General features: G+C 50.3%; 55 protein-coding genes (1 of these 55 running past the window's edge). 21 read left to right on the forward strand and 34 right to left on the reverse strand.

What is annotated here, in order from left to right; translation table 11 throughout:
- The 3 genes from MR847_RS01760 to MR847_RS01770 all read left to right on the forward strand — a co-directional run.
- A partial coding sequence (locus tag MR847_RS01760) for a bifunctional metallophosphatase/5'-nucleotidase (protein ID WP_287722792.1) occupies positions 1-1,555 on the forward strand: 1,555 nt, incomplete at its 5' end.
- 21 nt (positions 1,556-1,576) lie between these two features.
- Positions 1,577-2,968, forward strand: coding sequence for a DEAD/DEAH box helicase (locus MR847_RS01765; protein WP_287722793.1), 1,392 nt, complete (start codon positions 1,577-1,579; stop codon positions 2,966-2,968).
- A gap of 14 nt (positions 2,969-2,982) precedes the next feature.
- Positions 2,983-3,738, forward strand: coding sequence for a flavodoxin family protein (locus MR847_RS01770; protein ID WP_277003341.1), 756 nt, complete (start codon positions 2,983-2,985; stop codon positions 3,736-3,738).
- Positions 3,739-3,743: 5 nt separating this feature from the next.
- On the opposite strand, the gene MR847_RS01775 is transcribed toward MR847_RS01770, so the two are convergent.
- Complete coding sequence (locus tag MR847_RS01775; protein WP_157797870.1) at positions 3,744-4,907, reverse strand: CotH kinase family protein; 1,164 nt, start codon at positions 4,905-4,907, stop codon at positions 3,744-3,746.
- A gap of 132 nt (positions 4,908-5,039) precedes the next feature.
- The gene (locus MR847_RS01780; RefSeq protein WP_100426757.1) at positions 5,040-5,939 is read right to left on the reverse strand and encodes a LysR family transcriptional regulator; all 900 of its coding nucleotides are present in this window, start codon (positions 5,937-5,939) and stop codon (positions 5,040-5,042) included.
- Between the two features lie 198 nt (positions 5,940-6,137).
- Here MR847_RS01780 and MR847_RS01785 point away from each other — a divergent pair, with 198 nt between their 5' ends.
- Positions 6,138-6,656: an FISUMP domain-containing protein gene (locus tag MR847_RS01785; RefSeq protein ID WP_287722794.1), complete on the forward strand. Its 519-nt coding sequence runs from the start codon at positions 6,138-6,140 to the stop codon at positions 6,654-6,656.
- A 50-nt stretch (positions 6,657-6,706) separates the two neighbouring features.
- On the forward strand, positions 6,707-8,368 hold the full coding sequence (locus tag MR847_RS01790) for a putative transporter (RefSeq protein ID WP_287722795.1): 1,662 nt from the start codon (positions 6,707-6,709) through the stop codon (positions 8,366-8,368).
- Positions 8,369-8,453: 85 nt separating this feature from the next.
- Here the strand turns inward: MR847_RS01790 and MR847_RS01795 are convergent, their stop codons facing one another.
- Together MR847_RS01795 and MR847_RS01800 are read right to left on the reverse strand one after the other, a co-directional pair.
- The gene (locus MR847_RS01795) at positions 8,454-9,200 is read right to left on the reverse strand and encodes an exodeoxyribonuclease III (RefSeq protein WP_100425025.1); all 747 of its coding nucleotides are present in this window, start codon (positions 9,198-9,200) and stop codon (positions 8,454-8,456) included.
- Between the two features lie 99 nt (positions 9,201-9,299).
- Complete coding sequence (locus MR847_RS01800; RefSeq protein ID WP_287722796.1) at positions 9,300-10,181, reverse strand: substrate-binding domain-containing protein; 882 nt, start codon at positions 10,179-10,181, stop codon at positions 9,300-9,302.
- Between the two features lie 223 nt (positions 10,182-10,404).
- Here MR847_RS01800 and MR847_RS01805 point away from each other — a divergent pair, with 223 nt between their 5' ends.
- The 5 genes from MR847_RS01805 to phoU all read left to right on the forward strand — a co-directional run bounded on the left by MR847_RS01805 (position 10,405) and on the right by phoU (position 14,629).
- On the forward strand, positions 10,405-11,418 hold the full coding sequence (locus MR847_RS01805; RefSeq protein ID WP_106519713.1) for a hypothetical protein: 1,014 nt from the start codon (positions 10,405-10,407) through the stop codon (positions 11,416-11,418).
- A gap of 67 nt (positions 11,419-11,485) precedes the next feature.
- Entirely contained in the window at positions 11,486-12,358 is an 873-nt protein-coding gene (gene pstC, locus MR847_RS01810; protein ID WP_100425028.1) for a phosphate ABC transporter permease subunit PstC, read from the forward strand.
- Complete coding sequence (gene pstA / locus MR847_RS01815; RefSeq protein WP_277003324.1) at positions 12,355-13,191, forward strand: phosphate ABC transporter permease PstA; 837 nt, start codon at positions 12,355-12,357, stop codon at positions 13,189-13,191. The genes pstC and pstA overlap by 4 nt, the downstream gene beginning before the upstream one ends.
- Entirely contained in the window at positions 13,188-13,946 is a 759-nt protein-coding gene (gene pstB, locus MR847_RS01820) for a phosphate ABC transporter ATP-binding protein PstB (RefSeq protein ID WP_287722797.1), read from the forward strand. Before pstA ends, pstB begins: the two co-directional genes overlap by 4 nt.
- Positions 13,946-14,629: a phosphate signaling complex protein PhoU gene (gene phoU / locus MR847_RS01825; protein ID WP_100425031.1), complete on the forward strand. Its 684-nt coding sequence runs from the start codon at positions 13,946-13,948 to the stop codon at positions 14,627-14,629. The genes pstB and phoU overlap by 1 nt, the downstream gene beginning before the upstream one ends.
- 49 nt (positions 14,630-14,678) lie before the next feature.
- On the opposite strand, the gene MR847_RS01830 is transcribed toward phoU, so the two are convergent.
- Positions 14,679-14,882 carry an endonuclease/exonuclease/phosphatase family protein gene (locus MR847_RS01830; RefSeq protein ID WP_100425032.1) on the reverse strand — a complete coding sequence of 68 codons (204 nt, stop codon included), beginning with the start codon at positions 14,880-14,882 and terminating at the stop codon, positions 14,679-14,681.
- Positions 14,883-14,914: 32 nt separating this feature from the next.
- Entirely contained in the window at positions 14,915-15,820 is a 906-nt protein-coding gene (locus MR847_RS01835) for a fibrobacter succinogenes major paralogous domain-containing protein (RefSeq protein WP_287722798.1), read from the reverse strand.
- A 125-nt stretch (positions 15,821-15,945) separates the two neighbouring features.
- Here MR847_RS01835 and MR847_RS01840 point away from each other — a divergent pair, with 125 nt between their 5' ends.
- Positions 15,946-17,328 (forward strand): TrpB-like pyridoxal phosphate-dependent enzyme, encoded by a 1,383-nt coding sequence (locus MR847_RS01840; RefSeq protein WP_287722799.1) that lies wholly within the window; start codon positions 15,946-15,948, stop codon positions 17,326-17,328.
- A 100-nt stretch (positions 17,329-17,428) separates the two neighbouring features.
- Here the strand turns inward: MR847_RS01840 and MR847_RS01845 are convergent, their stop codons facing one another.
- Positions 17,429-17,998 (reverse strand): outer membrane beta-barrel protein, encoded by a 570-nt coding sequence (locus MR847_RS01845; RefSeq protein WP_157797873.1) that lies wholly within the window; start codon positions 17,996-17,998, stop codon positions 17,429-17,431.
- Positions 17,999-18,078: 80 nt separating this feature from the next.
- Positions 18,079-19,122: a serine hydrolase domain-containing protein gene (locus MR847_RS01850; RefSeq protein ID WP_287722800.1), complete on the reverse strand. Its 1,044-nt coding sequence runs from the start codon at positions 19,120-19,122 to the stop codon at positions 18,079-18,081.
- A 47-nt stretch (positions 19,123-19,169) separates the two neighbouring features.
- On the opposite strand from MR847_RS01850, the gene MR847_RS01855 reads away from it, so the two are divergent.
- A complete protein-coding gene (locus MR847_RS01855; RefSeq protein ID WP_100425038.1) occupies positions 19,170-19,697 on the forward strand; it encodes an NUDIX hydrolase in 528 nt (175 codons plus the stop codon).
- On the opposite strand, the gene ispF is transcribed toward MR847_RS01855, so the two are convergent.
- The 16 genes from ispF to MR847_RS01935 all read right to left on the reverse strand — a co-directional run bounded on the left by ispF (position 19,694) and on the right by MR847_RS01935 (position 37,513).
- Complete coding sequence (gene ispF, locus MR847_RS01860) at positions 19,694-20,182, reverse strand: 2-C-methyl-D-erythritol 2,4-cyclodiphosphate synthase (RefSeq protein ID WP_287722801.1); 489 nt, start codon at positions 20,180-20,182, stop codon at positions 19,694-19,696. The two genes, MR847_RS01855 and ispF, sit on opposite strands and share 4 nt — an antisense overlap.
- Positions 20,183-20,288: 106 nt before the next feature.
- Positions 20,289-21,158: a hypothetical protein gene (locus MR847_RS01865; RefSeq protein WP_287722802.1), complete on the reverse strand. Its 870-nt coding sequence runs from the start codon at positions 21,156-21,158 to the stop codon at positions 20,289-20,291.
- A 228-nt stretch (positions 21,159-21,386) separates the two neighbouring features.
- Entirely contained in the window at positions 21,387-22,787 is a 1,401-nt protein-coding gene (locus MR847_RS01870) for an NADH-quinone oxidoreductase subunit N (RefSeq protein ID WP_287722803.1), read from the reverse strand.
- The gene (locus MR847_RS01875) at positions 22,777-24,423 is read right to left on the reverse strand and encodes a complex I subunit 4 family protein (RefSeq protein WP_287722804.1); all 1,647 of its coding nucleotides are present in this window, start codon (positions 24,421-24,423) and stop codon (positions 22,777-22,779) included. Before MR847_RS01875 ends, MR847_RS01870 begins: the two co-directional genes overlap by 11 nt.
- Positions 24,423-26,381, reverse strand: coding sequence for an NADH-quinone oxidoreductase subunit L (nuoL, locus tag MR847_RS01880; protein ID WP_287722805.1), 1,959 nt, complete (start codon positions 26,379-26,381; stop codon positions 24,423-24,425). The genes MR847_RS01875 and nuoL overlap by 1 nt, the downstream gene beginning before the upstream one ends.
- A 6-nt stretch (positions 26,382-26,387) precedes the next feature.
- A complete protein-coding gene (gene nuoK, locus MR847_RS01885) occupies positions 26,388-26,696 on the reverse strand; it encodes an NADH-quinone oxidoreductase subunit NuoK (protein WP_100425046.1) in 309 nt (102 codons plus the stop codon).
- The gene (locus MR847_RS01890; RefSeq protein ID WP_100425047.1) at positions 26,696-27,241 is read right to left on the reverse strand and encodes an NADH-quinone oxidoreductase subunit J family protein; all 546 of its coding nucleotides are present in this window, start codon (positions 27,239-27,241) and stop codon (positions 26,696-26,698) included. Before MR847_RS01890 ends, nuoK begins: the two co-directional genes overlap by 1 nt.
- Positions 27,235-27,804 (reverse strand): NuoI/complex I 23 kDa subunit family protein, encoded by a 570-nt coding sequence (locus tag MR847_RS01895; protein ID WP_241899457.1) that lies wholly within the window; start codon positions 27,802-27,804, stop codon positions 27,235-27,237. The genes MR847_RS01890 and MR847_RS01895 overlap by 7 nt, the downstream gene beginning before the upstream one ends.
- The gene (locus tag MR847_RS01900) at positions 27,804-29,165 is read right to left on the reverse strand and encodes a complex I subunit 1/NuoH family protein (protein WP_287722806.1); all 1,362 of its coding nucleotides are present in this window, start codon (positions 29,163-29,165) and stop codon (positions 27,804-27,806) included. The genes MR847_RS01895 and MR847_RS01900 overlap by 1 nt, the downstream gene beginning before the upstream one ends.
- The gene (locus MR847_RS01905; protein ID WP_100425048.1) at positions 29,162-30,769 is read right to left on the reverse strand and encodes an NADH-quinone oxidoreductase subunit G; all 1,608 of its coding nucleotides are present in this window, start codon (positions 30,767-30,769) and stop codon (positions 29,162-29,164) included. Before MR847_RS01905 ends, MR847_RS01900 begins: the two co-directional genes overlap by 4 nt.
- A gap of 4 nt (positions 30,770-30,773) precedes the next feature.
- Complete coding sequence (nuoF, locus tag MR847_RS01910; RefSeq protein WP_100425049.1) at positions 30,774-32,084, reverse strand: NADH-quinone oxidoreductase subunit NuoF; 1,311 nt, start codon at positions 32,082-32,084, stop codon at positions 30,774-30,776.
- Between the two features lie 2 nt (positions 32,085-32,086).
- Complete coding sequence (locus MR847_RS01915) at positions 32,087-33,193, reverse strand: NADH-quinone oxidoreductase subunit NuoE family protein (RefSeq protein ID WP_277003289.1); 1,107 nt, start codon at positions 33,191-33,193, stop codon at positions 32,087-32,089.
- Complete coding sequence (locus tag MR847_RS01920; protein WP_106519897.1) at positions 33,190-34,383, reverse strand: NADH-quinone oxidoreductase subunit D; 1,194 nt, start codon at positions 34,381-34,383, stop codon at positions 33,190-33,192. Before MR847_RS01920 ends, MR847_RS01915 begins: the two co-directional genes overlap by 4 nt.
- A complete protein-coding gene (locus MR847_RS01925) occupies positions 34,380-35,033 on the reverse strand; it encodes an NADH-quinone oxidoreductase subunit C (RefSeq protein WP_100426760.1) in 654 nt (217 codons plus the stop codon). Before MR847_RS01925 ends, MR847_RS01920 begins: the two co-directional genes overlap by 4 nt.
- The gene (locus MR847_RS01930; protein ID WP_100425052.1) at positions 35,033-35,674 is read right to left on the reverse strand and encodes an NADH-quinone oxidoreductase subunit B; all 642 of its coding nucleotides are present in this window, start codon (positions 35,672-35,674) and stop codon (positions 35,033-35,035) included. The genes MR847_RS01925 and MR847_RS01930 overlap by 1 nt, the downstream gene beginning before the upstream one ends.
- 393 nt (positions 35,675-36,067) lie before the next feature.
- Positions 36,068-37,513 (reverse strand): glycosyl hydrolase family 28-related protein, encoded by a 1,446-nt coding sequence (locus tag MR847_RS01935; protein ID WP_287722807.1) that lies wholly within the window; start codon positions 37,511-37,513, stop codon positions 36,068-36,070.
- Positions 37,514-37,557: 44 nt separating this feature from the next.
- Here MR847_RS01935 and MR847_RS01940 point away from each other — a divergent pair, with 44 nt between their 5' ends.
- The 7 genes from MR847_RS01940 to MR847_RS01970 all read left to right on the forward strand — a co-directional run bounded on the left by MR847_RS01940 (position 37,558) and on the right by MR847_RS01970 (position 44,745).
- Positions 37,558-38,859: a replication-associated recombination protein A gene (locus MR847_RS01940; RefSeq protein WP_287722808.1), complete on the forward strand. Its 1,302-nt coding sequence runs from the start codon at positions 37,558-37,560 to the stop codon at positions 38,857-38,859.
- Positions 38,860-39,032: 173 nt separating this feature from the next.
- Positions 39,033-39,827 (forward strand): hypothetical protein, encoded by a 795-nt coding sequence (locus tag MR847_RS01945; RefSeq protein ID WP_100425055.1) that lies wholly within the window; start codon positions 39,033-39,035, stop codon positions 39,825-39,827.
- Between the two features lie 26 nt (positions 39,828-39,853).
- Positions 39,854-40,567 carry a response regulator transcription factor gene (locus tag MR847_RS01950; protein WP_100426761.1) on the forward strand — a complete coding sequence of 238 codons (714 nt, stop codon included), beginning with the start codon at positions 39,854-39,856 and terminating at the stop codon, positions 40,565-40,567.
- On the forward strand, positions 40,567-42,372 hold the full coding sequence (locus MR847_RS01955; RefSeq protein WP_100425056.1) for a sensor histidine kinase: 1,806 nt from the start codon (positions 40,567-40,569) through the stop codon (positions 42,370-42,372). Before MR847_RS01950 ends, MR847_RS01955 begins: the two co-directional genes overlap by 1 nt.
- A 66-nt stretch (positions 42,373-42,438) precedes the next feature.
- A complete protein-coding gene (locus MR847_RS01960) occupies positions 42,439-43,791 on the forward strand; it encodes an ATP-dependent 6-phosphofructokinase (RefSeq protein WP_100425057.1) in 1,353 nt (450 codons plus the stop codon).
- Positions 43,792-43,836: 45 nt separating this feature from the next.
- Complete coding sequence (locus MR847_RS01965) at positions 43,837-43,980, forward strand: hypothetical protein (RefSeq protein ID WP_157797876.1); 144 nt, start codon at positions 43,837-43,839, stop codon at positions 43,978-43,980.
- A gap of 12 nt (positions 43,981-43,992) precedes the next feature.
- On the forward strand, positions 43,993-44,745 hold the full coding sequence (locus MR847_RS01970) for a tetratricopeptide repeat protein (RefSeq protein WP_287722809.1): 753 nt from the start codon (positions 43,993-43,995) through the stop codon (positions 44,743-44,745).
- Here MR847_RS01970 and MR847_RS01975 read toward each other — a convergent pair.
- The 10 genes from MR847_RS01975 to MR847_RS02020 form a co-directional block, all read right to left on the reverse strand.
- A complete protein-coding gene (locus MR847_RS01975) occupies positions 44,726-45,670 on the reverse strand; it encodes a Ppx/GppA phosphatase family protein (RefSeq protein ID WP_173547553.1) in 945 nt (314 codons plus the stop codon). The two genes, MR847_RS01970 and MR847_RS01975, sit on opposite strands and share 20 nt — an antisense overlap.
- Positions 45,660-47,735, reverse strand: a complete 2,076-nt coding sequence (locus MR847_RS01980) for an RNA degradosome polyphosphate kinase (RefSeq protein WP_287722810.1) — start codon at positions 47,733-47,735, stop codon at positions 45,660-45,662. Before MR847_RS01980 ends, MR847_RS01975 begins: the two co-directional genes overlap by 11 nt.
- A gap of 24 nt (positions 47,736-47,759) precedes the next feature.
- Positions 47,760-48,578, reverse strand: a complete 819-nt coding sequence (locus MR847_RS01985) for a PhnE/PtxC family ABC transporter permease (RefSeq protein WP_287722811.1) — start codon at positions 48,576-48,578, stop codon at positions 47,760-47,762.
- On the reverse strand, positions 48,575-49,354 hold the full coding sequence (locus MR847_RS01990) for a PhnE/PtxC family ABC transporter permease (protein WP_106519892.1): 780 nt from the start codon (positions 49,352-49,354) through the stop codon (positions 48,575-48,577). Before MR847_RS01990 ends, MR847_RS01985 begins: the two co-directional genes overlap by 4 nt.
- Positions 49,344-50,150, reverse strand: coding sequence for a phosphonate ABC transporter ATP-binding protein (gene phnC / locus MR847_RS01995; RefSeq protein ID WP_106519909.1), 807 nt, complete (start codon positions 50,148-50,150; stop codon positions 49,344-49,346). Before phnC ends, MR847_RS01990 begins: the two co-directional genes overlap by 11 nt.
- A 17-nt stretch (positions 50,151-50,167) precedes the next feature.
- Positions 50,168-51,100, reverse strand: coding sequence for a phosphate/phosphite/phosphonate ABC transporter substrate-binding protein (locus MR847_RS02000; protein WP_106519891.1), 933 nt, complete (start codon positions 51,098-51,100; stop codon positions 50,168-50,170).
- Positions 51,101-51,103: 3 nt separating this feature from the next.
- Positions 51,104-52,240: a phosphonoacetaldehyde reductase gene (locus tag MR847_RS02005; protein ID WP_287722812.1), complete on the reverse strand. Its 1,137-nt coding sequence runs from the start codon at positions 52,238-52,240 to the stop codon at positions 51,104-51,106.
- Positions 52,241-52,244: 4 nt separating this feature from the next.
- Positions 52,245-53,048, reverse strand: coding sequence for a phosphonoacetaldehyde hydrolase (gene phnX, locus MR847_RS02010; RefSeq protein WP_198514863.1), 804 nt, complete (start codon positions 53,046-53,048; stop codon positions 52,245-52,247).
- Between the two features lie 193 nt (positions 53,049-53,241).
- Positions 53,242-54,681 (reverse strand): phosphate acetyltransferase, encoded by a 1,440-nt coding sequence (pta, locus tag MR847_RS02015; RefSeq protein ID WP_287722813.1) that lies wholly within the window; start codon positions 54,679-54,681, stop codon positions 53,242-53,244.
- A 39-nt stretch (positions 54,682-54,720) separates the two neighbouring features.
- On the reverse strand, positions 54,721-55,626 hold the full coding sequence (locus tag MR847_RS02020) for a sigma 54-interacting transcriptional regulator (protein WP_100425065.1): 906 nt from the start codon (positions 55,624-55,626) through the stop codon (positions 54,721-54,723).
- A gap of 129 nt (positions 55,627-55,755) precedes the next feature.
- On the opposite strand from MR847_RS02020, the gene MR847_RS02025 reads away from it, so the two are divergent.
- Together MR847_RS02025 and MR847_RS02030 are read left to right on the forward strand one after the other, a co-directional pair.
- Positions 55,756-57,078, forward strand: coding sequence for an aspartate kinase (locus tag MR847_RS02025; RefSeq protein ID WP_100425066.1), 1,323 nt, complete (start codon positions 55,756-55,758; stop codon positions 57,076-57,078).
- A 61-nt stretch (positions 57,079-57,139) separates the two neighbouring features.
- Positions 57,140-57,671, forward strand: partial view of a methyltransferase gene (locus tag MR847_RS02030; RefSeq protein WP_277003262.1) — the beginning only. Its footprint extends 560 nt past the window's final position; the window shows 532 of its 1,092 coding nt (coding positions 1-532); the start codon lies at positions 57,140-57,142; the stop codon falls past the right edge of the window.

A 57,671-nucleotide genomic window follows, 5' to 3' on the forward strand; every position in this document is an offset into this window, starting at 1 on the left:
AAAGTTTTTTCTTTCGTGCATTGCGTTCACTGTATTTTCGTGTTCTGAAACATCTTCCCAAGCAGAGGGGACCCCTTCCTCTTCACAAAAAAGCCTTGTCATCGTTTACGAAAACGACGTTCATTGCAATATGGAAGGCTATGCAAAATTCGCAGGTCTCCGCGATTTGATTGCCGATACAGCCGACGTGGCGACCGTTTCTGTCGGCGATTTTTTGCAAGGCGGAGCCTGGGGAAGCATTTCACACGGAGGCTATGTCGTTCCGGTTGTAAATAAAGTCGGTTATGACGTCATGGCTCTCGGAAACCACGAGCTCGATTACAAATTTCCGCGCTTGATGGAACTTGCCGATTCCCTAACCCCACCCATCATTTGTTCTAACCTTGTCCTCAAAGGGACAACGACGCCCCTGTTCAAACCTTACGTTTTAAAACAAATCGGTTCAAAGAAAATCGCCTTTGTCGGGGCGCTTACGCCCAATGCTTTAGTAACAGAATCTTATGCATTCGAAGATGATTCCTCAAAGGATTCATACGACATTCCGGCAGGCAATGTTTTTCAATTGGTACAAACCGCGGTAAACAATGCGCGCAAAGCGGGTGCCGATTACGTGATTCTGCTTTCACATTTCGGAATTGAGCCACCCTTCACTTCCATGGAATTAATTCAAAATACTTCCGGAATCAATGCTGTCCTCGACGCCCATTCTCATTCCGTTGTCGCCGAAAAATTTGTTCCCAATTTAAATGGCGATAGTATTCTGGTTTCCCAAACAGGTTCCAAATTTCAAAATGTCGGCGTTTTAGAAATTACGCATGACGGAAGATTTCATTCCCGATTGATTCCGCTAGACAGTATCACGACCTCAAGCAAATCCGTTTCTGCGGTCTACGATAGTTTATACGTAATTGCGGTTCAGGATTTACAACAGGTAATTTCCAGCACAAAGTTTGATTTGAACATCAACGGAGATGACGGGAAACGTTTAGTCCGCAAAGGCGAAACGAATTTAGCCGATCTCGTCGCCGACGCCTTTCGGAACGCTTTCGAAGCCCAAATCGGTCTAGTGAACGGAGGAAGCGTTCGCGCCACGATCCCTGCCGGGAGCATCTCTTACCAAAATATTTTAGACGTAATCCCGTTTGCAAATGACATGTGCCTTGTCAAAGCGACCGGAAAACAGATCAAGTCCGCGCTTTCTGAAGGGGCTTCGCATTTGCCCGATGAATTTGGAGGCTTTTTGCAAGTTTCGGGTATGCGCTACGAAATCGTCATCGATTCCATTCCGCACATTGAAAACATTCAAGTCGAAACCGACAGCGGCTACGTAAATATGGCAGATGACAAAATTTATACCGTGGGGATGGCTTCTTACCTAGCATACGCCGGGGCCGAAATCACATCGTTTCGACAAAGTGAAATCGTTATAGACAAAGTGATGACGGATGACGAAGCCGTCATGAAGTATTTAAAATCACTCGGTTCAGAAATTCCGGAGCTTTACCGCAAGCCTCAAGGGAGAATTTTGGTAACGGCAAGCGAAAAGTCCCGCTAAATTTCTACCTTTGTTCGCAATATGAAATTTTCCGAACTTCCCTTAGACGAACGTCTGCAGCGTGCAATCGTTGACGCAAAATACACCACTCCGACACCGATCCAAGAGAAAGCGATTCCTCCGGTTTTGGAACGCAAAGACTTGATGGGCATCGCCCAGACGGGTACCGGAAAGACGGCAGCCTTTGCTCTTCCGATTTTGCAGAACCTGCTCCAAGGCGGAGACTCTAAAGGCCAAAAGCCGATCCGCGTTCTGGTCCTGCTCCCGACGCGAGAGCTCGCCATTCAAGTTTCGGACTGCTTTGAAAAATATCAGAAGTACACCCGTTTAACAAGCGCCTGCATTTTCGGCGGAGTCAGCGATTTACCACAAAAAAGAGCGCTTTCCCGCGGAGTCGATACGTTAATCGCCACGCCGGGCCGCCTTTTGGACCTCATCAATCAACGCGTGGTCAGCTTAAAGAAGCTCGAATATTTTGTTCTCGATGAAGCAGACCGCATGCTCGACATGGGCTTTATTCACGATATCAAAAAGGTCGTGGCACAACTTCCGCAAAAACGCCAGAACCTGTTCTTTAGCGCGACGATGCCGCCCGAAATCATAAAGCTCGCCGCATCGATTTTACGCACGGATCCAGTCCGCGTCGAAATCGCCCCGCAGAGCACGCCGATCGAACGCATTCGCCAGGAGCTTTACCGCATCGACAAACGTCGCAAAGGTGCGCTTCTCAAGGAAATGCTTTTAGAGCATCCGGAAATGAAAAAGGTTCTTGTCTTTTCGCGGACCAAGCACGGCGCAGATAAAATCGTCCGCGTTCTCGAAAAGGCAAAGATTACCTGTGCCGCCATTCACGGCAACAAAAGCCAGAACCGCCGCCAGGAAGCTCTCGGCAACTTTAAAACGGAACAGATCCGCGTTCTCGTCGCCACGGACATTGCAGCCCGCGGTATCGACGTGGACAACGTGACGCACGTTTTCAATTACGATCTTCCCGATGTTCCAGAAACCTTTGTCCATCGCATTGGACGTACAGCCCGCGCTGGCCGCGAAGGCGTCGCCATTTCTTTCTGCGCCCCGGACGAAGAGCAGGACCTGCGCGCTATCGAAAAGTTGACCCGCGTCCAGATTCCGGAAGGCGACCGCGCGATTTTTGAAAAGCTCCCGCCTCCGCAAAAGGAAACTCCCGAAAGCGAAGCCCGCAACGCTCGCTGGCGTACCGGAAAGCTCGGCGGTCGCAAAGCGCGCGAGCAAAAAAAGGAATCGGCGAAAAAGGAACCGAGCAAACCTCAAGCGGCTCAAAAGCAAAACGCCGTTCCAACGCCTAAGACTCACACGGGCAAGCGCCTCGGCAGCCGCGCACGTCGCCGCTTAAGAGAAGAACAGGCAAAAAAACAGCAGTCGCAAAACGGATAAAAGAGGAAAAACCTGTGGCAAAGAAAATTCTCATCATGGTCGCAAGCCCCAAGAACGAACGAAGCGGAACGCTCATTCCGACAAAAGCCTTCGTGGACGGAATGCTCGAAAACGGCGACTATGAATCGGAATATGTTTTTATAGACCGCTTAAACATCAAACCTTGCCGCGGTTGCCTCACCTGCTGGGGCCGCCCAGACGGAAGCTGTTTCATTAAAGACGACGATGTTCCGGAGACCCGTAAAAAGCTCGAAGAAGCCGACGTGGTCATTTGGAGTTTCCCGCTGTTCCTCTTTAGCATTCCGGGACAAATGAAAGTTTTGCTCGACCGTATCGTGGGAATGGTTCACCCTTACATGGGCCAAAAGTTGAGCGGGGAAAATTCTACGCCCGATATGAACAAACCGATGCACGGTCTACAGCACCAGAAGCCCGGTCAAAAAATCATTCTGCTGTCGAGCTGTGCCTGGATGGATATCGACGTTGTGTATGAACCGATCCAGAAGCAGTTCGACATCATTCTCGGCAAGGGTAAGTATTATTTGATAGCCTGCCCGCAGATGCGCGCCTTACACCATCGCGGTGGAGAGCGTCGTTTGAACATGCTCCGCAAACGCTATGCAGCAGGCGGCGCAGAACTTGCAAAAACCGACGCCATTTCCAAGGAAGCGATCGACCTGATGCAGAAGCCGATCTTTGGCGAAGACGCCTACGTTACGCTCGTCACGGAATTCGTCACGCACATGTTCGACCGCGACGACAACTTCTAAAAATTCTAAAGATTATCTTCAATCCACTGAAAACGTTTTTCCATCCACACGGTCATGGAATCGACGGCTTCATCGTGGGAATCGTAGGAATGCCTTAACGCCCAAAGGAAAGCGTTATCAAGAATCGGCCAGCGTTTGAATTCATTCTTCGCCGCCTTTTCGATTTGCTTTTTGTACAGCGGAATACTGTCGATCAGAGCATGGAAAGTTTCCCGGTGATCTTCCCAGTATTCCTTCGCCCTTTTCGACATCCGGTAATCCATTAGAATAAAGCGGTTCCAGCGGTAATTGCGAATGAACCAATTTTCGGGCATGCTGTACTGTTTACGGGACTCATTTCCAAAGCCCAGGTCAAAGTCCCAAAGCGGTCCAAAGTGGATTTGACCGCCGCGGGTCCAGTAAAAGAAGACGCTTCGGGTGAACTTGCCGTCTTCGTTTTTCGCAAATTCCTGAATCCAATAGTACACGAGAAAATCGTGTATGTTCAACCAATTCTCAATGGAATCTTCACCCCAAAAATCTTGCCGGTGCAGATAGGTTTCAAAGCTGTCCAGGTGCGCCTTTGCCACTTGGATATTTTCTTCGGAAACGCGCTTCGGTTCCTGAATGTGAATCAGGTTCCCGTCCAATGTTTCAAAGAATGGGTCATCGACTTTTTTGGAGTCTTCTTTTTCAAATAAAAAGTTCGAATCGTTTTGGGCAAGGTTAATGCGCTTCTTCGAAAACTTGATCGTTTCCGAAAGCATAAAGACACCTTTGTATTCGCGGTTCAGGTAAACTTCCACGAACTGCATTCTTGGAGTGAAAGGCGCTCCGAGCCAATTCGCAAGGCGCGTCATCATATAGTCGCGGATTAAAGTCTTATCGCCGTATTTCGAAAGGAGTGCCCAGTCGCGGTTCTTGGGCATTCCGAGAAGCGATGTCTTTTCGGTGAATTCGAGTTTGAGTCCGTATTTGGGAGTGTGATAGGTCGAGTTTCCGCGCCCGCGTACGGTGAGCTCCAAAATTTCACTCTCTGGAGAATCCTTGCCGTAAATCTGCAAACGGGCAGGAACCAAGGTTTCGCGATTTCGGATGTCTTTGAAATTTTCCGTTTCAATCACCACGCGCGGAATGTCTGCGTAGGGATATTCCGAATCGTCCAACGGCAAATATGAAACGTCATCCATTGACGATTCTGTATTTTCCCAAAGGCAACCCGAACAAAAAATCGCACAGGCCGCAAGCATAATCCACGGAAATATTCGCATAGCTTCAAACTCGTTTAGAATATAACCGAAAAGCCCCCCAAAATCAAGATTTTACGGATTAACGGAGCGCTTCTTCTTTTTGCGTCGCAAAATATAATGGGTCAGGTAATTGTAAAAGGCTTCCGTTTTAGAATCGCCCTGCTGATTGCGGCGAAGCGACACAACGATATCGCGCTTGAATTCCGTATCGGTCACTTCCAAAAGGCGCACCTTTTTATGGTCCATTTTCCCCCAGGAAAGTTCTGGCCAAAATCCGACGCCGATGCCTGCCGCCACAGCTTCCTTTACCGCGAGTGCGTTGTCACTTTCAAAGGTGACGTTCGCATTAAAGCCGACACGTTCACAGAGTTCGTTACAGATTTTACGGTACTGCTTAGAGCCGTAAAGACGAATAAACTTTTCATCTCGCAAGTCAAAAAGCGAAATGGAATTCATCTTTTTGTAACGGGCAATGTTCGGGACTGCGAGGAAAATCTTTTCAGAATGAACAAAGGTTTCATCGCTATTCGTGTGATCGAGTTCAGGGCGGTAATTCGCATACGTGCGAACGCAAATATCAAAGACATTCGTTTCTTCGTTCTGGATCAAGTCCACGTCGATGTCGGAATGCTCTTTTTTATAGTCGATAACAGCGCTTGTAATCAAAGTGGATGCGGCAAGAACGTTCAATTTAATATTGTTGTTCTGCTTTTGAATCATCTCTTTCAGCTGGGACGGAAGCAGCATCATGTTTTCATACAGCGGCAAGAGCTTTTCGTAAAAGAACCGGCCCGCTTCGGTGAGCTTAATATTTCGACCGACCGTTTTGAACAGCGGAACGCCCAATTCACTTTCGAGCTTGTGAATCGCCTGGGTCAAAGCGGGCTGCACCACATAAAGGTTTTTTGCGCTTTGCGTCACATGCTCCGTTCGGGCGACTTCCAAAAAATATTTCAGCTGTGTCAATTCCATTTCGGTCAAATATAAGCAAAAAGGGTGTTGTTCCTAGATTTTTTCCTATAAGATAGTTTGATTATTAGATAATTGTCAATTATAAAATCATCTTTAATTAATAATAATTATTGATAAATTGATACAAACAAATTATTAGTCAAAAGTGATGAATGACTCTACATTTGAACCGTAAAAAAACCTCAATCAGGAGTCATTATGTCGATCAAGTTCTTCGCCGCTCTTGCTACAGCAGCCCTCGCTCTCACCGCTTGCCAAAAGGCGAATACCTGCAGCTACAACGCAGATTCAAACGAGCTCGTCTGCGTCGAAAAAACTTACAAGACCGTTAAAACCGGCGGCCGCATTTGGATGGCCGAAAACCTCGCCCGTCTGGATCTCACCGGCACAAGTCACTGCTACGGCGATTCCGCAAAGAACTGCGAAATCTACGGCAGCCTTTACCCGTTTGAAACCGCCACAAAGATTTGCCCAAACGGTTGGACGCTTCCGACCCAGGCGGACTTTGGAAAGGCAGACATAAAGGCTCTGAATGTGGTGAAGGCTGGCTTCCGCTATTACGACGGGAAGTCCGCTGACCTCGGCACAAGCGCCAGTTTCTGGACCGCAGACGCCTTTGACGATTCCCGTGCCGTTCTCGTTCGCGTCACCGACACGACCGTGTTCGAACACTTCAACAAGAGCATTTCCGCTTCGATCCGCTGCATCAAAAAGTAGATTCCTTTTAGATAGATACCAGAAGCATTCCCTTTAACCCAGAAATACTTATGCAATGGTTCATTGATTTATTTACAGGATCTTCGGTCGCACAGCAGGTGGTCGTCCTTTCCTTTACGGCGGCCATCGGTCTCATGATCGGACGCATTAAGGTCAAGGGTGTAAGCCTCGGCGGTGCCGGAGCTCTCTTCGTTGGCATTCTCTTTGGGCATTTTGGCCTTCGCATGGATCCGAACGTTCTGCACTTTATGCAGGAATTCGGTTTGATTTTGTTCGTGTACACAATCGGTATGCAAGTGGGTCCGGGCTTTATCGACTCGATTCGCCGTCATGGTCTTGTACTGAACATTCTCGCAGTGAGCATTGTGCTGATGGGCGTTTTGATTACGGTCGGTATTTACTTCTTTACCGATATGAGCCAGAACGTTCCGGTGCTGATCGGTATGCTCTGCGGCGCCGTGACAAACACGCCTTCCCTGGGCGCCGCCAACTCAGCTCTTGCGGCGGCAGGTGCGGACACGTCTCTTACCGGTATCGGTTATGCGGTCGCTTACCCGTTCGGTGTAATCGGCATTATTCTGGTGATGCTTCTTGTGCGTCTCATTTTTAGAAAGAAGCCAGAGGCCGCTGCAGAGGAATACACGGCAGAGCTCGGCAAGACCCGTCAGGACATTGTCTCATGCAGTCTCGCTCTCGAAAACAAGAACCTTTTTAACGCGCGCATCAAGGACATTCCGGGCATTCGAACGAGCGGTATTGTGATTACCCGCTTGCAGCGCGGTGATGACGTCTCAATGCCGGACGGAAAGGTCGTTTTGCAGGAAGGCGACAAACTTCACATCGTCGGATTCCCGAAAGATGTCGAGCTGATGGAAAAGCTGATCGGTTCGCGCCTTGAAAAGTCCATTACACAGCTCCATTCGAAGATTGAAACCCGCAGCATTCTTGTGACGAACAAAAAGGTTCTTGGCAAAACTCTCGGAACGCTCGCCCTGGAACATTACGGAGTGACCGCAAGCCGTGTCGTCCGCGGAGAATTCAAGTTCACCGGACGTCTCGATTTGCGTCTGAAATTTGCGGATAAGGTTCTTGTCGTCGGCCCGAGCGAAGGCATTGACGCCGTAGCCAAGATACTCGGCGATTCCCTCAAGGCTTTGGACCATCCTGAGATCATTCCGGCCTTTATCGGCATTTTCCTCGGCATTATTCTCGGATCGATTCCTATTGCGATTCCTGGCATGCCGACACCGCTCAAGCTCGGTCTTGCTGGTGGCCCGCTGATTGTTGCAATTCTGCTTTCTCGCAAGCGCAAGCTTGGCCCGCTAAACTTCTTTATGGCGGCAAGTGCAAACTTGATGCTCCGCGAACTAGGCATTACGTTGTTCCTTACGTGCGTTGGCTTGAATGCGGGTATTAAGTTCTTTGATGTTCTTTTGAACGGTGATGGTTTCTACTATATGGGACTCGCCGCCTTGATTACCTTCATTCCGCTGATGATCGCAGGCATTGTCGGAACACTCGTCTTCAAGGTCAATTATTTGAGCCTCTGCGGTATGATCGCCGGTTCCATGACCGACCCTCCTGCCCTCGCCTTTGCCAACAGCATGACGAACAGCGAAGCGACAAATGTGGGATACGCCTCCGTTTACCCTCTGACGATGCTCTTACGAATCTTAAGCGGACAAGTTCTAGCGATACTCCTTCTCGCTTAAGTCTAGCGCGTCATGGCGAGCGAAGCTGTACGAAACTAGCCACTTCCGTGACTTAGTTGAGTTATTCTCTTCGAGGAGTAGCGATCTAAATTTCAAGACCCACGGGGCAGTGGTCACTGCCGAAAACGTCATCGTAGATATACGACTCTTTCACCTTCGGAAAAAGACTTTCCGACACGACGAAATAGTCCAAGCGCCATCCGACGTTGTTGTCACGGGCGTGTCCAATGTAACTCCACCAGCTGTAACGCACCGTATCCGGATGCAATTTGCGGAACGTATCGACGAAACCGCTCGCGAGGAGGTCGGTGAATTTCGCGCGTTCTTCATCGGTAAAGCCTGCGTGTCCGCGGTTCGAACGGGCGTTGTAAATATCGATTTCGTTGTGTGCCACGTTCAGGTCGCCGCAAAGAATCACAGGTTTCTTTTCTTCGAGTTTTTTCAGGTACGCCTTGAACGTATCTTCAAAGTGCATGCGGGACTCTAAGCGGGAAAGATCCCGTTTTACATTCGGCACATAGGTCGTGACGAGGTAAAAATCTTTGAATTCTGCGGTAATGCTTCGACCTTCATCGTCATACTCGGATTCGCCGTAACCATACTGGATGCTCTGCGGTTCCGTTTTGCTGTAGATCATTGTTCCCGAATAGCCCTTGCGCTTGGCCGGGTAAAGGTATTCCTTGTAACCTTCCGGGTGAAAATCGATTTGGTTCATTTCCGCTTTGACTTCTTGCATACAAAAGACGTCCGCATCGATCTTTGCGAGAAAATCCGGAAGACCTTTTTTGATGCAGGCGCGAATTCCTGCGACATTCCAAGAGACAAGTCTCATGTGCGAACTCCTTTTTAACAATTCTAGTGGAAAATTAATAAAGAAAGTCCCCATTTCCGAAGAAATGAGGACAGCGTATGGAGTTCAACGAAGAATCTTTTACTTCACCTGATTCCAGAAGCGAATGTTGCCCGTGTAAACGCCGCGCAAATCCGCAAGAGAAATGTTCGAAAGCCGATTCTGGTTGTTCACCACTACAGCAATACCATCGCGAGCAATCGTCAAACCGGTGAGCACTTCCTTTTCGCTCGCCTTCAAATCGCGACTTGCCATGCCGATGTCGCAAGTACCTTCTTTTGCGGCAAGCATACCCGAAGAGGAATCGTTTGTTTGAATTTCAATTTCCACATCCGGATTCAAAGCCATATAGGCTTCTTTCAGTTTTTCCATCACCGGGGAAACACTCGAAGAGCCTGCGATAATGATCTTGCCCTTCATCTTCTTGCTTTCAAAGCGTGCTCCATCGGAAACACCGACATAGCCCTTTGCTTCAATGATACCCTGGCCATCTGCGCTCATGATGAACTCGATGAAGTTCTTCACAAGAGCGTTGCCTTCACCCTTTGTTGCAATGTTGAACGGTCTCGAAATCGGATATTTTGCGGCCTTCACATTTTCCTTAGACGGTTCCACGCCATCGACCGAGAGTGCCTTGATCGTATTATTCCAAGAACCGAGCGAAATGTAACCGATTGCATATTCGTTTCCGGCGACCGTGCTCATCACACCCTGGGTCCCGTCAATCGTCAACGCTTCCTTCGTCGTGATATCCTTTTTCTTTCCGTTTTCCTTGACAATCGTTCCGACGAGTTCCGTAAATGCATCGCGCGTGCCCGAACCCGCTTCACGGGTAATCACAGAAATCGCAGCGGATTTTTCGCTCGCTTCCATTTGAGTTTTAGGCTTCGATTCGTTGCAAGCGACAATCAGAACCAATGCCATCAAGGCAAAAGAGCAAGCAACTAAAGTGGATTTATTCATTCTTATTTCTCCTTCATTAGGTTGTTGAATGACGAGCATAAAGTAGACTTGTCTTGTAAAGTCCCCACGATTAAGGCCGTAAATTCCTTGTAAAGTTCTACAGCATACTTTCGCCAGTTTCCAGACTTTTCAAAGACTTTACTTTCCGTCCCCTTTTGATTTTACAATGGCAACTTAACTTGAGAGCGTCATTCAAACAGGGACAATCCCAAAGGAGTTTATAATGACATTGAAGAAACACTGTTTGTTCGCCGCTCTTGCCACCTTCGGCATTGCAGCTGCCGCAGAAGAAAAGGTTGCAGACAACTTTGAGTTGACCGGCAATATTCAGACACAAGCAGCGAAGGCTTTTTACGATAACGACCAGGACAACACCTTGGACGGTTTCTGGTTCCGCGCAAACATCGGCGGAAGCTACAGTTCTGACAACTTCGACGCAAAAGTGACCATTCGCATGTATGCCCCGAATTTTAACGGCGGCTCCGACAAGTATCAAGCAGATACATATTACGGAAATTACAAGTGGAACGATCTCGGTTTGAATGTGAAGCTCGGTCACTGGAAAACAGATACGGAAGGCGCTGGCAACTTCGGTGCTTACCTCGACAAGAACCTTTCGAAGCGCGGATTCCTTGCCCGCGATTACTCTCATGACGCTTTTGAAGTCGGCTGGAAAAAGGCTTCGAATCAGCTGAATGTGATGATTGGAACCGAAGACGGAAATTTCAACAAGGGTTACCTCCGTGTGAACGATGATCTGAAACTCGGAGACGCTCTGAAGATCGGCCTTGGCTACCGTGTAAACGTTCTGGACCTGGTTCAGTACGACGCAGTCCTCACGCATGCGGTCGATTTTCGCGCCAAGTTCAACATCGCAGAAAAGCTCGCTGTTTACGGTGAAGCAGCTGCCATCATAACCGGCGAAAACGATGACGTGAACGAAGCCACGATCGAAGCGGGCTCTGCCGCAAAGCCTCTTTACGCCCAGGATTCCAAATACTTCCCGGTTTACGCGGGTATTGAATTCCCGACCGCAGGTATATTGGACAAGGCGTTTGTCGAAGTGGAATACGTCACCGACCGCGATGAATTGAATGCAGACGCAGATGAACTCGGCTGGGCCGTGGGTCTTGTGAAAAAGGTCGGTAGCCGTAGCAAAGTGCAGGCAACGGTCTACAGCGAAAACAAAATCTCTGACGTCGGATTGAGCGTTCGCCTCACCACGACCATTCGCTAAGGATTTCAGCTTCATCCACTCCAAAAAAGGCCTTCCGATTTTCGGAGGGTCTTTTAAAGAAAAACTTATGAAGTTTCAATTTAACACATCATTCAAAGAGAAAATCGCCTCGCATATCTTTTTAGTTTCGGCTCTCGCGAGTATTCTCTTTGTGGCGCTGATTTGCGTTTTCCTGTTTGCAAACGGTATTCCGGCGATTCTTAAAATCGGCATTTCGGATTTTTTGTTCGGCAAGGAATGGGCGCCTACAGACGAACCTGCCGTTTACGGAATTTTCCCGATGATTCTCGGCAGTGTTTATGTAACTCTAGGAGCGCTTGCGATTGGTGCTTCGATAGGACTTTTGTCTGCGATTTTCCTTGCGCGATTCTGTTCCGACAGAATGCATAAGCTTTTGAAACCCGCCGTGGAACTTCTTGCGGGAATTCCGTCGGTGATCTACGGTTTTTTTGGACTTGTCGTCATCGTTCCGTTCGTGCGTCAAAATTTTGGTGGCAGCGGTGCGAGCATTTTGACCGCATCGATCCTTCTCGGCATCATGATTTTACCGACCATCATTTCTGTTTCCGAGGCGGCGCTTCGAGCGGTTCCCAACAGTTATTACGAAGGTTCGCTCGCCCTGGGGGCGACTCATGAAAGGAGCGTCTTCTTTACGGTTCTCCCGGCAGCGACTTCGGGAATTGTCGCCGGGTTCATTCTTGGATTCGGACGTGCAATCGGTGAAACGATGGCGGTGATCCTTGTCGCCGGTAACCAAGCGCGCATGCCGAACGGAATCCTGGGCGGTATCCGAACCTTGACGGCAAACATCGTCCTAGAAATGGGCTATGCAGCGGATTTGCATCGAGAAGCCTTGATTGCAACGGGTGTCGTCCTGTTCACCTTCATCCTGATCATCAACCTGATGTTTTCCATTCTGAAAAAGAGAGTTATCCAATGATCAGTTATTACAAACGTTCACCCCTTTCCCTAGCTCTGAGAATCCTTGTGACTCTCTCCATTGCGATCACAATTTTCGCATTGGGATTTTTGGTGATTTACATCCTTGTGAAGGGAATTCCCTTTCTCAAGCCGTCACTGTTTTCGCTCACCTACAATTCGGAAAACGTTTCGTTCTTGCCTTCCATTCTGAACACGGTGATCATTATCCTCGGATCGATTCTGATCGCAGGGCCTCTCGGCATCTGCGCCGCCATCTATACGGTGGAATATGCGAGCCGCGGAAATAAGATCGTCGGCATTGTAAGGCTCACCACGGAAACGCTTTCAGGCATTCCCTCGATCATCTACGGTCTATTCGGCATGCTCTTCTTTGTGACCGCCCTGCATCTGGGATATTCCCTCGTCTCCGGTATTCTGACGATTTCCATCATGATCCTTCCCCTGGTGATGCGTACAACGGAAGAAGCTCTGCGTTCCGTCCCGGACAGCTACCGCGAAGGTTCCTATGGACTTGGCGCAGGAAAGCTCCGAACCGTTCTCGCGGTGATTTTGCCCGCCGCCATTCCGGGCATCCTTGCGGGCGTCATTTTGGCGGTAGGTCGCGTCGTCGGTGAAACCGCAGCCTTGATCTACACGGCGGGAACGGTCGCCGATTTTCCGAAGGGAATCTTCTCTTCGGGCAGAACGCTTTCCGTCCACATGTACGAACTTTCTCACGAAGGTCTTCACACCGGCGAAGCTTACGCCACATCGGTCATCTTGATCGTAGTCGTCCTTCTCATCAACTGGGCATCTAACAAATTCGCCAAAAAGCTTGGAAAAAACTCATGACACAAAAAGAAAAAATCAACATTCAGGGCATGGACCTTTACTATGGAAACTTTCATGCACTTAAAAATGTCAGCCTGAACATTCAGCAGAATGAAATCATGGCATTCATCGGGCCTTCCGGCTGCGGAAAAAGCACGTTGCTCAAATCCTTGAATCGCATGAACGATCTCGTGGAAGGTTGCAAAATCACGGGCGACATCCGCTTGGACGGCGAAGACATTTACGGCAAAATGGATCCGAACATTCTCCGCAAAAGAGTGGGCATGGTCTTTCAAAAGCCGAATCCATTTCCTATGAGTATCTACGACAACCTCGCCTACGGTCCGCGAACCCACGGCATTCACAAAAAAGAAAAGCTCGATGAAATCGTCGAGAACTCGCTCAAAAGTTCGGGCGTTTGGGATGAACTCAAGGACCGCTTAAAAAAGAATGCCCTCGGGCTCTCTGGCGGACAGCAGCAAAGACTTTGCATCGCCCGCGCCCTCGCCGTCTCTCCCGAAGTCTTGCTGATGGACGAACCCACAAGCGCTCTTGACCCGATTTCGACTTCTAAAATCGAAGACCTGGTTCTTGAACTCAAAAAGGATTACACAATCGTCATGGTCACGCACAATATGCAACAGGCGACGCGAGTGTCCGACAGGACCGCCTTTTTCCTCCTGGGGGAAATCATCGAAGTCAATCAAACAGAAACCCTCTTCTCGCTGCCCAAGGACAAGCGTACCGAAGATTACATCACCGGGAGATTTGGATAATGAGAAACCGTTTTGATTCCCAACTCGAAATTTTAAGCAACACAATCGAAGAAATGGGTTCCCTTGTCGAAGATTCTTTAAGGGCCGCCATTGAAACCCTTTCTTCTTTGGACCGCGCCACAGCTAAGCACATTGTCGCGGCCGACAAGGAAATCGACCAAAAACAAAAAGAAATCGAAGGGCTCTGTCTGCGCCTCCTTTTAAGCCAACAGCCTGTAGCTCGTGACCTTCGATTGATTTCCGCCTCCCTCAAAATGGTCGGAGACTTAGAACGCATTGGCGACCAGGCCGCAGATATCGCAGAAATCGTCGCCTACACGGACCCAAGCGATGCACCAATCCAGCTCGAAGCGATTCCCGCCATGGGCAAGGCAACCCTGCTAATGCTCGGCCAAAGCGTGAGCGCCTTTACCGATAGGGACTTGCACTTGGCTCGTCACGTCATCGACAGCGACGATACCGTAGACGCCTGTTTTGCCTCTGCCAAAAGAGAGCTCGTTCAAATCGTTAAGAATAACGAAAGCCGTGCCGAGAGCGCCATCAACTCCATTATGGTTGCCAAATACTTGGAACGTATTGGTGACCACGCGATGAACGTTGCGCAATGGGCAATCTTTGCCGAAACAGGAACGCATCACGGTGTAAGCTTGATCAACGGCGCAACGGAAATAGACGACAAATAATCCCTATCCATCCAAGCAAAAGTCCGGCAGGCGAAACGCCTAGCCGGATTTATAACCTATTAAACAAAAAGCCCTTGCGCTTGGCCGGGTAAAGATATTCCTTATAACCTTCCGGATGAAAATCGATCTGGTTCATTTCCGCCTTGACTTCTTGCATACAAAAGACGTCCGCATCGATCTTTGCGAGAAAATCCGGAAGACCTTTTTTGATGCAGGCGCGAATTCCTGCGACATTCCAAGAGACAAGTCTCATGTAAAAATCCTTTCTTTGATAAACCTTGAAAACTAATCTTTGATACAGCGGACCGAAAAGCCCAACTGCTTATTGACCGAACTCGATCCCGTCGCAGAATGACTGTTATAAAAGAAATACCATGGGAACGCTTTACTTTTGTCATTCGTTTCTGTTGAACTCCAAAAAGCCGCAACTTCTCCCATTTTCACTACGCCGCCGTCGTTAAAATATCCCGCAGGCACAATCGAAAATCCATATTGATCATTGCCGTTTCCGCTCGATTCCCAACCGGTTAAAGATTTTAAATACTTCCCAGCCGAATCGAACGAACCTACAGCTATCGCCAATGTTTTCCATTCATCAAAAGTTGGCAAGTGCCATTCCGCAGGGCATACGGTATCTGCAGCAGCCCAATTGTAATACTTTCCGAATTCCAAATGGCCAGTCGCAGAATCCGACGCGTCCGTTGCATAGTTCAAATTTTCTGCGAACCAGATTTGATTGCCTATATTGACCGTCTTGTAAATTTGTCCGTCACGCTGGTCCGTGTATTCCCCGTAATGAATTTTTGGATTCAGATTCAACCAGGACGCCTTCACGCTGCTTGAACTTGATTCAAGCAAAAAAATCTCCGACGACGATGAAGACGCCTCTACCGACGATGACAAGGATTCCGTCGAGGAGGAACTTTCCAAAAATTCCTGCGAAGAAGATTCTATAACGGCTTCGCACGAAGACATCCCTTCACTAGAAGACGACATTGCAGAGCTCGATAACAGTTCCACATGACTGCTCGATGAATAAAAAAAGACTTTCTTTTCCGAAGAAGAAGATCGGGCATCGCTCGAAAATTCTTTTTCGTCTGAACTCGATACACTGCTGCTAAACGCCGACGAAGACTCTTCTTTTAACGGATTTGATGCCGTATCATCACACGCGACGAAGAAAAGAAGCATTATGCAAAACAAATTCAAAAATTTCATTTGTTAAATGTAGAATTTTCACCTATCGAGTCTCAATTATTTTTCTACCCTCTTACAAAAAAGCTATGTTTCAAAAGTAAATATTTTAGGAGAACGCCATGAGCGAAGAAATTCCGTACAAGATTTATCTTTCCGAAAAAGAAATTCCGACCAACTGGTACAACATCCGTGCCGACATGAAGAACAAGCCAGCCCCTCTGCTGAACCCGGGCACTCTTCAGCCTCTCACGTTTGAAGAACTCACCCCGATCTTCTGCGAAGAGCTCGTCAAGCAGGAACTTGACAACGATACTCCGTGGATTCCTATTCCGGAAGAAGTCCGCAACTTCTACAAAATGTATCGCCCGTCGCCGCTTGTTCGCGCCTACTGTCTCGAAAAGGCTCTCGGCACCCCGGCAAAAATCTATTACAAGTTCGAAGGTAACAATACAAGCGGAAGCCATAAGCTGAACTCCGCCATTGCCCAGGCCTATTACGCAAAGAAACAAGGCTTGAAGGGTGTCACGACCGAAACGGGTGCTGGCCAGTGGGGCACTGCCCTTTCGATGGCTTGTGCCTACTTTGGACTGGACTGCAAAGTTTACATGGTGAAGGTTTCTTATGAACAGAAGCCATTCCGCCGCGAAGTGATGCGCACCTATGGCGCAAGCGTTACCCCGTCTCCGTCCATGACCACGGAAATCGGTCGCAAGATCAACGCCGAATACCCGGGCACCTCCGGAAGCCTCGGTTGCGCCATTTCCGAAGCTGTGGAAGCGGCTCTGAATCTGGATGGCTACCGTTATGAACTCGGTTCCGTTCTGAACCAGGTCCTTTTGCACCAGACAATCATCGGTCTCGAAACCAAGGCCGCCCTCGACAAGTACAACATCGTTCCGGATACAATCATCGGCTGCGCTGGCGGTGGTTCTAACCTCGGCGGCCTCGTTTCTCCGTTCCTCGGCGAAAAGATGCGCGGCGAAAAGGACTACCAGATTATCGCAGTCGAACCGGCATCCTGCCCGAGCTTGACCCGTGGCGTATTTGCTTACGACTTCTGCGATACCGGTCACGTTTGCCCGCTCGCCAAGATGTACACGCTCGGTTCTGAATTCATACCGTCTGCAAACCACGCAGGTGGTCTTCGCTACCACGGTATGACCCCAATTCTTTCCCAGGCTTTCCACGATGGCTTTATGGAAGCCCGTTCCGTGGAACAAACCCAGGTGTTCGAAGCCGCTACGCAGTTCGCTCGCGTGGAAGGCATTCTCCCGGCACCGGAATCGAGCCACGCTATTCGTGTTGCGATTGACGAAGCTCTCAAGTGCAAGGAAACCGGCGAAGCAAAGACGATTGTCTTTGGCCTCACGGGTACCGGCTACTTCGATCTCAAGGCTTACGCAGCATACAACGATGGCAACATGAACGACTACATCCCGACGGATGAAGATCTTCAGGCAAGCATCAACAAAATCCCGCACTTCCCGGGCAACTTGGCTTAATCCGTCCGCGGTGTCATAACGAGCCGAAGACGTGATTATCACAACGACATATTGAAAAAGGCGACGCTCTGCGCCGCCTTTTTTTACACCTTCAGACCTTTTAACGATAGCTGACGTTACACTTCAAACCGACCATGTTGCCGGTCCATTCGCTATAGTCGTCTTCCGTCGCCGCGTGCTGGTAGTAAAGTTCCACGCCGATACCGCCACGAGAACCGATGGTCCAATCCTTACCCGCCGAAATACGGAAAGAGAATCCGAAGTCATCGGTAAAGACTGCATTTTCATAATTAAAACGACCTGCACCGATCGAGCCTCCGACAAAAATATCCATCGGGAACCAATAAGAAGCGCCACCGCCCACATACAGGAACGAGATATTTTCATCGGTCATCGTCGCATCGGTCGAAACCGCGCCAATACCATAAACAGCCAAGTTCGGGATAATCGAGTAGCCGAGCTTCAAATCAAACGCAAAGCCTTGCAAACCCTTGGATTCCACACCGGCATCGTCTATGCCAAGCGTTTCCAAAAAATTCGTAGCCGTATTCGAACCTTCCGTGCTACCGAACTGCAAACCGGCGCCGCCACTTGCATAAATGCCCGTGCGACCTTCACCAGCAAAAGCAAGAGATGCGCTCAAAAGCAATCCCGCAACCAAACCAATCATTTTCATAAGTTTATATTCCCTCTCATTTAAAACGAGGGCGTCATTGCCCCCGCCGGCGCAATAAACTAGAAAAGGATTTTTCAATGGGTGAACGTCAATTCAGAAAGACGCGACCGAAAAGCGTTAATTCTCGACGCATTATCTTCTCTTTTGGGGTAAGTGAAGTTGCTGAGCAGCACCACGGCCTTCTTTTTTTGCGCATCCGCGACAATGCTTGAACCTGTAAAGCCCGTTTTGCCGAACATGTGCGAGTTGTGGACGCTTCCCATGAACTTTTCTGCATCGAGTTCCCAACCGAGAGCTGTACATTCCCCTTGCACTCGGCCATCTAAAGCGTTCGAAGAAACAAGGCTTAAAACGCCCGCAGGCATCACGCGCTTGCCTTCGAATTCCCCATCGTTCAAGATCATCGTCACGAATTTCAAAAGGTCCGGCACCGTGGAGAACATTCCCGCACTGCCGACCGGAAAGAACTTGCGCAAAACAAAGGCGCTTTCGTCGTGAATTTCGCCCTGGATTATTCGTCCACGCCAGTTATCTTCTTCGGTCGCCACGACTTCTTCTTTCTGCACACGGGTCAGCGGATCCCAGCCGGAACGCGTCATGCCAAGCGGCTTAAAAAATTCTTCTTCGCCCTGAGCCTGCAAACTTTTACCGCCCGAAATTCGCATTAGAACAAGCCCAAGCAAAATGCTCGCCGGATTGCCGTAATTGAAAACAGTTCCCGGTTGTTGTTTAAAGCGATACTGAAAAAGTGAATCCAATATCTGCTCCGGCGGAAGGCGCTTTAAGGAACTCATCGGTACTCGATAGTCGAGGCTGTGCGTCAGCAAATGACGCACTAGAATTTCGTTCCTGTAATTTGTACGCAATTCAGGAAGGAACTCGATGACTTTCGCATCTAAATCCAATTCTCCGTTTAAAACGCGTTTTAATGCAAGCGTCGATGTCGGGCAAACTTTTGTGACCGAAGCAATATCAAATACAGAATCTTCCGGTGTGCCATAGGCACGAATCTCCATGCCTTCTTCCGATGTGAATCCGACAACCGCTTTAGAGAACACTCCACTTGCAATTGCACTTTCAAACAGGGTATTTAAGGATTTTTCAAATGCTTCGTTCATATAAATAAGATAGATTTTCAGCTAAGGGAAAAAATGGGAGAAACCAAATGGAAGAACAGATTGACGTTTTAGACAGCACCGGACAAAAGACCGGAGAAATTTGCCCGCGTAGCGAAGTCCACAAGCGAGGCCTTTGGCATCGCACGGTTCACATTTGGCTAATCGATAAAGCGGGCAAGATTCTGTTCCAGCTTCGCGCCCACGACAAAGAAAACAATCCGGGGCTTTACGATACCAGTTGTGCAGGACATATTTCCGCCGGAGATTCGAGCATCGACTCCGCCATCCGAGAAATTCGCGAAGAACTTGGGCTCAAAAAAAAGCCCGAAGATCTCACGTTTATTTTTGAAGCCGTCCACACAAGCGTTCTGAACGGCGGTTCTTACATCGACAACGAATATTACGACACGTACAAAGCGTTCATTTCCGAAGAAGAAAAATCACAACTCGTACCGCAACCGCATGAAGTCGATGACTTCAAATTTTTCTCGGTGAAAGAGCTTCAAGAAGCGTTAGAAAAAACGCCGCAGAACTTTGTCTGTCATCCAAAAGATTTCGACTACCTGCTGCATTAAACCATCTTGCTTACAGTCGCCACGGCCTCTGAAGCGATGCCTTCTCCGCGACCGGTAAATCCTAGCTTTTCGCTTGTGCTCGCCTTCACGCCGATGCATTCTACAGGAATCTGCAATACGCGGGCAATGTTCGCCTTCATTTCTTCGCGATGCGGATTTACCTTCGGGCGTTCGCAAATCACGACGCTGTCGAGGCTTTCAATTTTGCAGCCCGCCTTCACCACTTCTTCACGGACGCGTCCGAGAAGAACCAAACTGTCGGCGTCCTTAAAAGCGGGATCGGTATCCGGGAAGTACGTGCCGATGTCCCCAAGGCCTGCGGCTCCAAGCAAGGCATCGCTAATCGCATGGAGCAAAACGTCCGCGTCGCTGTGGCCAAGGAGTCCCTTTTCATAAGGGATATCCACGCCGCCGATAATGCACCTGCGACCTTCCACGAGTTTATGAACATCAAATCCGATACCGGTGCGGAAAATTTTTTCCATTTTAAATCCTTTATTTTTGACTTTTTAAGCCAATATAAAATATTCGCCCAAACAAAAAGCGCTTCCAAAGAGCCATCGTGAGCCCCAAAGGGTCGAAGCAATCCAATCACTTCAGCAGGAATTGCGCTCCATTTTCAAGTTTTAGAATCACCGGATGCGCTGGCGTGTTCACCACTCCCCCGCTTTTCAATTTTCCCGATTTCAAAACCTTGCCGTTCAAATCAAAAAGCTGGAAAGACGTTTCGGAAGCAAGACCGACAACAGCGAATTTACCGGGCACGAGCTTATGCACTTGTGGCGTAGTTAAAGCGACGGCATTAGTGCGAGGAACCGAAACCGATTCCATCAACTCAATGACATTACTTGGCAAAGTCAATTTCCAATCAGGAAGCCCGATTTCCATCGGATTCTTCCTTTCTTCGCCAGGGACTACAAAGCTTGCTTTCATTTCAAGCCCTGTGGCATTGTAATAATCCCCGTCTTCCCAATCCGCAGTGGTATCCCCGTCAAGCATGAAATCAAAAACAATATGTCGGATAATCGAATCCGCCTGAGCCCAGGGCATCTTTAAAAAGCCGCATTCATGGTACATCTTGAATTCGTCGATAATGATACTCGTCATCGGGTACTTTTTCTTGTCTCCAACCCGCCAGAACTGCCAGCCAGGATAATACTCAGCATCGGTCCAACCCTCAACTGCCACATGAGCCACAGCGACCGAAGAATCAATTCGTGACAAATTTAACCAAACTCCACCTATCAAAGGTTCAAATCGCTCATAGCAAATAGTCTCCCAATCGGGGTCATAAGCCAGCACATTCTCTGTTTTAGCCCAATCCGGCAGCGAGTCATAGTCTCCATCTTCAAATCGCGGGTAATGCTCCGAGAAGGTGATGGCGTTGAAGGTAAACGTGGTATCCGTTTTCGCAAGGACAGCTGAAAACAGTCCTAACAAAGCGATCGCTACAAACTTCATTTTCCCTCCATGCTAAAATGCATACCTCACCGACCGTAACAAAATTATAAGTTGCTTTTTATAATATAGCACATTTACCAGGGAAGACTCTAGGAAAAAAGGAACCCGCCGGCATAGCCAGCGGGTTTGAAACCTTTCAAGTGGATTGCTTGTCCCCATTGGGGATAACAAGACTACTGCAACAAGTTGCAGAGTCTTGTAAAACCTTCCCCTCGCAATGACAGTGTCTTAGAATGTCTTCACCTGAAAAAGGATCGGCATCAAAGCAAGGCACACGAGTGCAATCGACGTCACCGTCACGCCCAAGCGGAGCAAGAAGTACGTCGAAGAGCTCAAAGCGCTTTCATTCTTAGCGTCATCCGTCTTTTCTGCCGGAGCAAAGATCGAAATCGCCACGCGCAAGTAATAATAAATGGCAACGATCGAGAACACAAAGCCGAATGCCGCAAGTGCGACAAAGCCCGAGCTCACCACGCCAGAGAACAAGACGAACTTGGCGAGGAATCCAGAAAGCGGCGGAAGGCCAGCAAGGCTTGCGAGGCAAACCACAGCCGCGATGCCTTCGAGCGGACGGCGACGGCCCTGACCGCGAATGTCATCCAGATTTTCCTTTTCGTCGTTTTTACCGCTAAAGGCAGAGATCGCAGCAAGCGCGCCAGCAGAACCCAGAGCGTAAGTCACCAGGAAGTAGTACATGGCACTCAAATCCTTGCTCACAAGGCCGAGCACCATAAAGCCCGCGTTCATCACCGCCGAGAATGCGATAATGCGACGGATCGACTTCTGGGCGATTCCCGAAAGCGAACCGATCACAATCGAAAGGATCGCCACGACAATCATTACCGGGGCAAGCTTTTCCACGCCGGAACGCATCCAAAGAGCACCGAGGGCCGCGAGAGCGCCGACCTTCACGACAGCCGCCATGAAGCCCGTGACCGCAACAGACGCACCCGAATAGACATCTGCCACCCAGAAATGAATCGGAGCGGCGCCCGCCTTGAAGAGGAGCGCAAAAGACGAAAGCAGAACACCCGCAGAATAAAGGAGTTCGCGACCAGCGAGCACCTTACCGCCAAAATGAGTCGTTCCCGTTGCACCGTAGATTAAAGACATACCGTAAAGGAAGACAACGCTAAAGACAGCGCCCGTCACAAAGTACTTGAACGTCGCTTCGTTCGCATTGCGATCCTTGCGGCGCAAGCCGACAAGGCCGTAAATCGGGTAAGCGGCCAGTTCCATTCCGACAAAAAGCGGAATGAAATCCACCGACTGCACCATGATCAGCACACCGACCGTTGCGAGAAGCGCAAGGCCATACGGTTCACCCGCCGGATACTTTTCACGTGCAAGCGTTACCTGCAACCCTCCGATTCCAAGGAATGCGCAAAGCAACACGGCAAGGGAAAGGACCATGCGGAGCGCGCCCATTTCAAAGAATCCGAAAAGCGGAGCGGCATCCACTTTCACAAATACAAACGAAATTGCAGAAAACACAAGGAACGCGCTTGCAACCCAAGGGAGCACCTTCTGCTTATTTTTATCTGCAACGAACGGTTCCGTAGCGATGCAAACCATGGCGCCAAACGCAACGATTGCCATCGGAAGGAGATTCACAAAACTAGCGGACATCTTCAGCCTCCACTTGTTTTACTTCTTGTTCAGCCGTAGCCGTTTCTGCTACAGCCTTTTCTTCGGCTTCCGTCACAACCTGCGCTTCGACAGCGGCCGTATCCGCAGAAACCGGTTCAGCCGAGACCTGCTCAGTCATTTCGGCTACAGCGGCCGGCTGGGAAGCGGCTTCGATTGCAGCTTCAATTTCTGCCTGCTGATCTTCCGTCACGCGGGTATAATCCAGCGAGCTTGTGATCGGCAGCGGGAACACGCCGAAAACGATCAAGAGAATCAAAAGCGGCGCCGTCGCCACCGCATCCGCAATCGGGAAGCGGAGCTTCTTTTGGTCTTCCGAGATTTCACCCGGTTCGCCGAAGAGCACCTTCTGAATCAAACGCAACATGTAAACACCGGTCAAGATGATGCAAAGACCAGCGACAACCGCCGCGACCTTGCTCACACCCCAAAGACCGAGGAGTACAAGGAATTCTCCGACAAAGCCAGCCGTACCCGGAATTGCAATCGCGAGAATGCTTGCCACGCCAAAGAAGAAGCCGAACACCGGATAACGGCTCGCAAAGCCGCCCATCTTGTCGAGGCAGCGGTGACCTGCGAAACGTTCCGCAGAGCCCGAGAGAATGAAGAGGGCAGAAGCAGAAAGTCCGTGTCCAACAAGCATCACGAGCACCGCTGGGAACACTTCCACGTTAAGCGTAAAGATACCTGCAACCGCAAGCCCCAAGTGACCCATGGAGCTAAATGCAAGGAGCTTTTTGATATCCTTGGCACGCATCGCCATAAAGGCGCCGTACACAGCCGTCAAAAGGCCGAATCCGAGAAGAAGCATGCCGTTCTTGAAAGCGACTTCCCGGAAGATCGCAATCACCCAGAAGTAGAAGCCGTAAACGCCAGCCTTCGACATGGCACCCGTCAAAACAGCGCTCAGGCTTGCCGGAGCTTCTGCATAAGTCTCTGCCTGCCAACCGTGCAACGGGAAGAGCGGAGTCTTTACCCAGAACGCAGCGGCAAAGCACCAGAAGAGAATCGTCTGCGTGGATTCCGGAAGAGCCTGTGCGGCTTGTGCAACCGGGAGCACGTAAGAAGATCCTGCAATGGAAATCAAATACCAGAGAGCGACAGCCATCGGAGCAGAACCGATGAGCGTGTAAAGGGCAAAGTTCGCTGCCGCTTCACGACGTTCAGGTCCTCCGTAAGAACCGATGAGGATTGCTGCCGGGAGAACGAGCGCTTCGAAGAAGAAGAAGAACAGCACCGCGTCCGAAGCGAGGAACGTACCGTTCAAGGCTCCGAGAAGTGCGAACATTCCAATGGCGAAGTTGCGGTAGTTACCGCCCGTCGTCTTTCGAGCGCTGATCAAAGCGGCCAGCGTAATGATATTAGCGAGGAACACCATCCAAGCGGAGAATCCATTCACCGCAAAGGAGAGCGTTACCGTTATGCCCGCGCCAGGGATTGTAAACCATCCGGCAGGAGTCGTATTGTAATCTCCTGCAAGGAGAAGCGTCAAGCTTCCGCAGAAGAGCGTCGCCGCAAGAATCACCGCAAGGCGAGATGCCGAACGGGCATCCTTACCAGAAGCGGCAACCATTAAAAGGGCGGCGAGGAACGGAGCAAAAACCAGTGCGTATAACATTAGGAAAGCCCTCCGCAGAGATAGACCACAATGCCAATGACCGCAACACCTGCGATGCTCAACGCAACCTGCAGGCGAACATTGCGAACCTGAAGGGAACGCAGACCGTCACCCACGATGAACACGAGCGAGCAAACCATCCATTGCAAAATCTGAACGAACTTGTCGATGACCATATCCGTCACCAGGGCAAGGAAGTTAAAGACCTTGATCACAATATTGTGGATATAGTCGAAGAAGAACGTCCAATCGCGAGCGCCGCCGACCGGAGCCGTGTCCGCATTTTTCTTGAGCTGCGGGATGCGCTTGTTCATGAAGATTTTATAGCCAACAGCTGCACCGACAATCGCCGCAGCCGTACCGAGAGCGGCAAAGAAAAGTGCAGACGGCATAAACGCCGGGGCCTTTTCCAAGAAGTGCGCCATCTTTTGAGCATAACCGACAGCCGGAGAAAGCCACTGTTCAAACCAGTTGGCGCCGTTCACGAACACGTTCCAGAAGTAGCCGGAGAATGCCGAACCAATCGCAAGAACGATCATCGGGAATGTCATGGAGAACGGAGCTTCATGGATCTGATCGTCACGCAGTTCGCCACGGTACTTGCCAAGGAACACGAGAACCATCAGACGGGTCATGTACACAGCCGTAATCACCGCGGTCAAAAGGCCTACGCCGTAAAGGACCGGGCCGAGAACCGGGGAGAATTCAAAGACGCGTTCGAGAATCAAATCCTTTGAGAAGAAGCCGGAGAATCCCGGAAAACCGATAATCGCGAGGTATGCAAAGAGCATCGTTAACGCGGTAATCGGAGTCTTCTTCAAAAGACCGCCCATCTTGCGCATATCCTGTTCGCCGGCAAGAGCGTGCATCACAGCACCTGCGCCGAGGAAGAGCGTCGCCTTGAAGAATGCATGGGTGAACACGTGGAAAATCGAAACGTCGAAGGCCGAAACGCCAGCCGCCATGAACATATAGCCGAGCTGGGAAATCGTCGAGTAGGCGAGAACCTTCTTGATGTCGTTCTGGAGAAGACCTGCGACAGCTGCCCAGAAAGCGGTCAGCATACCGACAAGTGCAATCACCGGAAGCACGCCCGGAAGAATCACAAAGAACTGAGAGAGACGGGCCACGAGATAAACACCAGCCGTCACCATCGTTGCAGCATGGATCAACGCAGAAACCGGAGTAGGACCCGCCATTGCATCCGGGAGCCAGGTGAGGAGCGGAATTTGAGCGCTCTTTGCCGTGCAAGCCCAGAAGAAGAGAAGCCCAGCAACCGTGAGGAGCGGAAGGCTCGTCGTAATCATTTCTGCCGAAGCCGGATTCACGATCCAAGCGAGAAGATCCGTGTAATTCAAAAGGCTCGAACCGCCGACCGTCACGAGAGCGGCCATACCGAGAAGGAAGCCGACGTCACCGACACGGTTCACGAGGAATGCCTTGTTAGCAGCCTTGCAGTTCTTCAAATCCTTGTTCCAGAAACCGATGAGGAGGTAAGAGCAAAGGCCCACACCTTCCCAACCGAGGAACGTGAGAACCAAGGAGTCCGAAAGAACGAGCACGATCATGCTGAACACGAACAGGTTGATGTAAGCAAAGAACTTGGCAAAGCCGCGATCCTTGTGCATGTAACCCGTCGAGTACATCGTGATGAGCGTCGCAATGCCCGTGATGAAGAGAAGCATTGTACGGGAAAGCCCATCAAAGAGGAATCCGAAGTGTGCCTGGAACAACGGTGTGTCGATCCAGTTGCAGAGAGTTTCGTGAATGCCTTCTGCCGGCATATTCCAGCCGATGAACGCTGTCGAAACAAAGGCAAGGAGCGGGAAGATCACGGAGATCGTGCCCACAAGACCTTCATCAGGACCCTTTTCACTTTCAGAAGACGCGAGAGCGATAAGCGTAAGCACCACCACGCCAACGAGAGGGAAAAGAGGAATTAACCAAAGAGGAATCATTTTCTGTTACCCCCTCATATTGGAATAGTTATCAACATCCGCGCTATCCTGATTTCTAAAAATCAAGATGATGATCGCAAGGCCGACGCAAGCTTCTGCCGCTGCGACCGCAATCGTAAAGAGCGGGATAATCTGACCGGTAACGCTCACCGTATCGGCAAACGTCTTCGAGAATCCGACAAGGCTCAGGTTCACCGCGTTCAGCGCAAGTTCCACGCCCATCAGAACGAAGAACACGTTACGCCGGCAGAGAGCCGTGGCGATACCGAGGGACATGAGGATCAACGCCAAAATTTGAACGTACATCGCGTGCATTAGTGAACCTCCTCAAGCTTCGCATTCTCCGAATCCGAAGCGATACGCTTACGGGCGAGAATGACAGCCGTCGCCATTGCAGAAAGCAGCACAAGGCCGATCGCAAGGACAATCAGATAATAGCCGTTGCCGTCAGCGCTTACGTTGAAAAGCGCCTTCGCCGTGACATCAACACCGCCACGCACCGTAGCCGGGTTAAAGTCGAACGAAGCATGGCAAAGCACGATCGAAGTGAGGGCAGCCACCGCCAAAACGGAGAACAGCACAAAAATCGAAACCTTGTCGAACCGTTTTGTCGTATTGTCACGCGAGCCATTCAGCACAAGAATGATGAACATGAGGAGCGTCATGACAGCGCCTGCATAAACCATGATCTGGACAGCTCCGACGAACGGGCTTCCCAAAAGGCCGTAAATGCCGGCCAGGGAAAGCATCGTCGTGACCATCGCAATCGAAGCATAGAGCGGATGCTTCGTGAAGAAGATGCAAAGGGAGCATCCCACCGCGATCACCGCCAAGATAATGAAGTAAATGAGAGCTAGCATTTGACTTCTCCCCAGACTTCGAGAGCCTGCTTATTTTGTGTTCCGCCCGGAGCTACCTGGCTCTGCGGGTCATCCGGATAATCCTTCGGATTCCAGCTTGTCAAATCCGTGAGATTGACGATAAAGTCTTTGCGCTTCGGATGGACAAAGCTCGTTTCGCAGGTATCCATGCGAAGAGCGTCAACCGGGCAAGCTTCCACGCAAAGACCGCAGAAGATGCAGACGGAATGGTCGATTTCAAAGCGAGAAGCCTTCTTTTCGATACGTCCGTCCGTGGACTGCGCCGCTTCGATAAAGATGCAGTGAGCCGGGCAAGCCGATGCGCACATAAAGCATGCAACGCAACGCGGCGAACCATCCGGGCGCACCATTATTCGATGCTTGGCACGGTAGTCACGCGGAATGTAAGGCTTAACTTCCGGATAACCAGTCGTCGGGAGCGTTTCGTAGCGGAAGAAACCGCGTAAAAAGTGCTTGATTGTCGTGTAGAGACCGCGGAACGCTTCGAAAATGTAGAGGCGTTCGATCAAGTTCATTTCTTTGTGTTTAACAACGCGAACCATTAGTTGCCTCCCATGACGAGTTTAGCGATAACGGCAGTCACCACCAAGTTCAACAGGGCAATGTTCAAAAGGATCTTCCAGCCGAGATGCATAATCTGGTCGTAGCGGAAACGCGGGAGCGTCCAGCGGACCCAAATCCAGATCCAGCAGAAGAACACCGTTTTAATCATCAAAACGAGGAACTGCACAGCGGCAGTACCGAGAGCGGTACCGATGCCATAAACCGGAAGGCCATTCACGATCGTCGATTCCGGATGGACAAAAAGTCCGGAAAGAACAGCCAGGGCGATGAACACAGGGACAGCGATCCAAGCGATGATCTTGTAAAGGAGATATTCCTTGTTGATTTCATCCTTGTTCGAAGCTTTACCCTTGTTGAATTCGCGGAGCCAGCGGTAAACCATGTGAAGGAATGCGAGGGCGAGGAAGGCGCAGATGCCGAAAAGAACGGCAAGGACAGTGCCAAAGTTCGCCTGCACATCGGCAGTCGTCATGAACGGAATCGAATAGCCGCCAAGGAAGAGCGTTGCCATGAGAATACTGTTGATTCCCACATGGCCATATTCTCCCATGTAGAACATACCGAACTGCATTGCGCCATATTCCGTATGATAACCAGCGACAAGTTCCGGGTCGCCTTCCGAAACGTCGAACGGAGGACGTCCTGTTTCGGCAATCGCAGCCAAAAGGAAGCAGAAGAACGCCACCGGCTGGACGAAAATGCCCCAGACGTGTGTTTCCTGCCAGTTCACAATTCCTTCGACATTGAACGTGCCTGCAAGCAGGACCATGCCCATCATCGAAAGGCCAAGGCAAACTTCATAACTGATGCTCGTAGCCGTTGCACGGAGAGCGCCCAGAAGCGGGAACTTCGACTTGGAAGCCCAACCCGAAAGCACCGTACCAAAAACCGAGAGCGAAGAAAGACCGAACATAAGCAGAATGCCGATGTCCGTATCCACGTTCGCAGCCGGAATGTGCACCACCGTATCGCCGAACGTAAAGTTCAAGGAAGCGAAGTACGGAAGAACACACGGTGTAAGCAGCGTGAGCCCAAACGGGATAGCCGGAGCGAGCGAGAAGAGAACCTTATGAACACTCTTCGGTTCATAAATTTCCTTGAAGAAAAGCTTCAAGCCGTCGCAGCAGTTTTGGATCCAACCAAAGGCGCGGATCTTTCCGAAGAACGGAATCTTGATGTAGGAGAGGTTCGGGCCTTGACGGTCCTGAATGAAACCTGCACCACGGCGTTCCATCGGAATCAAGAGAAGAATGAAGAGCACTGGGATGAAAGCGAGCGCGAGCTTCGCAATCGTCAGAAGCCATTCAATCCAAGTTTTGGATTCAATCAATTCCATCATACGGCAGCATCTCCATCGAGCAATTCGCCCGTGCTATGAATGGCATCCAAAGAGAACTTCGCAAGCTTCGGAGCGAACTCGCCCGCCTTTTTGAAGGCGATAGCCGCACTCGTTACATCTTCACCGGCAAGGGCGAAGAGAACTGAGAACAGCGGAGCAAGTTCCGCATCCGGAGAAGTCGGAGCCGCATTCAGCTTTTGAAGGATCGAATTCACGTTCACCATGGATCCGCTTACTTCGGACCAGTGGTTGACGCCGTAAACCGTCGAAGACTTCTTTGCCGTTTCATCGTTCTTTGCAGAAATCGAAACGCGGTTCGGAATGACTTCAAGAGACTTTGCCTTCGAAGCGTCGCTACCCCACAGGTCTGCGGAAAGCGAAACGAGCGTCTTAAATTCGGAAGCGCGCTTGGCGAGGTCTTCTGCCGTCTGGGTAAAGCCAAACAGGGCGAAGCCTGCGCGGTTTGCCACCGGGTCCCCGCTCTTCGAAAGTCCGTCCGGAGTTCCTACCGGAGCGAAGGTTCCGACAAAGACTTCGGCGCGAGCCCCGAGCTTGTTCACAAGCGTCTTGAGGGCCAGAGCGTCTTCGTTCGTTGCACTTCCACCGAGGACGAATGCGATCTTGCCTTCGCCTTCGAGAGCCTTCTTCAAGGCGTCCAGGTTACCGACCGGCAAACGGTCCTTGGTAAACTGCTGGAAAGCGAGACGGCTCGTATTCGAAATCCAGGTGCGGTTCACTTCCGGATTGCAGCGCGGCATCACGCGCCAGATATATCCGTTGTTGTGATCGAGCCAGATGTTTGCGCCGAGGGAATCATCCATGGAGATGGTCGCCGTGCGGGAAAGCATCCAAACGCGCTGCTGGAAGCGGAAATACTTCGCAGTCATTGCGCCGGTCGGGCAAACGTCCGAGACGCAAAGGTCATATTCGTGATCGAGTTTGCGACCCGGGAATGTGGTGATGTAAGTCTTGTCGGCACGGAGTGCTAGCTGCAACTGTTCATCGCCGGCGACATCGCGCATGAAGCGGACGCAACGGTCACACTGCACGCAGCGTTCTTCATCGAGGAAGATACGCGGGCCGATGTCCACACGCTTACCGCCGCGGAGCTGACCCTTGGTGTCGTAGAACTGATGATCCGGATTGCCGTGGTAGTTTTTACCGACTTCTGGGTAAAGGCGGCTCGTATCCTTGCCCGCTTCCACGTAGTTTTCCTGGAGCGTGCATTCACCCGCCTTGTCGCAGATTGGACAATCGAGCGGATGGTTCAGCAGCATGAATTCGGAGACTGCTGCACGAGCGTTCTTCACGCGTTCGCTAGAACGCGGTGTCGAAATTTTCATTCCTTCCTTCACCGGGGTGAAACAGGAAATGATCAGAGCCTTTCCGCGCGGACCTTCCGTTTCGACGAGGCACTGGCGACAGTTACCAGAGACCGGCAAATACGGATGATAGCAAACGTGCGGGGTTTCAATGCCGACAGCTTTCAAAGCTTCGAGCAGGTTAGTATCGCCCGGCACTTCCACATTCTGACCATCGACCTCGATTGTAACTCGAGGACTCTTGGCAGTCGGAAGATGAGGCATGTTGTAATGATTGCTCATAAGATTACCAGTATGCTCCCAGACGAACGGTCGGTCTCAAGCGGGGTTCCGCATGATTCGGGTTCTTCGCGATATATTCCTCAAAGTCAGCACGATACTTTCTCGTGTAAACATTCAGCGGGCCACCGAGAGAAATCGAAAGCGGACAGATAGTCGTTCCGCCGAAACCAGCGGAAATTCCCTGCAACAGTTCGATATCCCCATCATGACCTTCGCCGCGCATGATCGCATCGAGAACGCGCTTGGCAAAGCCTGTACCTTCACGGCACGGCGTGCACTGACCACAGGATTCATGTGAATAGAAATGACCGAGGACATCCAGAATGTCGACCGCGTTATGCGTATCGTTGAACACGATAATTGCACCCGAACCGAACATGGTCTTCAAAGAGGCCATACATTCGTAGTCGAGAGTTGCATTCTGGCATTCTTCGGGAAGGAGCGGCGGGCAGGATGAACCACCCGGAATCACACCCTTCAGGTTACCGATAATTCCCTGACAGTATTCTTCGCTCGTGAGCATTTCCATGAGCGGCGTACCGAGAGGCGCTTCATAAAGGCCCGGACGTTTCACGTCACCGGAAACGCAGAACACCTTTGTACCGTGAGCACGCGGAGTGCCCATCTTCGTGTATTCTTCCACCGGATGGGAGAAAATCCACGGAAGCGACATGATCGTTTCCACGTTGTTCACGCAGGTCGGAGAAGCCCAGGCGCCAGCGACCGCCGGGAAAGGTGGCTTCAAACGCGGCTGGCCCTTTTGACCTTCGAGCGAGTTGATCAGAGCGGTTTCTTCACCGCAAATGTAAGCGCCAGCGCCACGGTGCACAAAGATATCGAAGCTGAACTTCGTACCCATGATGTTTTCACCGAGATAACCGGCAGCATAAGCTTCATTCAAAGCCTTGTTCACGCTTTCGATGCACGGGAGGAATTCACCACGTGCATAGATATAAGCCGTACGAGCGCCGAGAGCCCAGCCCGCAATAATCAAACCTTCGATCAAGCGGTGCGGATCTTCCAACAGAAGGAAGTGATCCTTGTACGTACCGCCTTCGCCTTCGTCAGCGTTCACCACGATATACACAGGCTTGCCCGTGTTACGCGGAACGAAGCTCCACTTCATGCCGGTCGGGAATCCCGCACCGCCACGTCCGCGGAGACCGGCGCGCTGAACGCGATCAATCACTTCGAACTGAGACATTTCGAACAGAGACTTGGAAATGGTGGAATAGCCGCCGAGCTTCTTGTAAGCGTCGATGCTCTGAGCGTGCTTTCCAAAGTTTCCAGTGCAAACCTTCATCGAATCTTGCATCGTTAACCCGCCTTCTTTGCTGTTGCAGGAGCTGCTGCAGGAGCTTCCGGTGGAGGAGGGGGAGGAGGCGCAGCCTTCGCCTTGCAAACCTGGGACGGCTTGGCAGTGCGAGTTCCGCTGACCGCAATCATGCGGTATTCATCCCCGATCTTACCTTCGGGATCCACGAACTGTTTGTCTTTGACACCCGGCTTACCCACTTCGGTCCAGGTTCCGTTCGTATTCTTTTCTACGGTGATTTCCGTAAATTCAGGAGCGCCCTTCCAAGTGAGGGTAGCGCCATTGTCGTCGACGAGAGCATTTACGCCGAGCACCGGAGAAGGCGGGGCGTAATCGGAAACCTGCGGCTTTGCCGTTGCGCCCGGAGCACCCGGGTGCCCGCCGTGGCCCTTTACCATGCCGCCGAGAACTTCACGCGGAGGTTCCTTTGGATACTTGGCAGCACGATCTCTGCACCACTGCAGAATCTTGTCGAGACGTTCCGGAGTGAGGCATTCACCCGGTTTCAAAGTCAATTCGCCGTTTTCGACGTTCGTTGCAAAGTCGTCGTTCACAATCATCGCCGGAGCGTTACCGCAAGCGGCAAGGCATTCGACTTCAACGATCGTAAAAAGACCGTCCTTGGTCGTTTCACCCGGCTTCAAGTCGAGCACGCGGCGTGCATACTGAAGCATGCTTTCGGCGCCACGCAAGTGGCAGCTGATGTTGTGGCAGAACTGCAACAGGAATCTTCCCGTCGGAGCGTGCTTGTACATCGTATAGAACGTTGCAACGCCGTAAGCGTGTGCCGCAGAGCATTTGCAAACGTCGGCAGCCCAACGGATCGCTTCGTGCGGAAGCCAGCCGATTGCATCCTGGGCAACCCAGAGCACTTCGAGAAGAGCGCCCTGCGCGACCGGATAACGGGAGAGCAAATCCGCGATGCGGATCTTGACGTCAGCCGTTTCGAGCAGCGGAGCGATTTCGCCCCAAGTCGGCTGCTTTTGAATCTTGTTCGCATGACCGCACTGGTCCACTGCGCCCGGAAGAACTTCAACTGGGGACGGACCTTTGGAATAAGAAAGAATGTTATTCGCAACGTCCTGAATTGCACCGGTAATATGACTCATCTGTCCAATTCTCCCGCGATAATGTTGATGCTCGAAAGGCAAGCAATCGAGTCTGCAATCATGCCGCCTTCCACGAGTTCATGGAACGCAGCGAACTGCGTAAAGCAAGGCGGACGCACCTTCACACGCCAAGGATGACCCGAGCCATCCGAAACGAGGGTGAAGCCGAGTTCGCCGTTAGCCGTTTCCGTTCCGCAGTAATATTCACCCGCCGGAACGCGAATGCCTTCGAAGACACTCTTGAAGCGGCCAGCCAAAGCTTCCATGTCTTGATAAACACGTTCATGAGACGGAACGCGCACGCGTGGATCTTCGACGCTCACAGGACCCGGAGCAAGACGCTTCAGAGCCTGGCGAATGATCTTCAAAGATTCTTCCGCTTCGGCGAGACGGACCATAAGGCGGTCATAGACGTCACCACGGGTACCGGTCACCACGTTCCAATCATAGGTTTCATAATCCCAATACGGTTCGTCCTTGCGAACGTCACTAGCGACGCCCGTTGCACGGAGGCATGGTCCCGTCCAGCCGTAGCCGATCGCCTTTTCCGGCGTCATGCAGCCGACGTTCACCGTACGATCGAGGAAGATACGGTTGCGGTCAAAGCAAGCGTGCACATCGTGCAGGTTCTTCTCGACCGTCTTGCAAACCGCGAGAACATCTTCTTCAAAGCCTTCGTAAGTATCGCGATAAAGTCCGCCGATACGGCCGTAGCTGTTCGTCAGACGGGCGCCGGTCAATTTTTCCCAAATGCGCATCGTCTGTTCACGGGAATCGAACAAGTAAAAGAAGCCCGTCGTCGAGCCCAAGTCCTGGGCCGCAGCAGCGTCACAAATAAAGTGATCCGCGATACGGGAAAGTTCGTTCACAATCACGCGGATAACCTTTGCACGTTCCGGGATTTCGATGCCGAGCATCTTTTCCACAGCACGGCAGTACGCGAAGTTGTTCATCATCGCGGAGCAGTAGTCCAAGCGGTCGGTAAGCGGCAAAACCTGTTGCCAAGTTCCGCGTTCCGCCATCTTTTCAAAGCCGCGGTGCAAGTAACCGATTTCACCGACAGAAGCAGCGATGTTTTCACCGTCCAAAGCCGTAATGTAACGCAAGCATCCGTGCGTCGCACCATGCGACGGACCGATGTTCAACACCATCAAATTCTTTTCTTCGCCTTCAGGAGTCAGCACTTTCATTTTTTAATACTCCCTTGCAGATATTCTTCTTCAGACGGATTGATTTCTTCCGGGCGTTCGAGAATACGGTAGCCCTTGGACTCCAAACGTTTTTCCAAAGTCGGATACAGGTAGTCGTTCGTCGAGAGCCATTGACGACGGTGAGCCGGGTAGTCCTTGCGGAGCGGATGGCCCACGAATTCTACGTGGTTCAAAATACGGCGCAGGTCCGGATGACCTTCAAAGATCACGCCGTACTGGTCGTAAACTTCACGTTCCTGCCAGTTGGCAATGGCGTAAAGATCCGAAATCGTCGGGACCTTCAGGTCGGCTTCTTCGACAAGAACCTTGACCATCATGCGCTTGGCTGGTTCGTAAACGCTCTTGAAAACGTATTCGACCGCAAAGCGAGGTCCGACATAATCCTTAAAACCGAGATAGTCGATGCCGACGACATCCATCAGCATGTCAAGTCCGAGTTCGTCACGAATAGCAAGAACCGTCGCATGCAAATTGCAACGGTCCACCACTACCGTCAGTCCCCACGGATTCTTTTCAGACCGAACGGCTCCGAACTTTTCGAGAGCCTTGAGCGCAGCTTCTTCGAAAGCCTGACGAGCTTCCGGAGTCGCGACGATCGGCTCTTTCACATTGTCTAGAGATGTGGCCATTACGGATTCTCCTTCCAAAATTCCGCTTTGCGGATAGCGGTATTCTTTAAGCATTCCGCCTTTTCCTTGAGCTCCAATACCTTTGCACGGGAGTATTCCGAAAGCTCCTGCTTCGCCTGAGCGGTCTTCGCCTGAAGCAGTTCCCACTGTTCCTTCAGGCGTTCCTTACGCTTTGCCATGTAGGATTCATCCGAAACCTTCTTCTGGATTTCGAACATCGCATCGAAGAAGGCTTCCGGACGGCTCGGGCAGCCGCCGATATAAACATCGACCGGAATAATGTTATCGATACCCGGGACTGTGCAGTAGCAGTCGTATACACCGCCGGACGTTGCACAGGCACCCATCGCAATCACCCACTTCGGTTCAGCGAGCTGTTCGTAAATACGCTTCAGAATCGGAGCCTGTTTGTAAGTAATCGTCCCCTGAACGGCCAAGACGTCGGACTGACGCGGCGTAAAGCGGACGTATTCAGAGCCGATACGCGAAAGGTCGTAGGGGCTTGTTTCTGTACTCATGAATTCAATAGCGCAACACGCCGTTCCGTAAGGAAACGGCCACAGGGAATTTTTACGTCCCCAGTTGACTATGAAGTCAAGTTTCGTTGTGAAGAAATTGGCTTCTTGGGCTTCAACTGCCATAGAACGATACCTCGTAAATGTCGGTTTGAAAGATAGAAATTGAATTTGGGGGGAGTACAGATTTCCCTTCAAAAGCACAAAAATGAAAGTTTAAGGACCCATTTTGACCTCAAAAAACGCCCTTTCGGATTAAATCAAGCAAATTAGTCGGAATTAATCGAACTCAGACGACCCGTTTTTCGTCCGTTTTAAAAGCAAAGTGTTTTAGTCGGAATTAAACGCACGTTCAAACAAAACCCGCGTTTTTTGGATTCATTCCCTTGACATGTTTATTAGAAATCTCGAACTTCATTTTTTAGCAACACCTAACTTCCATCCTCGTAAATGAGGCTTCGGCTAAATCAAGTTGAGGCATCCAGAAAAATAGACCCGGTTTCGTCTGGGGTCTGTTTTTTACCTCGGAGGATTGTAGGGCATTTCCTCTGAGATTTCCCGATGTCCGATCATGGACGCCCTCACGCGTCCTTTTTCTTTGGTCGAAAAGCGGAATTCCGGTCCGCGGAAAATCACGTTTTGCACAGTCGCAAGACCCGAGCCTTGAACGATCAAATGTTCAAAAGTACGGGCGTCGTAACGGCCCGTGTCGGGAACAGCAAAGACGGTGTTGCTGAGCTGCAAAACACCACGGACGTTAAAGACTTTTCCGCGCCACGGAGCTTCTTTCGAAATTCCTTCCGGAAAGTTCAGCACTTCGGAATTTACAATTTGGAGCGTTGCATGCTTCCCCACCGTGAACTGGTCCTTTTCTACGTCCGCACCGGTCACGCCAAAACTAAAGAAAGCATTTGTAAAGCGAAGCGATCCGTAACAGCTGTCGCCAAGAATCACGCGTCCGAGCAAGTTGCTGTTTGAAAAATTAACCCCGACGCCCGTGTTCACAAAATTCGCTTCGACAGCTACATTGCAAAGGTCACAGCCGCTGTTCGAAATATCGAACGAGGGCAGCGCCCGAGTGCCGAACTCCCACTGCGAAGAATCCGCTGCGGTCATGGATTTTTCAAAGACAAAGCCTTTGTTCGCATAGATAATAAACACCTGATTCAACCAGCCCCAATCGGCCCTGTGAAATTCAATGCCCGTCATATTTTCGAGGTTCTGTTTAGCAAGGAGTTCCGCCTTCGCATGATCCGAAGCCTTTATCCCGTAGAACGGCCAGCTGTACTGATTGTGAATATTCACATTCTGAATCACCCCGAGTGACGTAATGCCGTCGAGAACCATTCCCTTTTTAAATACAGACATGTTCACGCCGCTGATAAAATGGTCGTTCGCACTCCAGCGCATAAAGATGCCCGCATAAGAATTCACCAGAGTCGTATTCACGACCGCGCAACGGGAAATCTCCCGCACCTGGTGGTTTTCATCGTAATCGTTGTTGCAAAAAACAGTCCAGGAATACGGCACCGGATTCCAAACGTCCGCCTGCTCCGGGTAAACGAGGTTCACCCCGTCGAGAGTCGCCGAACCTAAAAGGGTCACGCAGGATTCATACTTCCAAGGTTCCTTGTCGATATCTGCGGCACGCCCTACGTAACATTCGATTGTCGTGCCGGCACCTTCCAAATCCGCACGTTCCGCGATATGCGGACGCGTATATGTCCCCTTGAGAGTCAAACCGCGCGGCACATAGATCGGCTTTTCAAATTGCCAACGGCCCGCCGGCAAAAAGACCCCCTGCGCATTCTGCTTCGCCGCTTCTTCAAACGCACTTTGCAAAGCGGCATCATCCGAAGCTCCGTCATTCGGGAATCCGCCAAAATCCTGCACGTTCAAAAATACTTGAGCGAAAGCACTCGAAGTCCAAATCCAAAACAGGGTAAAGGTCAAAAAGGCGCGCATAAGCTTCCGAAAGACGATTCGAAATAAATGTATATTAAACGGCGATGAACGATGCAAACACAAGACCGCTCGCTGAACGTTTACGTCCAACATCCCTGGATGAATTCCTGGGACAAAATAAGATTTTGGGCGAAAGTAGCATGCTCCGCCAGAGCATTGAAGCGGACACGGTTCCAAGCATGATCTTTTGGGGACCTCCGGGCTGCGGAAAGACGAGCCTCGCAAACGTCATCCATCTGAACACTCAAAAGCGCTTCGTCGCCCTTTCCGCCGTGGAATCCGGTGTGAAAGATGTGAAGGCGGTTCTTGCAGAAGCGAAGACCTACCAGAACCTCGGCAAAGGTACGATTCTTTTTATCGATGAAATTCACCGTTTCAACAAGAGTCAGCAGGACGCTTTGCTGAAAGCGGTGGAAGACGGTACGGTGACGCTGATCGGCGCGACGACCGAAAACCCGGGATTCGAAGTGAATTCCGCTCTCCTTTCCCGATGCCAGCTGATTCTCTTTGGACCCCTTTCAACAGAAGATCTGTCGCATTTGGCAAAGCTCGCCCTTAAGGAACACCCCCGCGGAATGCAGCTTTCGGATGTGGAAATTTCGGACGAAACGCTTTTGAAGCTCGTTTCGCAGGCAGACGGCGACGCACGCTTTTTGCTGAACCAGGTCGAATGGATTGCGAAGAACCTGAACGGTAAAAAAGTCATCGACGCTAAGCTTTTGGATGCGATCCAGTACAAGAAGCCTCTCCGTTACGACAAGTCGAACGAAGAACATTACAACCTGATTTCTGCATTGCACAAGTCGGTCCGCGGAAGCGATCCCGATGCCGCCGTTTACTGGTTGCACCGCATGATTCAAGGCGGCGAAGACCCGCGTTTTATCATTCGCCGTTTGATGCGCATGGCGATGGAAGACATCGGGCTTGCTGATCCAAACGCCCTGCTCCTTGCGACCGCCGCGCGACAGGCCTTTGACTTTATGGGCGTCCCGGAAGGCTTGATAGGCCTTGACGAAGTGGCGATTTACCTCGCTCTCGCCCCCAAGAGCAACAGCGTGGAACTCGCCGGCATGAAAGCGGACGCGGTGATTAAAAAGACAGGTACGCTACCTGTTCCCCGCGCATTCCGCAATTCCGTGACAAAAGTCGGCGAACAGCTCGGCTACGGAAACGGCTACATGTACGATCACGACAGTCCAGGCGCCTATTCCGCCCAGGAACATTTGCCGAAGGAACTCGTCGGCACGGAAATCTACAGCCCGACCGAATACGGCAGGGAAAAGAAGCTCGCCGAACGCCTCGCGGATCTGAAAGCGATCAAGGCTTCGAAAGTTTCTGACAAGTAACCAGAACTTACTTTCTGCTTACAACATTTACTTTTTACAGAAAACGTTCCTTTTTGAACGCTTGATGCGTCCCATTTCATTGATTTTGAAGCGTTTAGGGCAAATTCGGATAAAAACATATCCGTTTTATAGCTTTTTAATATAGTTTGGGAGAAAACTGAAGGAGTCCTTTCATGAATTTCAAATTGCTTGCCGCAGCGGCTGCTTTGTGCATTTCGCCGTCTTTTGCTATCCTCGGCATTGGTTTTCAATACGCCCCGAACTTTGGAACTAGTCTCGACAAGACTTCTAACGAAGAAATCGCAGGTTTAAGCTCTGGCGATCTTCAACTCGGCAAGGTGGAATACCGCCACGGTTCCTTCAGCGGTATGCAGGGCTTCGGTCTTAAGCTTTGGATCGACATCCTTCCGATTATCGACATCGAAGCGACTTACAACCTTCAGTGGGGCTCTTACTCTTCGACTTTGACCGTCACCGGTCTCGATGGCAAGGCGATCGAACGCGACATCGAACTTGAATTCGACGGTGTTCCGTTCGGCAAAACGACTCCGAAGTTCGTCGCCATGAACGGAGATGTTTCTATTACCTATCCGATTACTTCCCTTCCGATTATCCGTCCGTATATCGGCGGTGGTCTTACCTACTACTTGAGCACTCCGGTGATGAGCGCAAAATTCATCAACAGCTATATGGAAGTTCTCGAAGGGGAACTCAAAGAAGCTCTCGTTTCCGGCACGATGAGCGAAAAACAGGCGAAAGAACTCGCAAACAAGCTTTCCGATAAATTGCAAGATGACGGTCTGAACACAAATCTCGGCGGTCATATCATTGTGGGTCTTCGCGCCAAGTTGCCGATTATCCCGATTGCAGCCTATGTAAACGGCAAGTATTACTTCGGCATCGACTACGATGACGAAATAGATGCATCCTCGTTCGTTTTGGAAGCCGGTGTCGGCTTTGCTCTTTAATTCGATCTGATTTGGGAGTTTTTCGCATGGATAAGAAAAACACGAACATTACAATTCTCGTCATCGAAGACGAAATTGCAATCGCAGAAGGTCTCGTCGATCTTCTGGAATTCCAGGGTTATCACGTTAAGCATGTCGCAGATGGCATTTCGGGCCTTACCGAAGGTCTCAGCGGCAAATACGGATTGATCCTTCTCGACTTGATGCTCCCGGGCATGGACGGTTTTACCGTTTGCGACAAGATCCGTGAAAAAGACAAGGACGTCCCTATCATTATCCTTTCGGCCAAGAATACCGACAAGGATATTATTGACGGTTTGAAGTACGGCGCAGACGATTACGTTCCAAAGCCTTTTGCCGTTCCGATGCTCCTCGCCCGTATCGAAGCGGTTCTTCGCCGTTCCCGTCAGTCGATGGAAGGCGACGGCAAACTCGCTGCAGGCAATCTGCGCGTGAACTTCCGCGAATACAGCGGCTTCCGTGGCACCGAAAAGCTTTCCTTTACCCGTAAGGAAATTGAAATTCTCGAATATCTGTGGAACAATCGTGACCGCGCCGTTCCGCGTGCAGAACTTTTGAATAAGGTCTGGGGTTACGAAAACGCGGAAACCGTCGATACCCGTACGGTGGACATCCACATTACCAAGCTCCGCAAGAAGATCGAAGACGACCCGTCTCATCCTTGCCTGCTCGTCACGTTCCGCGGTGAAGGATACCAGCTCAGAGAAACACCGGACTGATGAATCGGCTCAAGCTGATTTTTACGTTTCTTTTCTTAGTGATCGCGATTCCCGTCGCGATCCTTTTAGTCAATTCCTACAAACATTTTCAAACGGAGTCGCAGTACGCCTATAAAGAACAGGCGTATTTCATTCTGCAGATGCTGAACCAGCGCATCTACGACGACCTTGCCGTCGAAGAGCAGCGCTCCTATTCGGAATACCGATTTATCCGCGCTGTGCCTATCATCGGGGGTGAAGAAGTCACGATTTCCAAACTCGCCGAGCTTCCGATCCGCAGCCATTACGGTGGAATGATCGGCTATTTTCAGTTGGACCCGGACGGCGGCATGCACACTCCGGTACTCCCCGATGGCATCCTCGAAAAGATCCCGGTGGAAGACCGTTCCAAGCGTGAAGTCATCCGCGACAGCATTCAGAACGTTCTGAAGCAGCTCGATATTCACAACGAAGGTTTAAGCCGCAACCAAGTTCAGGCTAGTACCCAAGACAGTCTGGACAGGCTCTACGGCAAAAACTTGAAACTCGCCGTCAAGCTGAACGACAACAAAAAGTTCCAGCGCCGCTACGAACAGAGTTCCAAAACGGAAACTTTCCTCTTTGACGTGGAATCCGCCCGTATCCTTCGCATTTCGGAAAACGGCAAAGAAGACGAAAACGTGTACGATTCGATCGAAGTTCCGAACCTGCTCGAAGTGGAAATCGATCCGTTCCAGGCGAAATTCGACAGCAATTACATCGTTTACTACCGCAACGTTTGGCGTAACAACGAACAGTTCATTCAAGGTTACGCAGTGCGACTGCGCAACTACCTTGAAAACCTTGTCTTAAACGAATTGCAGTTCAACCCGGTGGAACAGGGCATTACGCTCGCCTTCGGTACAAAGGAAAACGACTACGTTACATTTGGAAGCATCGTGAATTCAAAAGGCGAGCTTTTGAACATTCCGTTGCAGTTCCCCTTGAACGACATGATCTTGACCGTTTATTTGACGGAAGAAGAAAGCAGCTCGAGCCACATGATCCTTGTGCTGATCGCGATTATCATGTTCGTCGCTCTCGCCGGCGGATTCTTTGCGGTTTACCGTTCGACGAAAAGCCAGATCCTTTTGGCGAACAAACGTCAGGACTTTGTTTCGGCGGTAAGCCATGAACTGAAAACGCCTTTGACCGCCATTCGCATGTATGCGGAACTGCTCCAGAATTCCTGGGTGGCGAACGAGACGAAGCGTCAAAAGTATTATGCGCTGATCGTCAACGAAACCGAACGTCTTTCCCGTTTAATCCAGAACGTGTTAAACCTTTCCAAGCTCGAACGCGGCAACTGGAACGTGCAATTCAGCAAGGAAAATCCGAAGACGATTCTAGATACTTTCGTTGCCACGTACACGCAGAACATTGAAAAGCACGGTTTTGACTTGACTGTCACAAGCGACATTTGCAATCTGCAGCTGACTCTCGACAAGGATGCGGTGATGCAGATTCTTACAAATGTCGTGGACAATTCGCTCAAATTCGCGAGAAATTCGACATATAAGATGATTGCCCTGGAGCTGCGCGTTTCGGAACATGATGTGTATTTTGTGGTACGCGACTACGGTCCGGGCATTCCGCAAAAGGAAATCAGCCACGTCTTCGAAGAATTTTACCGTGTAGGCAATGAAATGACCCGCACGACCGCAGGCACAGGCATTGGCCTTTCCATGGTCAAAAAGCTCTGCGATATGACAAATATGAAGATCGAAATCGAAAATGCGAATCCGGGGCTTCGCACAAAGTTGCATTTGCCACTGTTAAATATCTAAAATGTACTTACCCATCTAGGTCTTCGTTTTCTAAATTCTTTAGTGTAAACTCAAGGTGAGGCCCATATGACTAGAGAAGACATTCTTGAAAATCCGGACAAATACGATCTTTCGATTGAAACCGTAGGCAAGTGCACTTTGAATTCTCCCATGAAGGGTTTGAAGTTCGTCAACGACACAAAGCAGATCAGTCTCACGACTGATGTCGCCACCATCGAAAAATTCGCCAAGATGGGCAAGCCGATTCCCGCTCTCGAAGCGGCAGGCCCGCGTGAAATGATTTACCACGATCCCTCCTGGACGCGTGCGGCCATCGTCACCTGCGGCGGTCTTTGCCCGGGCTTAAACAACGTCATTAAAAGCCTTGTCCGTGTGCTGTGGTTTGACTATGGTGTACGCAATATTTTCGGTATTCCGTATGGCTACCGCGGACTGAATCCGGATTACGGCTATGCGCCGAAGATTCTTGACCCGGATTACGTGGATAACATTCAGGAAGACGGTGGCACGATCCTTGGAAGCTCTCGCGGTCAGCAGTCCGCAGAAACGATGGTCGATACGCTGATGCGTTTGAACATCAACATCTTGTTCTGCATCGGCGGCGACGGAACCCTGCGCGGCGCCCGCGACATTGCACACGAAGTCAAGCGCCGCCACCAGCCGATTTCTGTCATCGGTATTCCGAAGACAATCGACAACGATTTGAACCTCGTCGACAGAACCTTCGGTTTCGAAACGGCAGTGCTTGCCGCTTGCGACGTGATTACGAGCGCCCACTGCGAAGCAAACGGTGCATACAACGGTCTTGGCCTTGTGAAGCTCATGGGCCGCGACTCGGGCTTTATCGCTGCGGACGCCGCTCTTGCAACGACCGTGGCAAACTTCTGCCTGATTCCGGAAGTTCCGTTTGAACTCGAAGGCGAAGGCGGTCTCTTTAGCGCTCTTGAAAACCGTTATGCAATCGGCAAGACGCACGCGGTGATGGTCGTTGCCGAAGGCGCTGGACAGCACTTGTTCAAAGGTCTCCCGGAACGCAAGGACGCATCGGGCAACATTCTCAAGTATGATATCGGCGACTATCTTGTCGAAAAGATCAACGAGCACTTTAAGACGATCGGAATGGAAATCAACATCAAGTATTTCGATCCGAGCTATACCGTGCGCAGCATCCCGGCAAAGGGTACGGATGCGATCTTCTGTTACCAGCTCGCCGAAAATGCGGTTCACGCTGCCATGGCCGGCAAAACGAACATGGTCGTCGGCAGCATGAACGGCAAGTTTACCCATGTTCCTATCGACTTTGCTGTTAGCGAACGTCGCAAAATCAAGCCGGATAGCCCGCTGTGGCACGCCGTGCTCGGTTCTACTCGCCAGATGGATTACTTCTCTGGCAAATATGCGAAACGCAAAAAGCAATAATTACAAAAGTAAATCCTGGAATTTTTTTCTAGGTTAAGGATAGTTATGCTGAAAAAAGAAGAAAAAGTTATTATTCGCACCGCATTGATGGAATATCGAAACCTTCTTTTCAAGGCATTCCATGGAACAGACGAAGAAAAAGAAAGAATTGCGACAGTGAACAAGCTCCTTCAAACTTGGAAAATCTAATTTGATAGAGTGATGTTCCGCATTTTTATTTTTCTTTTTTTGTTGGGGAGTTTAAGCTTTGCCAACAAAGACCTGGACGAGGGAGAGTACTGGTTTAAGAACCGTGCCCGGAATTCCAAGAATGACCATGCGGATTCCTTGATTGTCGAAAAGATGATCCATGCGTACAAACGCGCGCTCCAAGACTCTACTGCCGAAGAAAAGGCTGCGGAGCGTCTTTTGTATGCCTACTACTTTAAAGGCTGTTACGTCATTGATTACCAGAATCACGATGCGCGTCTTCAACTTTTTGCCATTTCCAAAGACTTCGGCGAAAAGATGCACGCGAAGTACCCGAAGAACCATACAATTTCTTCGCTTTACGCCCAGAATCTTTCGCTGTGGTCTCAGGAATACGGTGCTTTGCAAGCGGTCAAGGAAGGCATCGCTAAAAAGATTCGGGACCTTTCTACCGAAGCCGAGAACTGGCAGTTCCTAGGCCGTGCCCATCAGCTGCTTCCCTACATTCCCATTATTTTGAACTGGCCCGACAAGGACCTTGCCGACAAATATTTGACGCGGGCGCACAAGCAAGATCCCGCCGACTTGAATACGATTCTCTTTTTAGCGGAACTTCGCCTGGACCAAAATCGTTACAAAGAAGCCCTGAAGCTCGTCGAAGACGGTTTGAACCGCGGTATCCGCAACACTTACACGGTCGAAGACAAGCGTTCCCGTTGGAAGCTCAAAGACTTAAAGGAAAAGATCAAGAAGGCGATGAAGTGAGTTCCGAGCTCAGCTCCTGAATAATGCCGTCCGCAAGTCCAATCGTCGGAACGATGATCTCCGAAGCACGCGTCGCCCGTGCAATCGAAAGAAAGATCTGTGCAGCAGGAACAATCACGTCGGCACGATTCGGGCGCAGATTAAACTTTTCCATGCGTTCCGCGTAATCGATGGACGAAAGTTGGCGGTAAAGCCCATCCAACTGCGCCACGGTAAGACGATTGGTGCGACGCACTTTTTTCGGAACCAAACGGTAAAGCTTGTTGATGTTTCCGCCCGACCCGATTATCGCCACACGTCCCTTGGTACCGACCATCTGACGGATTTCATCGCTCATGTCATCGACGGAATCCAAGTCGACAAGGCCGCTCAACAGTCGAAGGGTGCCCACATTAAAACTGCGACTGCCCATGAATTTATTTTGAGCGATAACGCTGATCTCTGTAGAACCGCCGCCGACATCAACGCATAAAAAGGTGCACTCCGACTTGCCATTCTTTTCGGAAGACGAAAGGAACTTTTCGGTATGATTGTCGTAGATAATTCGGGCTTCTTCGTCCCCGGAAATCAGTTCAATGTCAATCCCTGTGCGACGACATATGTGACGCAACACTTTACGCCCATTCTTGGCGTCGCGCAGGGCAGAAGTCGCACAGGCGCGGTATTTGGAGACTCCGTAAATAATCATGAGCTGTTTAAAAGCTTTAATCATTCGCAAAAAAAGTTCTTCCCGTTCTTCGCTAATTTTTCCATTTTGAAAAACATCGATTCCAAGGCGAAGCGGAAACCGGATAAACTGCTCCTTTTGAAGACTTAACGAACCGTCCCTTTGAAAGGTAGCCGTTTTAATCAACAAGCGAGCCGCATTGGAGCCGATGTCGATTGCGGCTAAGCGGACTGGATTTTTCGGGGCTTTATTTTTCATTCTTGTTTTCCAGAGCCTTGTAGTGTTTATAAAGTTCTTCTTGCGATCGGAAGGTGCGGTAATGATTGCGCATGCCTTGTTCCACGATCAAGCGGGCTTCCCGTTTAATGGTTGGATCATAGACCGGAGAATAAACTTCAATGCGGTGATCCAAATTTCGAGGCATCCAGTCGGCAGAGCCGATAAAGACTTTGTATTGATGGTAGCTGCCGTCTTCTTCGCCGACATCTAGATGTCCCAAATCCACACCATTCGCAAAAATCAAGATGCGTGAATGTTCTAAGTAGCGGTCGATAATCGCATTCACGCGCAGATTTCCGCCGAGTTCCGGTAGCGAAGGAACAAGCGAGCAGTTGCCTCGTACCAAAAGATCCACTTTAACACCGGCGGCGGCCGCTTCGTAAATCTTTTTCACCATCTTTTCATCGGTCACATGATTGAGCTTGCAAAGGATATACGCCGGGTACCCCAACTGGTGATTGCGAATTTCTTTCTGGATCAACTGATTCAACTCTCGGCGCAAATCGTTGGGAGAAACCATCAGTTCCTTAAACTTGACCGACATATAAGGCTTTTCGATAAATTCAAACAAGCGTTCGATATCCTTGACGATCGGCAATCGTGCCGTGAACTGCAAAAAGTCCGTATAAGCACAAGCGTTCCCTTCATGGAAATTTCCCGTGGAGATACAAGCGACGTTTCCTTTTTTTGCGATAATGAGCGTGACCTTGGAATGGATCTTTAAGCCTTCCACTCCCATGATCACATGGATGCCCGCATCCGCCATCTTTTTGCACCAATCGATATTCGATTCTTCATCAAAGCGCGCAAGCAGTTCTATAACGACGGTCACCTTTTTACCGTTGCGAGCCGCGGCGATCAACGCTCCGACAACCTTCGAATCCTTGGCGATCCTGTAGAGGGTCGTTTTGATTTCTTTCACTTCCGGATGAATGGCGGCTTCCCGTAAAAGATTGATGTAGCCGTCAAAGGATTGATACGGCACGTGCAAAAAGCGATCTCTTTCACGGATCACGTCTATGAGAACCGGCTGCATGGTCCATTCCGGGCGCATCGAAGGCCAACGAGGATATTCAAACGTTTCTCCATTGGGAGAATCAAAACGCGGGAACTTCATCAAGTCCTTGTGATTTTGATGGCGACCCGAAGGAAGTGTGGCGTCCACTGAGGAAAGCTTCAACTGCACCAGCAATTTTTTCAGCAGTTCACGGGGCATCTGTTCGTCATAAATGAAGCGGACAGGCTGACCGTTCTTGCGATTTTTTACTCCGCGAGCAATCTTTTGCAAGGTGACGCCTTGAATGTTGCTGTCGAGTTCCATTTCCGCATCTTTTGTCACTTTAAAAGACCAAGCTTCCACTTGATCAAAATCCGAGCCTGGAAACAAATATGGCAGCGCACAACGGATGACGTCATCTAAATACATCACATAATGATGCACCACCGAGCGAAACTTTTCATCGGGGAGCTGCACAAAACGTCCAAACTTTTTCACCGGGATTTCAACGATGGCGTAACTTTTATGGGAACCCTTCTTTTGCCCATCCCCTTTCATCAAGCGGATGACGAAATGAATGGAATCGTCCGAAAGGCTGGTAACGCCTTTGATCGAAGAAAGCCATATCGGGGAAATATTACCGACGAGATTCGAAAGGCAATATTTTTTTACCGCTTCTTTCTGGGACGCGTTCAGCTCTTTTTCAGAAAGCAAATGAATGTGCTTTTGGCGGAGTCCTTCGAAAACATCCGAAACCGTTTTCTTGAAAACCTGTGAATATTTCGCGTTGAGTTCGGCGATCGTATGCAGGGTCTGTTTGCTGCGCTGTCGCAGTTCTTTTGAATTTTTTCCGACATAGTCCGAGATGCGACTTAGAGTAGCGACGCGGACGCGGTAAAATTCATCCAAGTTGTTGCTGTAGATTCCCAAAAAGTGCAGACGTTCCATCAGCGGGATTTCTGTTCGTTCCGCCTCGGCGAGGATGCGCCTGTTGAACAGCATCCACGATACGTCTCTTTCGATGTAGTTTTCTTCTGTCAATTTCATGTCCACTCCTGACTTACTTTTGAATTACCAAGTTCGCTGTTTGGATTTAATCCAGATAAAAGCGCGTTCAATACAGAACGCAATGGCGAATACGCTAAAGATGGCGAGCCCCGCTGTTCCATATTCATAGCCTTCGATATGAGTTGAAATCACATATCCGATGCCGCCTGCGCCTACCATACCGAGAATGGCGCATTCCGAAAAATTGATTTCAAAGCGCATACCCGTCCACGCGATGAGTTCCGGGATTGCCGAAGGCAAAATCGCATTCAAGAAGACAGAAACTTTGCTTGCGCCGGCCGACTGTAGTGCTTCTATCGTTTCGGAAGGAACCGCTTCAAAGCTTTGAGCGAATGCGCGGGTAAAGAACGCCGTGGTATGGACGCAAAGTCCCGCGATTCCCGCCGAAGGCCCCATTCCAATGCAGATCATCATGAAGAGGACCCACACCGGAGTGGGCACCGCACGGAGAAATGTGAAAAAGGCTTTCACCGAAGACGAAAGGATTCGGCATTTGAAAATATTTTCCGCTGCAAGCATCCCAAAAAAAAGGGAAAGAATCAGACTGTAAATCGTCGAAAGAACCGCTATGGAAATCGTTTCCAAAAGCGCCGATCCAATCAGGTCAAAATGGGAAAACTCAAAATGGCCGAGCTTCCAAAACACAAGCCCCATTTGCGGAACTCGGGCAAGCATCTTGGACCATGGAATATCCAAATAGATAAGCCCGAGCATAGAGAGCAGTGCCATTCCAATCAAAAAGAAAATAGCGGAACGATTCTTGTCGATACAATCTATCCGCATTTTCCCCGAGGCGGTTCTGCGAATTACAGCTTCTGTCATTCTAAATCCAACTCCTTTCGCAAATAATTGGTAAGAGCATCCACCAGCAACACCATCACAGCGATTGCGAGGATAATCGTGAAAGACATGTTGTACTTGAACCCTTTCAAGTACGAAAGCAGCACAAGGCCAATTCCCCCGCCTCCGACCATGCCGACGACCGTCGAAGAACGCAAATTCACTTCAATGCAGTATAAGAACCAAGAAATAAACCCTCGCAAGCAAGACGGCAGAATTCCGTGAAACACAACCTGAATAAACGAAGCTCCTGCCGCTTGCAAGCTTTCCAAATTATCTTGGGAAATATCGTCGATCGTTTCGGCAAAGGCTCGCACCATAAAAGCGTAACTGCTGATACAAAGCGCGACAAAGCCCACACCTGTGCCGATTCCCAAAGACGAGAAAAGAATAAAGGCCCAAACGAGCGCCGGAATGTTCCGAAGGAATGTGGCAAAGCCTCTGACAAACTTGGGCGATTTTTGAATCGGGGAAACGCGCTTGCTTGCAAAAAGGGCTGTCACAAAAGCGAGTACCGCTGCGACCGATGTCGAGGAAAGCGCCATACAGATCGTCGTCAATATCCCCTGAAAAATCGCTTTCAGCTTTAAGCCTGTCGGAACAGCCGGCGGAAAGAAATCATCAACGATAAACGAGCGGAAATTTTCCATGTTGAAGAAAATTTCAAAGGGGTTGTAGCGAGCAAAACAAGTACTTGCCACAAAAAGCCCCACAATGCTAAAAAAGAGAATGGTAGTCAACCGCTTTTCAGACTGCATAGGCTTGCTGCCAATCCTTTTCATCGGAAACTCCCGCAACCAAATTTGAAACAGACGTGCCATAGATGCGTTCCAGTACAGAATCCGAAAGGGATTCCGGTTCTCCGTCAAAGACGATTTCCCCGGCATGCAGCCCGATGATTCTTGTCGAATAGCGCATGGCGACATCCACCTGATGCAAATTGACGAGACAAGGGATGCCCCGTTTTTGCGCGGTCGATTTCAGAAGATCCATGATGACTTTTGCACTGGACGGATCCAGGGAAGCAATCGGTTCATCGCACAAAAGAATCTTTGGATCTTGGATGATCGCACGGGCGATTCCCACGCGCTGTTTTTGTCCACCGGAAAGGTTTCCTGCTTTGTTGTAGCCGAATTTTTCAAGACCCATTTCTTCTAAAAGAGTCCAAGCCTTTTCCTTGTCCGCTTCCGGATACAGACCTAAAATTCCGCGGATACCGCTCATGTGCCCCAAGCGACCGTGGAGCACATTCTGCAAAACGGAAAGATTGTAAACCAGATTGTAATTCTGAAAAATCATTCCGATTTTAGAACGGTTCTTGCGAAGCTTGCCGCCACGAAGGGCCGAAACATTTTCGCCATCAAAAAAGATGTTCCCTTCGGTCGTGGAAATTAATTTGTTGATTGAGCGTAAAAGGGTAGATTTTCCCGATCCCGAAGGCCCGATGATGGAGATAAATTCTCCAGGGCGAACGGAAAGGGAAACATCTTTCAAGGCACAAACTCCATTCCCATAGCGTTTCGTCACATGGTCAAAGGTTAAAATCGATTCCATCTGATTTTCCAAAAGCCTTATTGATTGATGTTGTGATTGAGAGTCACGATGGCTTCGTAATCTTCTTTGGATGTCGGAACAAATCTTGCGCCGGGAACTTTGATGACCTTTGCAAAGTACGCTGCGTTATCGTATGTCGTCAAAAATCGGACAAGCTTTGTTTTGAGTTCCGGAGAAACCGTTTTGCCGATGATCATCGCCTCTGCAGGAATCGGTGATGAAGAATGGATAATCTTGACAGCACCTTCTTTCGCATTGCCGTTTGCAATTTCCGAAGCGAGAATCTGGTCGGAAATCGGAACGACATCGACGTCCCCCTTGATAACCGCCTGCAGACCTGCCTGATGTTTGCCGGAGAAGCTGACCGCTTCAAAGAATTCCCCGTTCGTATGAATGATGTCGGAATTCAACTTTTCTGCGGGGAATGCGTTCATGATTTCCGATGTCGGTACCAGATTTCCCGATGTCGAGTTGGGATCGACAAAGGCGATCTTTTTACCCTTGGCATCGCGGAGGGTGTTGATCCTTTCATTGTCGCTTTTCGCGATAAAGACGGAACGGTACGTGGCGAGCTTTTTGTCTCCGTTGGGAGCCTTCATTACGATCGGTTCCGCGTTCGCACGTTCCATGGCAAGGGCGACGGAAAGTGCTCCGAGATAAGCCATGTCGGCCTTGCCCGTGCGAAGTGCTTCGATGATTGCGTTATAGTCCGAAGCCTGAATTTCCTTCACTTCCATTCCGAGAGCCATACCTAGATCTTTCGCAAGACCGTTGCGCGCATCGGTACTCTGTTCCGTGGATTCGTTCGGAGCATAAGCAATGGTGAACGTTTTTTTCGCGGACGCTTCACTGCAACCGTAAATCGAGAAGATGCAAGCCGCCAAAATGATTGTCGATTTCAGCAGGAAGATGGCGAACAGTTTTAATTGCGTAATGGGATTCAAATTCATCGTTTACTCCTTTATCCTGTTGAGGATTTGTAAAACATTTTCGGTTGTGAGTGGAATAGGGTTGTTGTCCGCACGCCCCCGGGTCATACTTTTTTCCGCAGCTTCCTTTAAGGATGCGTCTGTTGCCCCCCATTTGGAAAGTCGCGTTTCAAAACCCGCTGCGGAGAGGTACTTTTCAATCAAAGGCTGAATTTCGTCGATCGATTCGACGCCAAAACTTTCCAAAAGACGAGGAAGGTTTGAAATCATCGGCTCGTTCAATTTGAAAACCCCACCTAAGAGCAGAGCCACGGCGACTCCGTGCGGAATGTGATAAAGCATCGTCAGCGGATACGAAATAGAATGACAAGCCGTCGTGTGCGTATTGCTAAAGGCGAGCCCAGCCAAAAGGCTTCCACGGCTTAATATTTCTGACGCAATTTTCAAATTTCTCTTTTCAATTACAGCCGGAAGAGCTGTAAACACTGCCCGAATCGCATCCAAGGCGTATATCTTGGAAATATCATTTGTCGATTTTGCCCAATAGCTTTCGACGGCGTGGCAGACAGCATCCAAGGCCGAAGAGACGGCCAGCTTCGTCGGCAGTTTTTCGGTGAGCTTCGAGTCTGCAAAAGCGGCATAAGCATAATTGTCCGTCGTTTCAATCGAGAACTTTTTCAGATTTTCCGTATCCCAGATGGTCGCCCAGCAGGTTACTTCGCTGCCCGTTCCCGAAGTCGTCGGAACGCCAATCCAGCGGAGGGCTCCTTTTTTATAATTCTTCTCGGCAATTCTCTTGCGCAAATCTTCGACTGACGCAATCTCTTCGTCGCGGATCATGCAAAGCGATTTTCCGAGATCCAAAATGCTCCCGCCGCCTACAGCAATTACCAGTTCTATCTGGAATCGTAGTGTCTTTTGGTAAATCGCAAACAAATCTTCGATTTCTGGATTCGAAACGGAACATTCTTCCACCACGACATTCGGAAATTCTTCCATCAGTTTTTGAAAACCTTTCTGCTCCAAAACCGACTTATCCCAAACAAGAAGCAGAATCTCGGAATTCATCTCATTTTGCAAAGCCTCTTTGCAAACTTCCGGAAGTTCCGAAAGGCAACCTCTACCTTGGTAAACGCGCACCGAATTGTAAAAGTAATTCATCAAACTACCTCAACTTTTCATCGATCTTTTTCACCAATTCCGGAAGATCCGCTATGGAATCGATTACGAAATCGGCTCCCGCTTCGAAAAACTTTTGCTGCGCCACCTGTTTTGCATACCAGCGTTCACCGCTCGAAAGCTTGTCATACTGCTCCTTCGAAAATCCAAGAACGCTTGAACCTGTCAAAACGCCCACCGACCAGGCTCCCGCATTTTTTCCTTCCGCAATATCGACAAGCGTATCGCCCACCTTGATGACATTCTTCGGCGGGTACACCTGCAAACGCTTCATGCATTCAAAAACCATAAATGGCTTGGGGCGACTAAAGCCGCAAACATCCGGCGTTACACAGCAATCCACTTCATAGCCTTCCCGTCTTGCCTGCTCAAGAATCGGCTTCATGATTTCTGACGAATAGCCCGTCGTACTTCCGATTTTTACGCCGCTTTCCCGAAGCTTTTGAACCGCCTCCGGGACGCCTTCGATGACATGGCTGTAATCTTGAACGACCATTTTCAAGTTGGCTTCAAAGAGATCATAAATCCGTTCGACATCATTTTCGTCCCAATCCCGATTTTGGGTGTTTTTCCAAAATGTCGTGCCTTCCTCTGTGGAGAGCAGCGTACGAATATGGTCTTTCTTTTCCATGCCCATCGGACCTGCGATTTCTTCTAACGTGAACTCAAGTCCAAAATGTTGAAAAGTCTTTTCAAAAATTTGCAGCGGAGCACGGGAGCCGAAATCAACTGTGGTTCCAGCCCAATCAAAGACTATCATTTGTACGGAGTGAACTTTTGTATTCATCATAACCTCATTTTCTCTTTTCACGCATGAATGTAGGTTGTGAATGTAAAGTTTCCATGATTTTACAGTACGCTCTCTGTAAAATCGTTTTCCCGTTGGATGTCGATTTTTTAAGGATTTTAAAACAAAAGAGGTTCCCTTCCGCAGAAGAGAACCTTTTTATTTTCACGAAGCGCACCGCAAGTGCGCAAAACGTTTACTTGGCAGCTTGAGCCTGGATAGAAGTCAAAGCGATCGTATAAACGATATCTTCGACGAGAGCGCCGCGAGACAAGTCGTTCACCGGCTTGGCAAGCCCCTGGAGCATCGGGCCAACGGCGATCACGCCCTGAGCGGAACGCTGAACAGCCTTGTAGCAGATGTTACCGGCGCAAAGGTCCGGGAACACGCAAACGGTAGCCTTGCCAGCAACAGCACTGCCCGGAGCCTTGAGCTTTGCCACGCTTTCGGTCGTTGCCGCATCGTACTGCAGCGGGCCATCAATCGTGATGTCCGGACGAGCGTCTCGCACAGCCTGCGTTGCTGCCATGCAAAGTTCCACATCGTCACCCTTGCCGCTCTTGCCGGTACCGTAGCTGAGCATTGCCACACGAGCCGGAAGATTGAAAGCCTTTGCAGTATCGTGGCTCTGGATTGCGATGCCAGCGAGTTCTTCTGCAGTCGGGTTCAGGTTAATGGCGCAGTCGCCAAACACAAAGACCTGAGACGGGAGACAAACAAAGAAGACCGAGCTGATGGACTTTACGCCCGGAGCGCACTTGATCACCTGCAGAGCCGGACGCACTGTGTCTGCGGTAGAGTGGACAGCGCCCGAAACGAGACCGTCGACTTCATCCTTCTTGAGCATCATCGTGCCGAGGAATACCGGGTCCTTCAAAACTTCACGAGCCTTTTCTTCGGTCATGCCTTTTGCCTTGCGGAGTTCCACGAGAAGCGGAACATACTTTTCGGCGAGTTCTGCGGTCGGTTCTATGATTTCAAAGCCTGCCGGAACCGTGAGGTTCTGGCGAGCGGCTTCGGCTTCGACGTCGGCCTTTTTCGCGATGAGGACCGGGATTGCGATTTTGCGTTCGTAAGCTTCGATAGCAGCCTTGAGAGTGCGCGGTTCAGCGCCTTCCGGGAGAACGATGCGCTTTAAACTACGGGAAGCGAGCTTGATCAAATTGCGACGGAATTCCGCCTGGGAAATGCGATGTTCGCATTCTGCAAAAAGGATCTTCTTCACGGCGTCTTCATTCGCCGAGTCACCGTCTGCGAGTACAAAGGCAACGCGGGTCTTTGCAGCCGCAAAGTCCGCAGCGACGATGGCTCCGTTTTCATCGGAATCGGCAACGAGAATCACGTCGGCATCGAGAGCGGCAGCGATCTGGATATTCAAAGTTTCACTGCGAACGGACTGTTCGAGCGACACACCGGTAACGACAAAAGCTTCTGCGGCAGAGTCCTGCACAGCGCCGACGAGAGCTTCCATCGAAGCGTCTGCACCCTGGGACTGCAAAACGGTCGGCACCATTTCCGTAGCGACAAAAGATTCTGCGGAAGCGACATTTTTTTTCACAACACTCAGGACAGATTCAGCAGCCTGGGCAAGATTTACACCGGCGGAAGCCGGGAGAACGAGAAATACGTGTTTCATAACTAACTCCATTTCGTATTCTTGCTCTAAAAATAGCATTTAAGAAGGCTTTGGGCGAACGGAATTCTTCTTTAATTGGTAGCAGAGAGAACCCCGGCTGATTCCAAGGATTTGCGCGGCCCGACTCTTATTATTGTGACATTCCTGTAGCACTTCTAAAATGTTTTTCCACGACGGCGTATTGCCTGTTCGGTAAACCGTGCGTCCTTCCCGTGCATAGCTTGCGTGCATCGAATGCAAATCCCAAGGTTCCCCGGCAAGAATTTCTTCCAAAGAGTCTCCCAGGTTCTGCAACAGTTGGTAGCGTTCCAGAACGTTCTTCAGCTGGCGCACATTTCCCGGCCATGGAAAGCGGCAAAGGCTCTTCAATTCGTCGGCAGAAAGCGGTCTTGCAGAAAGCCCCTGCCAAATCTCCACCGCAATCGCCCTGAGTTCATCTAAACGTTCCCGCAAAGGCAAAAGCCGTATCGGGAAAACGTTCAGGCGAAAGAAAAGGTCCTCGCGAAAGCGGCCCGTTTTGACCGCCGCCTGTAAGTTCCGGTGCGTCGCACAGACAAGCCTAAAGTCCACGGAAATGCTCTGTTGCGTCCCCACGGGCGTCACCGCACGTTCCTGCAGAATCCGAAGCAGCCTCGTTTGACTTTCAAGCGGAAGCTCGCCGATTTCGTCCAAGAAAAGAGTCCCATGGTCTGCGGCCCTGACAAATCCGAGCTGATTCGCGACAGCTCCCGTGTACGCTCCGCGGCATGAGCCTTCGAACAGACTTTCGACAAGCCCTGGACTGATCGCGCCGCAGTTCACCGCGACAAAAGGACCTTTGGAACGGTCGCTCATCGCATGCAGTTTCCGGGCCATGACCTCTTTCCCCGTCCCCGATTCCCCGCAAACAAGAACCGGAACCGAAGACCTGGAAGCGATTTCCAAAAGATGCTTTGCGTCTGCCATTCCACCTCCAAAACCAATGTTTCCAAAATGACGCGATTGCATTTAATAAGACGTTTGAAACCTTAAAAAATCCACCAGGGTTTGCTATTTTTTACAAAAAAACTTCTTTTTTTACAAAAGGATACTCAGATGGCTGATCGTATTGTGTGCAAATTCGGCGGAAGTTCCGTTGCAGAAGCCAAGCAGTTTCAAAAGGTAAAGGCTATTGTCGAAGGCGACAAGCGCCGCAAAATCGTGGTCGTTTCCGCTCCGGGCAAACGCAACCCGAAAGAAACGAAGCTCACCGACCTTCTCTACACCACTTACGATCTCGCATCGAAGCATCTCGACTTTTCCACTCCGTGGAAGATGATCTGCGACCGCTATCTGGATATAGCCAAGGATTTGAATCTTGCAACAAAGATCGGCGACGACCTCGCCGCCCTCGAAAACAAGCTCAAGAATGAAATCGACACGGTCACGACGGACTTCCTCGTTTCCCGTGGCGAATACCTCTGCGCCCGCTTAATGGCTGAATATCTCGGCGCCCAGTTCGTCGACTCCTACGATTTGATAGCCTTCGACGAACGTTACCGCATCACCCCGAAGAGCTACGAAACGATCGCCCAGAAGCTCTCTGACGAAAATCAGCTGTTCGTCGTCCCGGGCTTCTACGGCGAAGGCCCGCGCAAGCAGGTGAAGACATTCTCCCGCGGGGGTTCGGACATTTCCGGCGCCGTGCTCGCAAACGGTATCAACGCCATCGTCTATGAAAACTGGACAGATGTTTCCGGTATGCTCATGACGGATCCGCGCATCGTCGAAAATCCGAAGCCGATCAGCTACGTCAGCTACCGCGAAATCCGCGAACTTTCTTACTCGGGCGCAAGCGTTCTCCACGACGAATCCATCGCACCATGCCGCGCCAAGAACATCCCGATCAACATTCGCAACACGAACCGCCCGGAAGACGCAGGCACAATCATCGGCCCGACTCCGGAAACCACCGACTACCCGATTACCGGCATCGCTGGTCGTAAGGGCTTCTCCATGATCTACATCGAAAAGAGCATGATGAACAAGGAAGTCGGTTTCGGTCGTCGCATCCTCGCCATTCTCGAAGGTGAAGGCCTTTCTTATGAACTGAGCCCGAGCGGCATCGACTCCATGTCCATCGTCGTGGATACGAAGTCTTTGGAAGCCGTGCAGGAAGCCGTTCTCGAAGACATTCTCCTTCAGATGCACCCGGACCGCGTGAAGGTCTTCCCAGGCATCAGCCTTGTCGCTACCGTGGGTCACGGCATGACGAACAAAGTCGGTATCGCCGCGAAGCTTTTCAACGCTCTTGCCGAAAAGGAAATCAACATCCGCATCATCGACCAGGGATCTTCGCAGATCAACATTCTCGTCGGTGTGGACGAAGCGAACATGGAAATCGCAATTCGTGCCATTTATGATGCCTTTGTGAAATAGTTAATTTATATTCAGTTTGATCTGTCGGGTATGGCAGCTCTTTTCCTTCAGGGGACATTTTATGTTTGAATCTTATTATCAGGATGATATCGACGCAGTCAATGCGAAATTCGAAGCACAGAAGATTGCATTTGCGCCACTTTCTTTCCAGGCTGCCCGCGCACTCCGTGACTTTGGCATTTTGGAACTTGTGAGCAAATCTCGCCGCAAGGGCATCACCGTTAAAGAAATTTCCGAAAAGACTGGCCTTTCCGAATATGGCGTCGGCGTTCTGATGGAAATGGGCCTTGGCATGGGCATGCTCAAGCTGAAAAAAGATTCCCCGGAAGACAATCTTCTATACACGCTCAGCAAGGTCGGCTTCTTTGTGATGACCGACGACATGACTCGCGTGAATATGGACTTTTCGGAAGACGTCTGCTACGCAGGTGCCGACGACCTCGCCGAATCCATCAAGAACGGCAAGCCGGAAGGTTTGAAGCATTTCGGCAAATGGACGACCGTTTACGAAGGCCTTTCCCAGTGCAGCGACCAGTTCAAAAAGAGCTGGTTCGGATTTGACCATTTCTATTCCGACCTCGCCTTCCCGGAAG

The sequence above is a fragment of the Hallerella sp. genome (assembly GCF_022776125.1).
GTDB lineage: Bacteria > Fibrobacterota > Fibrobacteria > Fibrobacterales > Fibrobacteraceae > Hallerella > Hallerella succinigenes.

Coding starts and splice junctions, on each gene's coding strand:
- MR847_RS01765 (WP_287722793.1), top strand. CDS start 1,577: ATGAAATTTTCCGAACTTCCCTTAGACGAACGTCTGCAGCGTGCAATC.
- MR847_RS01775 (WP_157797870.1), bottom strand. CDS start 4,907: ATGGATGACGTTTCATATTTGCCGTTGGACGATTCGGAATATCCCTAC.
- MR847_RS01780 (WP_100426757.1), bottom strand. CDS start 5,939: ATGGAATTGACACAGCTGAAATATTTTTTGGAAGTCGCCCGAACGGAG.
- MR847_RS01785 (WP_287722794.1), top strand. CDS start 6,138: ATGTCGATCAAGTTCTTCGCCGCTCTTGCTACAGCAGCCCTCGCTCTC.
- MR847_RS01790 (WP_287722795.1), top strand. CDS start 6,707: ATGCAATGGTTCATTGATTTATTTACAGGATCTTCGGTCGCACAGCAG.
- MR847_RS01795 (WP_100425025.1), bottom strand. CDS start 9,200: ATGAGACTTGTCTCTTGGAATGTCGCAGGAATTCGCGCCTGCATCAAA.
- MR847_RS01800 (WP_287722796.1), bottom strand. CDS start 10,181: ATGAATAAATCCACTTTAGTTGCTTGCTCTTTTGCCTTGATGGCATTG.
- MR847_RS01805 (WP_106519713.1), top strand. CDS start 10,405: ATGACATTGAAGAAACACTGTTTGTTCGCCGCTCTTGCCACCTTCGGC.
- pstC (WP_100425028.1), top strand. CDS start 11,486: ATGAAGTTTCAATTTAACACATCATTCAAAGAGAAAATCGCCTCGCAT.
- pstA (WP_277003324.1), top strand. CDS start 12,355: ATGATCAGTTATTACAAACGTTCACCCCTTTCCCTAGCTCTGAGAATC.
- pstB (WP_287722797.1), top strand. CDS start 13,188: ATGACACAAAAAGAAAAAATCAACATTCAGGGCATGGACCTTTACTAT.
- phoU (WP_100425031.1), top strand. CDS start 13,946: ATGAGAAACCGTTTTGATTCCCAACTCGAAATTTTAAGCAACACAATC.
- MR847_RS01830 (WP_100425032.1), bottom strand. CDS start 14,882: ATGAGACTTGTCTCTTGGAATGTCGCAGGAATTCGCGCCTGCATCAAA.
- MR847_RS01835 (WP_287722798.1), bottom strand. CDS start 15,820: ATGCTTCTTTTCTTCGTCGCGTGTGATGATACGGCATCAAATCCGTTA.
- MR847_RS01840 (WP_287722799.1), top strand. CDS start 15,946: ATGAGCGAAGAAATTCCGTACAAGATTTATCTTTCCGAAAAAGAAATT.
- MR847_RS01845 (WP_157797873.1), bottom strand. CDS start 17,998: ATGATTGGTTTGGTTGCGGGATTGCTTTTGAGCGCATCTCTTGCTTTT.
- MR847_RS01850 (WP_287722800.1), bottom strand. CDS start 19,122: ATGAACGAAGCATTTGAAAAATCCTTAAATACCCTGTTTGAAAGTGCA.
- MR847_RS01855 (WP_100425038.1), top strand. CDS start 19,170: ATGGAAGAACAGATTGACGTTTTAGACAGCACCGGACAAAAGACCGGA.
- ispF (WP_287722801.1), bottom strand. CDS start 20,182: ATGGAAAAAATTTTCCGCACCGGTATCGGATTTGATGTTCATAAACTC.
- MR847_RS01865 (WP_287722802.1), bottom strand. CDS start 21,158: ATGAAGTTTGTAGCGATCGCTTTGTTAGGACTGTTTTCAGCTGTCCTT.
- MR847_RS01870 (WP_287722803.1), bottom strand. CDS start 22,787: ATGTCCGCTAGTTTTGTGAATCTCCTTCCGATGGCAATCGTTGCGTTT.
- MR847_RS01875 (WP_287722804.1), bottom strand. CDS start 24,423: ATGTTATACGCACTGGTTTTTGCTCCGTTCCTCGCCGCCCTTTTAATG.
- nuoL (WP_287722805.1), bottom strand. CDS start 26,381: ATGATTCCTCTTTGGTTAATTCCTCTTTTCCCTCTCGTTGGCGTGGTG.
- nuoK (WP_100425046.1), bottom strand. CDS start 26,696: ATGCACGCGATGTACGTTCAAATTTTGGCGTTGATCCTCATGTCCCTC.
- MR847_RS01890 (WP_100425047.1), bottom strand. CDS start 27,241: ATGCTAGCTCTCATTTACTTCATTATCTTGGCGGTGATCGCGGTGGGA.
- MR847_RS01895 (WP_241899457.1), bottom strand. CDS start 27,804: ATGGTTCGCGTTGTTAAACACAAAGAAATGAACTTGATCGAACGCCTC.
- MR847_RS01900 (WP_287722806.1), bottom strand. CDS start 29,165: ATGATGGAATTGATTGAATCCAAAACTTGGATTGAATGGCTTCTGACG.
- MR847_RS01905 (WP_100425048.1), bottom strand. CDS start 30,769: ATGAGCAATCATTACAACATGCCTCATCTTCCGACTGCCAAGAGTCCT.
- nuoF (WP_100425049.1), bottom strand. CDS start 32,084: ATGCAAGATTCGATGAAGGTTTGCACTGGAAACTTTGGAAAGCACGCT.
- MR847_RS01915 (WP_277003289.1), bottom strand. CDS start 33,193: ATGAGTCATATTACCGGTGCAATTCAGGACGTTGCGAATAACATTCTT.
- MR847_RS01920 (WP_106519897.1), bottom strand. CDS start 34,383: ATGAAAGTGCTGACTCCTGAAGGCGAAGAAAAGAATTTGATGGTGTTG.
- MR847_RS01925 (WP_100426760.1), bottom strand. CDS start 35,033: ATGGCCACATCTCTAGACAATGTGAAAGAGCCGATCGTCGCGACTCCG.
- MR847_RS01930 (WP_100425052.1), bottom strand. CDS start 35,674: ATGGCAGTTGAAGCCCAAGAAGCCAATTTCTTCACAACGAAACTTGAC.
- MR847_RS01935 (WP_287722807.1), bottom strand. CDS start 37,513: ATGCGCGCCTTTTTGACCTTTACCCTGTTTTGGATTTGGACTTCGAGT.
- MR847_RS01940 (WP_287722808.1), top strand. CDS start 37,558: ATGAACGATGCAAACACAAGACCGCTCGCTGAACGTTTACGTCCAACA.
- MR847_RS01945 (WP_100425055.1), top strand. CDS start 39,033: ATGAATTTCAAATTGCTTGCCGCAGCGGCTGCTTTGTGCATTTCGCCG.
- MR847_RS01950 (WP_100426761.1), top strand. CDS start 39,854: ATGGATAAGAAAAACACGAACATTACAATTCTCGTCATCGAAGACGAA.
- MR847_RS01955 (WP_100425056.1), top strand. CDS start 40,567: ATGAATCGGCTCAAGCTGATTTTTACGTTTCTTTTCTTAGTGATCGCG.
- MR847_RS01960 (WP_100425057.1), top strand. CDS start 42,439: ATGACTAGAGAAGACATTCTTGAAAATCCGGACAAATACGATCTTTCG.
- MR847_RS01965 (WP_157797876.1), top strand. CDS start 43,837: ATGCTGAAAAAAGAAGAAAAAGTTATTATTCGCACCGCATTGATGGAA.
- MR847_RS01970 (WP_287722809.1), top strand. CDS start 43,993: ATGTTCCGCATTTTTATTTTTCTTTTTTTGTTGGGGAGTTTAAGCTTT.
- MR847_RS01975 (WP_173547553.1), bottom strand. CDS start 45,670: ATGAAAAATAAAGCCCCGAAAAATCCAGTCCGCTTAGCCGCAATCGAC.
- MR847_RS01980 (WP_287722810.1), bottom strand. CDS start 47,735: ATGAAATTGACAGAAGAAAACTACATCGAAAGAGACGTATCGTGGATG.
- MR847_RS01985 (WP_287722811.1), bottom strand. CDS start 48,578: ATGACAGAAGCTGTAATTCGCAGAACCGCCTCGGGGAAAATGCGGATA.
- MR847_RS01990 (WP_106519892.1), bottom strand. CDS start 49,354: ATGCAGTCTGAAAAGCGGTTGACTACCATTCTCTTTTTTAGCATTGTG.
- phnC (WP_106519909.1), bottom strand. CDS start 50,150: ATGGAATCGATTTTAACCTTTGACCATGTGACGAAACGCTATGGGAAT.
- MR847_RS02000 (WP_106519891.1), bottom strand. CDS start 51,100: ATGAATTTGAATCCCATTACGCAATTAAAACTGTTCGCCATCTTCCTG.
- MR847_RS02005 (WP_287722812.1), bottom strand. CDS start 52,240: ATGAATTACTTTTACAATTCGGTGCGCGTTTACCAAGGTAGAGGTTGC.
- phnX (WP_198514863.1), bottom strand. CDS start 53,048: ATGATGAATACAAAAGTTCACTCCGTACAAATGATAGTCTTTGATTGG.
- pta (WP_287722813.1), bottom strand. CDS start 54,681: ATGAAACACGTATTTCTCGTTCTCCCGGCTTCCGCCGGTGTAAATCTT.
- MR847_RS02020 (WP_100425065.1), bottom strand. CDS start 55,626: ATGGCAGACGCAAAGCATCTTTTGGAAATCGCTTCCAGGTCTTCGGTT.
- MR847_RS02025 (WP_100425066.1), top strand. CDS start 55,756: ATGGCTGATCGTATTGTGTGCAAATTCGGCGGAAGTTCCGTTGCAGAA.